This is a genomic window from Mycobacterium sp. E2238, from assembly GCF_001672665.1.
GTDB lineage: Bacteria > Actinomycetota > Actinomycetes > Mycobacteriales > Mycobacteriaceae > Mycobacterium.
On the sequence record NZ_LZKF01000246.1, the window covers coordinates 1 to 57,671 of the forward strand.

Sequence of the window (57,671 nt, forward strand, 5' to 3'; positions counted from 1 at the left end):
GTTGAGGACGAGGCTCGCAAGATGTGGGCGTCCTCGATGAACATCGCCGGCTCCGGCTGGAGCGGTCAGGCGCAGGCCACCTCGTACGACACCATGGGTCAGGTCAACCAGGCCTTCCGCAACATCGTCAACATGCTCCACGGAGTGCGGGACGGACTGATTCGCGACGCGAACAACTACGAGCAGCAAGAGCAGGCCTCGCAGCAAATCCTCGGCAGCTAGCGCTTAAAACCGCGGCTGCGTACCATTCCAGACATTAGGAGAACACCGTTATGACAATCAATTACCAGTTCGGCGATGTCGACGCCCACGGTGCCTTGATCCGCGCCCAGGCCGCGTCTCTGGAGGCTGAGCACCAGGCCATCGTTCGCGATGTGCTTGCTGCGGGTGACTTCTGGGGCGGTGCCGGTTCGGTGGCCTGCCAGGAGTTCATCACCCAGTTGGGTCGCAACTTCCAGGTGATCTACGAGCAGGCCAACGCCCACGGGCAGAAGGTGCAGAGCGCCGGCAGCAACATGGCCAGCACCGACAGCGCCGTTGGGTCCAGCTGGGCCTAACCCCAACTTCAGGCGCGGCAGCACACCGAGATCTGGTGTGCTGCCGCGTCCTGCGGTTACCGTGCACTTTGAACCCTTGAGGTATTGATGGATCAGCAGACCGCCCGCACCGACATCACCGTTAACGTCGACGGTTTCTGGATGCTCCAGGCCCTCCTGGACATCCGGCACGTCGCGCCGGAATTGCGGTGCCGGCCATTCGTTTCTACCGACTCGAGCGACTGGCTCAACGAGCATCCCGGGATGGCGGTGATGCGCGAGCAGGGCATCGTCGAAAACGACCAGGTGAACGAACATGTGGCCGCTCGAATGCGGGTGCTGGCCGCGCCGGACCTCGAGGTCATCGCCCTGCTGTCGCGGGGCAAGCTGCTCTACGGCGTGGTCGACGACGAGAACCAGCCGCCCGGCTCGCGAGACATCCCCGACAACGAGTTTCGGGTAGTGCTGGCCCGCCGCGGCCAGCACTGGGTGTCCGCGGTGCGGGTCGGCGGCGACATCACCGTCGACGACGTCGCGATCGCGGACAGCGCCTCGATCGCGTCGCTGGTCCTGGACGCGCTGGAGTCGATACACCACGCCGAGCCCGCGGCGATCAATGCGGTCAACGTGCCGTTGGAAGAAATGCTGGAAGCCACGAAGTCGTGGCAGGAGTCCGGCTTCAACGTGTTTTCCGGCGGCGACCTGCGGCGGATGGGCATCAGTGCCGCCACCGTGGCCGCGTTGGGACAGGCTCTTTCCGATCCCGCGGCCGAGGTCGCGGTGTACGCGCGTCAGTACCGGGACGATGCGAAGGGCCCCAGTGCTTCGGTGCTGTCGCTCAAAGACGGTTCCGGCGGCCGCATCGCGCTTTACCAGCAGGCACGGACGGCCGGGTCGGGGGAGGCCTGGCTGGCCATCTGTCCGGCGACCCCCCAATTGGTGCAGGTGGGCGTCAAGACGGTGCTGGACACACTTCCCTACGGGGAGTGGAAAACCCACAGCAGGGTCTGACATTCGACGAAACACAAAGTTCACCAATGTCTTTGCACTCAACATGCGGTTGAGAAGCCAACACGGCATACTTCTCTAAGAGATTCAGCAAATCTCAAACCACTGTCACCAAGGTTTTAATCGCGAGGCGGGGTAGATGGAATTCGGATTGGTCGAGCTGCAGTTTCCCGGGGGCCGCAGCGCCCCGGAAAACGGGCCGGCGCGGACTCCCGCCCGGCTGGCGGCACGGGGTTACACATTCACGACGGTAAGGGGTTCAGGGCGATGACTGCGGTAGTTGAAGCGCTACAGCCTGACGTTGAGGGAGTTTCGCAGCCTCGGGCGGTCGTGGTCGGCGTTATGGCCGGGGCGGGCGTACAGATCGGCGTCCTCCTGGACGCCAACGCTCCCGTCTCGGTGATGACCGAGCCACTGCTGAAGGTGGTGAACAGCCGGCTCAGGGAGCTCGGGGAGACCCCGCTGGAGGCCACGGGCCGCGGCAGGTGGGCGCTCTGCCTGGTGGACGGCAGCCCGTTGCGGGCCACCCAGTCCCTGACCGAACAGGACGTCTACGACGGTGACCGGCTGTGGATCCGGTTCATCCAGGACACCGAACATCGCTCGCAGGTCATCGAGCACATCTCTACCGCTGTCGCGGCAAACCTGAGCAAGCGGTTTGCCGCGATCGATCCGGTCGTCGCGGTGCAGGTTGGTGCGTCGATGGTCGCGGCCGGGGTGACGGCCGCGTCGGGCTTGCTGCTCTGGTACCGGTGGCACCACAACTCCTGGCTGCCGACGGCGTACTCCGCGGTGATCGCCGCGGTGGTGCTGGGCGTTTCGCTGATGCTGCAGATGCGGGCGCGCACCCAGCAGGACCGCCGCATCGCCGACATCATGCTGCTGAGCGGCCTGGCGCCACTCACGGTCGCCGCGGCGGCGGCGCCGCCCGGCGGGGTCGGATCTCCCCACGCGGTGTTGGGCTTCGGCGTGCTCACCATCGCCGCGATGCTCGCCCTGCGTTTCACCGGCCGCAGGCTGGGGCTCTACACGGCGCTCGTCACCATCAGTCTGGTCACGGCGATCGCGGCACTGGCGCGCATGGTCGCGATGACCAGCGCGGTGACGCTGCTGACCAGCGTCGTCCTGGTGTGCGTGCTGGTCTATCACACCGCGCCGGCGCTTTCGCGCCGCCTGGCCGGCATTCGCCTGCCGGTGTTCCCCTCGGCGACCAGCCGGTGGGTGTTCGAGGCCCGGCCCGACCTGCCGACCACCGTGGTCCGCTCCGACGGCGGCCCCCCGGTCCTCGAGGGACCCGCGTCCGTCCGCGACGTCTTGGTGCAAGCCGAACGCGCCCGCTCGTTCTTGACCGGCCTGCTGGTCGGGCTGGGCGTCTTGATGATCGTCTCGCTGGCGGCTTTGTCGGATCCGCACACCGGCCAACGCTGGCTGCCGCTGTTGCTGGCCGGGTTCAGCGCCGGGTTCCTGATGCTGCGCGGACGCTCCTACGTCGACCGCTGGCAGGCGATCACCCTGGCCGTCACGGCCGTCCTCATCGTGGGTGCCGTGGTAGCGCGGTACGCGCTGGTGTTGCAATCGCCCCTGGCCGTGTCGATCAGTGCGGCGATCCTGGTCCTGCTGCCGGCGGCCGGCCTCACGTCCGCCGCCGTGGTGCCGAACACCATCTACAGCCCGCTGTTCCGCAAGTTTGTGGAATGGATCGAATACCTCTGCCTGATGCCGATTTTCCCGCTGGCATTGTGGTTGATGAATGTCTATGCAGCAATCCGCTACCGGTAGTAGCAAGGTGTGGCGAGGGCGCGCTTCCGCGGCGGCCCTCGCCGCAATCTTGCTCGCCTCAGGAGCATTGGCCGGTTTACCACCCGCCTATGCGATTTCGCCGCCGACGATCGATCCCGGCGCGGTGCCGCCTGACGGTCCGCCCGGGCCGCCAGCGCCGATGAAGCAGAACTCGTACTGCACCGAGGTCGGCGTGCTGCCCGGCACCGACTTCCGGTTGCCGCCGAAGTACATGGACATGCTGAACCTGCAGGAGGCATGGCAGTTCGGCCGCGGTGCCGGCGTGAAGGTGGCCGTCATCGATACCGGTGTGAGCCCGCATCCCCGGTTTCCGCGCCTGATCCCCGGCGGTGACTACGTGATGGGCGGCGACGGGCTGTCGGATTGCGACGCCCACGGCACCATCGTGGCCTCGATGATCGGCGCCGCGCCGGCCAACGGCGCCGGAGTCCCACCGGCCGCGCCGCGCCGGCCGGTCACCATCCCCACCACCGAACCGCCCCCGAAAGCGCCACCGCCCCAGACGGTGACGTTGTCGCCCTTGCCGCAGACCGTGACGATGGTTCCGCCTTCGCCGACGGAGCAACAGCCCGCTCCAGGACCGTTCGGGCTGCCACCGCCACCGCCACCGACAGCGCCCGCGGGCCCGCCGCCGGGACCTCCGCAGGGCGGGCAGGCCCCGGCCGGCAACCACGGCGGCGGCACGGTGACCATACCCAGCTACTCCGGCGGGAGCCGCGTGGTCGGCGTCGACAATTCACGCGGCCCGCGCCCGCTGGATCCGCCGCCCAGCCCGCCGCCTCCGCCGCCGGCACCGCCCTCGGCTGGTCCCGACGCGTTTAGCGGTGTCGCCCCGGATGTGGACATCATCGGGATCCGCCAGTCGAGCCAGGCCTTCGGCCTCAAGGACGCCTACACCGGCGACGAGGACCCGCAGACTCGCGCGAAGATCGACGGCGTCCAGACCATGGCTCGGGCGATCGTGCACGCCGCCAACATGGGCGCGCAGATCATCAACATCTCGGATGTGACCTGTATGAGCGCGCGCAACATCGTCGACCAGCGCGCGCTGGGTGCGGCGGTGCGCTACGCGGCGGTCGACAAGAACGCCGTCATAGTGGCTGCGGCCGGCGACACGAGCAAAAAGGACTGCAAGCAGAACCCGGCGCATGATCCGTTGCAGCCCAACGATCCTCGCAACTGGAGTTCCGTCACCACCGTCGTGACGCCGTCCTGGTTCAGCGACTATGTCCTGACGGTGGGCGCGGTCGACGAGGACGGCCGGCCGATGACCCAGGGCAACCAGGGGCAGGCGTCGACGAGCGTGGCCGGCCCGTGGGTGGGCATCGCCGCGCCCGGTACCGACGTCATCGGGCTGTCCCCCCGGGACGACGGCGTCATCAACGCGATCGACGGGCCGGACAACACGCTGCTGGTTCCGTCCGGCACCAGCTTCTCGGCCGCGATCGTGTCCGGCGTCGCCGCGCTCGTTCGCGCGAAGTTCCCCCAGCTCTCGGCGTACCAGGTCATCAACCGGCTGACCCGCACCGCCCGCGCGCCGGCGCGCGGCGTGGACAACCAGATCGGGCACGGGATCGTCGACCCGGTGGCGGCACTGACGTGGGACGTACCCGAAGGGCCGTTGAAGCCGCCGCAGCAACTTTCGGCGCCGCTGAACATACCGAAGCCCGCCCCACCCCGGGATATGGTGCCGGTGTGGGTGGCCGCCGGAGGCTTGCTCGGGGCGTTACTGATCGGTGGGGGCGTGTTTGGAACGGCGATGCTGATGAAGCGATCGCGGAAGCAGCAATAAGGGCGGAGCAGCAACAGTCATGAAAGCTCAGCGCAGGTTCGGTTTGTCACTGTCGTGGCCACGGGTCACCGCGGTGTTCCTGGTCGACGTCGCCATCATGGTGGTCGCCAGCCACTGCCCGGAGTCCTGGCAGGGCACCTATCGCATCGCGTTCTGGGTGGGCGTCGGGCTGGCGGCGTTGATCGCGCTGTTCTCGCTGATCACCTATCACGGGGTGACGGTGACATCGGGGTTGGCGACCTGGCTGTGGGATTGGTCCGCCGACCCCGGCAGCGCGCTGGGCGCGGGCTGCACGCCGGCGCTCGACTACCAGCGCCGCTTCGGGCGCGACAAGGTCGGCGTGCGCGAGTACGAGGGTCAGCTGGTGACGGTCATCACGGTCAACGGGGGCGACGACGACCCGTCGTCGCGCCACCGGCACCGGACGTCGCCGCCCACCCTGCTGGTGCAGGCGGTGGCAGATGGGTTGCGGCAGTTCGACATTCACCTCGACGACATCGACATCGTGTCGGTGAAGGTGCGTCGCGGCGGCAACGCCGCCGAGCTGTCCAAGCTCGACGACTGGGGCCCCGAGGAGTGGGAGGTGGCGAATGGCGAGCCGACCTCCTATGTTCGCCGCACCTGGCTGGTGTTGCGGATGAACCCGCAGCGCAACATCGCCGCGGTGGCGGTCCGCGATTCGCTGGCTTCGACGTTGGTGGCGGCGACCGAGCGGCTGGCCCAGGATCTGGACGGGCTCACGTGTGCCGCGCGGCCGCTGACCGCCGAGGAGCTCACCGAGGTGGACCGTGCGGTCCTGGCCGATCTGGAGCCCACCTGGAGCCGGCCCGGCTGGCGCCACCTCAAACACTTCAACGGCTTCACCACCAGCTTCTGGGTGACGCCCGCCGACATCACCACCGACACGCTCGACGAGCTGTGGCAGGCCGACACCGTCGCCACCGTGCTGACGGTCCGGTTGACGGCGCGGGCGGGCCGGCCGCAGGTATCGGCCTGGGTGCGCTTCCACAGCGAGAAGCGGCTGCCCCGAGACGTCTCGGCCGGCCTCAACCGCCTCACCGGACGCCAGCTGGCCGCGGTCCGCGCCAGCTTGCCCGCTCCGGCGACGCGCTCCATGCTCGTGGTGCCCAGCCGCGGACTGCGTGACGACGACGACCTGGTGCTGTCGGTCGATCAGCTGCGAGGGAGTCCGTCGGGCGTGCCTGTGGCGCAATGACGCGGCCGCAATCGACCGCTGAGGGCGCCCGCAACGCGATGGTTGCCGGCCTGCTGGCATCCGGGATATCCGTCAACGGGTTGCAACCGAGTCACAATCCGCAGGTGGCGTCGCAGATGTTCGCCACGGCGAGCAGCCTGGACCCCGGGATGTGCGACGCCTGGCTGGCGCGATTGCTGGCGGGGGAGCGGAGCATCGAGGTCCTCGCCGGTGCATGGGCATCGATTCGCACGTTCGGGTGGGAGACCCGCCGGCTCGGGGTCACCGAGTTGCACTTCCGTCCCCAGGTCTCAGACGGCTTGTTCCTCCAGCTGGCTGTCACCAGCGTCGAGTCCCTGGCGTGCGCTTACGCGGCCGTGCTGGCCGAGGCCAAGCGCTACGAGGAGGCGGCCGAACTGCTCGACGGGGTAACGCCGCGCCAACCATTCGAGCAGGAGCTGGTCGACTACGTGCGGGGCATCCTGTATTTCCGCACCGGGCGGTGGCCGGATGTGCTCAACCAATTCCCGGAGGGCAAGGTCTGGCGTCAGCCGGAACTGAAGGCCGCCGGAGCGGCGATGGCGACGACGGCGCTGGCGTCGCTCGGCGTCTTCGAGGAGGCGATCCGGCGGGGCCAGGACGCGATTGAAGGAGACCGCGTCCCGGGCGCGGCCAACATCGCCCTCTACACCCAGGGCATGTGCCTGCGACACCTGGGCCGGGAGGAAGAGGCCGTCGAGCTGTTGCGCCGGGTGTATTCGCGGGATCCGAAGTTCAGCCCCGCCCGCGAAGCGCTGGACAACCCGAACTATCGACTGGTCCTGACCGACCCGGAAACCATTGAGGCGCGCACGGATCCGTGGGACGCGGACAGCGCGCCGACCCGGGAGGAGACGGAGGCCGCTCGCCACGCCGAGGAGGCCGCAAGGTACCTGGCCGAGGGCGATGCCGAGCTCAACGCGATGCTGGGCATGGAACGCGCCAAGCGGGAGATCAAGCTCATCAAGGCCACGACGAAGGTGAACCTGGCCCGCGCCAAGATGGGCCTTCCCGTGCCGGTGACCTCGCGCCACACACTGCTGCTCGGGCCGCCCGGGACCGGTAAGACGTCGGTGGCGCGCGCCTTCAGCAAGCAGTTGTGCGGCCTGACGGTGCTGCGCAAACCGGTGGTGGTCGAAACCAGCCGCACCAAGCTGCTGGGCCGATACATGGCCGACGCGGAGAAGAACACCGAGGAGATGCTCGAGGAAGCTCTCGGCGGGGCGGTCTTCTTCGACGAGATGCACACGCTGCACGAGAAGGGCTACCAGCAAGGTGACCCCTACGGCAACGCGATCATCAACACGTTGCTGTTGTACATGGAGAACCATCGCGACGAGCTCGTCGTCTTCGGTGCCGGTTACGCCAAGGCGATGGAGAAGATGCTGGACGTGAATCAGGGTCTGCGGCGGCGGTTTTCGACCGTGATCGAGTTCTTCAGCTATACGCCGGACGAGCTGGTCGCGTTGACCCGGTTGATGGGCCAGGAGAACGAGGACGTCATCACCGAGGAAGCGGCGCATTCCCTATTGCCTTCGTACACCAGGTTTTATCTCGACGAGAGCTACTCCGAGGACGGGGACCTGATCCGCGGCATCGATACGCTCGGTAATGCCGGCTTCGTGCGCAATGTGGTCGAGAAGGCCCGCGATCACCGCAGTTTCCGTCTGGACGACGAGGACCTGGATGCGGTGCTGGCCAGCGACGTCACCGAGTTCAGCGAGCGGCAACTCCTGAGATTCAAGGAGCTGACCCAGGAGGACCTGGCCGAGGGCCTCAGCGCGGCGGTCGCGGAGAACAAGACGACCTAGGCCGCGCGGCTCACTTCAGTTAATTCGTGCCGCGGTTTGGCGCCGAACCCGGCTCCCGCGGGGTTTCGCGGCGGTGTCAGGTATGCGCGGGCCTCCCGCGGTGAGCAACGGCCGGCCGGCAGTGCGCCAGCCGGCCGCTCGCCGCGGCTCGACGGAGCCTCGGTTATTTACAAGCCGCTTTTGAGGAAAATGGCACGCCTAGCAACGTCTTAGGCGTCCCAGCCGAATGGCGAGGACTCGGCAAAACCGTCGGTGACCAGGCACAGCCGGCCTCCCAGGAAACTGCCAGCAGCTAATCAGCGGCGCGGCAGAGTAGCCCATCTACCCTTCGTGTGGGTGAACGGTAGGGGAACGGCATGGCAATCGGGTATCAAGTGTCGGTGGAGTGGGCGGGCATGGCGCCATGGTTCGCGCCCGGGCGGCGCCGGCGGAGACCCGGCGTCAGTCTCGTTCGCGACGTACCGGCGCCGCGGGCTCGGTGCCCCGCCGGGAGCACATCGCCCGGGTAGGTCGCAACCGCCGGGCGATCCGGACGGCGGCCAACCGCGCGGGCAAAAGTTCTAGACGGCCGGCAGCAACACAGCCGGCACCGACAACGCCGTCGGCTCTGGTTGGGCGTAATTGCGTCCCGATCGGCTTGACATTGACACGCTCGCTTTGAGCTTGCGGTTTGATCCGCGGGCAACTTTGCGGCATATGTCCGATATGCGTATTTCGCTGTGTTGCCATATGGCGATAGGAGGATCCAACACTTCCAATCCTTCTTTGATATGACTGGAAATCGTTTTAAAACGGTCGATGATAACGTCGATCCGTGGGCCTTCTATTGCCCGAAATAGCGGTTTGCGCAGCCAGTAAACCGCCGCTCAACTGCGCCTCGAACCGTTCTTAACCTTGATGTATTCAAGATCACATCGAAATAGCTGCCCGCCCAACTTCTCACACGGGCCGGTGGTGAAGTGACATTTGATTTTTACATTTGGTTACGCGGAAGGAACGCGGACGGAAATGCGCTATCGCCACAATGCTCTTATGTTTGTGGGCGGTTGGCAGGTTTAGTCACACGCGATCTTTGTAGGGATTCAGTTAGGCAGCGAATGGCCGGTTATTTGAAGTATGTGGAATGAGCTCGTGGCTTCAGAAACGGATCTGATGGATTTCATTAGAACCTTGCCGCGGTTGCGGCCGGGGCAGCAAAGCCGCGCCTACCCTGGCGGCCACTTAAGGGACGGGAGGTAGTCGATGTTGGACTTCGGGGCGCTTCCGCCGGAGGTCAACTCGGGGCGGATGTACGTCGGCGCCGGGTCGGGTCCGCTGCTGGCCGCGGCGGCGGCGTGGGATGAATTGGCGGCGGAGTTGCAGGCCACGAGCGCCTCGTACGGCTCGACGATCGAGTCGCTGGCGACGGGGCCGTGGACGGGTCCGTCGTCGATAGCCATGGCCGCCGCCGCCGCGCCATACGTGGCGTGGATGACCGCCACCGGCGCTCAAGCGGAGGAGGCCGGCGCCCAGGCCAAGCTGGCCGCGGGAGCCTACGAGGCGGCGTTCGCGGCGACGGTGCCGCCACCGGTGATCGCGGCCAATCGCGCGCTGCTGGCAACGCTCATCGCCACCAATATCCTCGGCCAGAACACCCCGGCAATCGCCGCCACCGAAGCCCAATACATGGAGATGTGGGCCCAGGACGCCGCCGCGATGTACGGGTACGCGGCCTCATCGGCAACCGCATCGCAACTGACGCCGTTCGCGGAGCCGCCGCGGACCACGAACGAGTCGGCCGGACCCATGCAGGCGGCCGCGGTCACGCAGTCGGGTGCGCAATCGGGCTCCAACACCGCCTCCAAACTGAGCACGCTGCAACCCCTGCTGAACGCCGGCAATACCGCGGCAGCCAACCCGACGACGGGGACCGGGGTCACCACGGGAATCGGGCAAAACCTCGACTACTGGAACAACATCTGGTCGGTGCTGACGGGCCCGTATTCCCCCCAGTCATGGAGCAGCGTCCCGGGTGGCCCGTTCCTGTCGTTCGGCCAGGCGTACGCCTGGGGCCAGAACGGCCAGGGCGCCGCCGCCTATTTGTCCGGCCCGAAGGCGATCTCCGGGGCACTCGCGCCACTGACCAGCGGACCCAGCGCCGTGCGGCCCATGCTCAGCTCCGCCGTCGGACCGGTTTCGGGCTCCATGGGCAAAGCGTCCCTGGTCGGCAGCATGTCGGTCCCGCAGGGCTGGACGGACGCGGCCCCGGCCATCCGGACCGTCGCCCAGGTGATGCCCACCAACATGGCTGCCGCCCCGGCCGCCGCGCTCGCCGGTGAAGAGGGAGTGTTCAGCCAAATGGGGCTGTCCAGCCTGCTGGGACGCGCCGTCGCGGCCAGCGCGACCCACCCCATGACCGGAAGTGCCGCCGCGGCGGCCAGCTCGCTCGGCGGTGCCGTCGCCGAGGCCGACCCGGCCGCCGCCACCATCATCGTGATCCCGTGCATCGAGGAGTGACCGCCATGAACACACCGCACATCTGCCCAGCACCGAACACCCGGCCGCCGGCCACCAGGTAAGGGGTCACACATGTTTTACGGAGCCTTTCCGCCGGAGTTCAACTCGGGCCGGATGTATGCCGGCCCGGGACCGGAGTCCTTGGTGGCGGCCGCTACCGCGTGGGAGAACCTGGCCACCGAGTTGCAGTCCGCGGCGTCGGCCTATTCGTCGGTGGTCTCGGGTCTGGCCACCGGGCCGTGGGCGGGGCCCTCTTCCCTCGCCATGGCCTCGGCGGCCGCGCCCTATGTGGCCTGGATGCAGCAGACCGCGATTCAGGCCCAGGAAGCCGCCACCCAGGCCGGCGCGGCGGTAGCCGCGTACGAGGCGGCGTTCGCTGCGCATGTGCCGCCACCGGTGATCGCGGAGAACCGTGCCCTCTTGGCGCAGCTCATGGCGACCAACCTGTTCGGGCAGAACACCGCCGCGATCGCGGCCACCGAGACCGAGTACGGCGAGATGTGGGCGCAGGACGCCGTGGCGATGGACAGCTACGCCACCTCGTCGGAGGCGGCCTCGAGGTTTACGCCGTTCGCGGAGCCGCCCCAGACCACCAACACTGCGGGGACCACGATGCAGGCGGCCGCGATAAGCCAAAGTGCCGGCACCTCCGCCGGCAATGCGGGGTCAACGGTCAGCGCGGCGGCCAACTCGCTCACCACGACCGCGACAGCGGGCAACCCGATACTGGCATGGCTCTCGCAGCTCGCCACCCAGTACAACACCACCATCACCACCTTCTTGAAGGGCTTCGGCACAACTCCCGGCGGCACGCCGTTGATCACTGCCATGTACAACGCCGTCAAGGTGCCCCTGGGGCTGACCACGCAGTTCAACGACGTCGGATTGCTCATCAACTTCCCCGTGTCCCAGTGGCTCAAGTTCGCTCCACCCGTCGCCTACGGCGCGCTGCCGAAGGACGCGCTGGGCGCCGGGCTGGGGGCGTTGGGCTTCGGCCGGGGCACGCTCTACGACGCGATCAGCCCGACGGCCGGCTTCGCGCGCGGCACGTTGGTGGGGCAGTTGAGCGTTCCGCCGAGCTGGGCCTCGGCCACCCCGGCCATCCGAACAGTTGCCGCCGCATTGTCGGCCGCGGGGCCCGAGGCGGTGCCGGCGGCGGCGCTGGGCGAGGGCAGCCTGTTCAGTTCGATGGGAATGGCGGGGATGCTGGGCAGCGCCCTCGGCTCCGGGGGGCCCACCGTGGTCGGCGCCGGCGTGCGCAACCGGATGAAGCCCATCAAGGACCTCAAAGACAAGCAGTCGCCGGAACAGCTGAAGCGTCTGGTCGCACAGATATCGGAGAAGCCCGAAACCGTGCAGCACCACAACGTCGACCAGGAAGGTCTCGACGCCCTGCTCGAGCAGCTGGCGAAGAAGCCCGGCATCCACGCCGTGCACCTGAAGAAGGGCGACAAGTCCAAAGTCCTGCCCGCTGATGCCCAATTAGGTTAGCGGCCAACATGATTCAAGCCCGTGTGGCGATGCGCAAGGAAGGCGAGCAATGAAACGGTTACTGGTTCTACTGGGCGTCCCCGCCCTGATCGGCCTGGCCGCACCGGCATACGCCGATCCTCCACCCGTACCGGACGGCGACGACGGGGCGTTCCTCGCCGCGCTGCACCAGGCCGGCTTCGGCTTCGCAAGTCCGGATGCGGCCGTCGGGGCGGGCCGGGCCGTCTGTTCGTGCCTGAACAACGGCGAATCGGGTTTGGAGCTGGTCCATGACGTGAAGATGCACAATCCGGGCATGGACATGGAGATGGCGTCCAACTTCGCCATGATCTCCGCGAAGTACTACTGCCCGCATCAGCTCAGCAAGGCCTGACCGATACGGTATTACCCTGGCCCAGAAGGCATTTCGCAAGATCGAGCCGGTGCTGCGGTCGACGTCGCGCCATGAGACAATCACCGGTTATGAGGCTGCTGCTGCCGCTGATCGCCGTTCCGGCCGCGATCGTGCTCGCCGCGCCCGCGCACGGCGAGCCGGATGCGGGCGGCGTCGACGAGGCGAGCTTTCTCGCGTCGCTGCGAAGCGCGGGCATCACCTACAAGACGCCGGAGGCGGCGGTCCAGTTCGCCCAGGCGGTATGTACTGCGATGGGCAACGGCGAGTACGGCCCCCAGATGGTCAACGATCTGAAGGGCCAAAATCCCGGGCTCACTACGGATCACGCCACGTCGTTTCTGGCGATCGCCGCGAAATTCTACTGTCCCCAGCAACTCAACAAGAGCTAGCCTGGCGTCGGCCACATCGGGAACCCTTTGGCGGCGCACGGGTTTCGCACGCATGACCGCAACGCATCCGGTTCGGCTCGGCGCCACCTGCCGTTCACCTGAGAGTGGTTAGCTCCGGCCGGTGCCGGGGGAAGGAGTGCCGATGGAGACCACGCTGAGCGTCGCCGATTTCGCGCTCCGGCTCGCCGTGGGCGTGGGATGTGGCGCCCTCATCGGCCTGGAGCGGCAATGGCGGGCGCGCCGGGCCGGCCTGCGGACCAACGCGCTCGTCGCCGGCGGCGCGACCCTGTTCGTGCTGTATGCCGCCGCCACCGCGGACACCAGCCCCACCAGGGTGGCGTCGTACGTGGTGTCCGGCATCGGGTTCCTCGGCGGTGGCGTGATCCTGCGCGAGGGCGTCAACGTCCGGGGCCTCAACACCGCGGCCACCCTGTGGTGTTCCGCGGCGATCGGCGTCCTGGCGGCCTCGGGTCACCTGGTGTTCGCGTTGATCGGCACCGGGACCGTCATCGCGATACATGTGTTCGGGCGTCCGCTCGGCCGGCTGATCGATCGCGACAACACCGGCGACGAAGACGAAAGTCTGCGGCCCTACCTGGTGCAGGTGGTCTCGCGTCCCAAACACGAGCAGTACGCGCGCGCCCAGATCGTGCAGCACGCGAGCGGTAACGACATCACGCTGCGCGGCATCCATACCGGGCGGTCCGGCGACGACGAGGTCACGTTGACCGCGCACCTACTCATGGACGGCGACGCCCCGTCCCGGCTGGAGCGGCTGGTGGCGGAGCTGTCGCTGCAGCCGGGAGTTCGCGCGGTGCAGTGGTATGCCGGCGACGAAGCGCAATCGGACCGTTAAGGGCGGGCCTGCAACTCGGGCGCGGCCGCGGCCAGGAGGTCGGCGCGGTTCCCGGTCAGCGGCGGATAGATGCGACGGGTGTTGATCGTCCGCTTCGTAGCCTTGGCTCGTTCGCCGGTTGACACCAGCAGCCGATCCCATCCTTCGGTGTAGACCGCGCCGGCCGGTCCGAGATCGAGAACCGTTACATACCAAGGGATTCGGAGAGCCAGCAGCGGTTCGCCGAACAGGTCGCTGATCACGTTGTAGCCGGCGTAGCGGCCCATCGGGCGGCCGTGTTGACACGACATCACCGACAGGTGGTCGTCGTCCATACGGGCGGCCGCGACGTCGCCGGCGGCAAAAACCGCGGGGACGCCGATGACCCGCAGAAAGTCATCGACGGGCACCCGCCCCAGGCCGTCGCGCGCCACCGGCAGCTGCTCGGTCAGCGAGCTGGCCCGCATACCGGCACACCACACCACCGTGCCCGCCGCCACGTGTTCACCCGAGGTCAGCGACACACCGCGCTCGCTGATGGCGGCGACACCGACGCCCGCCCGGGTCTCGACGCCGTTGGCCGCTAGCGCGGCTTCGATCGCCGGTCGCGCCGAGGCGCCCATGTCGGAGCCGATGCGGCTGCGATCCAGCAGCACCACGCGGGGAGTGGCGTCGCTGCCGGCGAACAGCCGCCGCAACCTGTCGGGTAGCTCGCAAGCCACTTCGATGCCGGTCAGCCCCGCCCCGACCACGACGACCGTGGCCGCCGCTGCCGTTGGAGAACCGTCGGCGAGCCGAAGCAGGTGGTCGCGCAGGGCAAGGGCACCGTCGTAGGTGTCGACGTCGAAACCGAACTCCCGCAGGCCCGGTATGGGGGGTTTGACGACCTCGCTGCCGGAGGCCAGCACGAGCCGGTCGTACTCGTATGTCACCCCGCCCGACGTGGCGACGGTGCGTGCGTGGGTGTCGATCGCGGTCACCTCGGTGGCCACGTGTGCCACGCCCACGGGATCGAGGAGGCCGGCGAGCGGAATGCGGCATGGGCGCAGGTCGGCCTCGTAATTGCGCACCCGAATGTCGTGGAACGGTTGGGTGGCCAACACGGTGATGTCGACCGTTCCGGTCGGGACGGCCAGCTCGTCGAGTCGGCGCGCGGCGCCGAGCGCCGCCCATAATCCGGCAAAGCCCGAGCCGATCACCACCACAGCTGCCAACTGCTAACACCTCGCGTCGTTCGGCCCCGTCGTCCCAGTTTGGACCGCATGGCGAACCAAGGCGACCCGCACGTCCCGTCGGCCGTCGTAGTCTTATGCCTGTGAGTGCACTCTCAGGTTTCGTGTCCGCGCTGCCCCCGCAGATGCGGGATCCCGTGCTGCTCGCCATTCCCTTCTTCTTGTTGCTGTTGACGCTGGAATGGGCGGCGGCCCGAAAGCTGGAGAGCATCGCCGAAAACGCGCGGCCGGTCTCCGGCGCGTACCTCACCCGCGACTCGCTGGCCAGCATCTCGATGGGGCTGGTCTCGGTGGGCACCACCGCCGCCTGGAAGACCCTGGCCCTGTTCGGCTACGCCGCGATCTATGCCTACCTGGCGCCCTGGCACCTGTCGGTGGCCCGGTGGTACACCTGGGTCATCGCGCTTGTCGGCGTCGACCTGCTGTATTACGCCTATCACCGGATCGCACACCGGGTCCGATTGATCTGGGCGACGCACCAGGCCCATCACTCCAGCCAATACTTCAACTTCGCGACCGCGCTGCGCCAGAAGTGGAACAACAGCGGCGAAATCCTGATGTGGGTGCCCCTGCCGCTGCTGGGGGTCCCGCCCTGGATGGTGTTCTTCAGTTTCTCGATCAGCCTGATCTACCAGTTCTGGGTGCACACCGAGCGGATCGACAAGCTGCCACGGCCCATCGAATTCCTCTTCAACACCCCGTCGCATCACCGGGTGCACCACGGAATGGACCCGATCTACCTCGACAAGAACTACGGCGGAATCCTCATCATCTGGGACCGGCTGTTCGGCAGCTTCCAGCCCGAGTTGTTCCGCCCGCATTACGGCCTGACCAAGCAGGTCACCACGTTCAACATCTGGAAGCTGCAGACCCACGAATACGTCGCGATCGCCCGCGACTGGCGTTCGGCGACCCGGCTGCGTGACCGGCTGGGCTACGTCTTCGGCCCGCCGGGCTGGGCCCCGCGCACCGCGGACCACACCGAGACCGCCGTTTCCCTGGCCACATCGCCGTAACGCCGGCGGCGGACGGCGCGAAGACTTCTGCGTAACGGAAAGTCACGCCGTAATCTCAAATCGGTCGAGATTTGGCCCAGAGGGATCGGAGTTGATGGTGCGTCGCCTGGCAATGCGAGCGTTCACCGCGTCGATCACCGTGGCCGCGCTCACGCAGTGGATGCCGACCGCGCCGGCCAAAGCCGACCCCGTCATGGTCTATCCGGGCATGGAGATCCGGCAGGACAATCGCGTCTGCACGCTGGGCTACGTCGACCCCAATCTCAAGATCGCCTTCACCGCGGGGCACTGCCGCGGCGGCGCGGGCGTGGTCACCGACCGCGGCGGGGCCGTCATCGGCCGGCTGGCCGCCTTCCGGGACAACACCCCCAGCGGCACTACGGTGGCTACCGACCAGCTGATCACCGACTACGAGGCGATCGTGCTGGACAACGGCGTGATGGCGAACAACGTCCTGCCGGGCGGGCGTCCACTGATCTCGAATCCGGCGGCGGCGCTCGCCCCCGGGCAGGCGATCTGCCACTTCGGCGTCAGCACCGGCGAAACCTGCGGGACGGTGGAGAGCGTGAACAACGGCTGGTTCACCATGTCGCACGGCGTGCAGAGCCACAACGGCGATTCGGGCGGGCCGGTGTACCTGCCGTCCAGCGCGGGTCCGGGGCTGCTCGTGGGGATCTTCAACAGCGTGTGGGGGGACTTTCCGGCGGCGGTGTCTTGGCGGGCGACCTCAGAGGAGGTCCGTGAGGACCTCGGTGTGACGCGCGGGGGCGCTCGTTAGGCGATTCAGCGGGACTCGTCCGCCTCCGCGAGCGCGAACACGGGGATCGTGGGTGCGACGGCGCGGAACTCCTCGTCGGTGCTGACCGGGGTCAGCCCGGCGACGTAGTCCTTGACCTGCCAATACCAGCGCTCCAGATAGCGGCGCAGCAGTTCCGGTTTGGCCGCGTCGGCCACCTCGGTGACGCGGGCGCGGCGCCGGCGCCAGCGGGGGCCGGTTTCGACGACGCCCGCGGCCCGGACGTTGCGGGCCCACTGGGTGTTGCCTCGTGGTGAGACCAGGTAGTGCACCCCGTCAACGGTCAGCAGATTGATGACGACCGCCCGCGTCTTCCCGCTTTTGCGCCCGCGCACCCGCAGCGCATGGGTGCCGGCGATGCTGACACCCATCTCGGCAAGCCAGCGGATCACCGCGTTGGCGGCCCGCACGGCCCCGCCCGGTTCTTCGTATCGCGTGGACATGTCGCATCCTTTCTTGCAAACCTTCCGAGAGCAGTGCTCTCTAAACGGAGACTGTGCCACACGCTCAGCCGGAAAGCAAGAGCGGTGATCTCGGTTATGCCAGACTGGCCGCGTGGGCAAACGCCAGGAGACCCGGCAGCAGATCGAGTCGCGCATCATCCAGCTCGGTCGCCAGCAGCTGGTCGACCGCGGCGCGGCCGGGTTGTCGGTGCGTGCGATCGCCCGGGACCTCGGCATGGTGTCGTCGGCCGTCTACCGGTACGTGTCCAGCCGCGACGAGCTGCTGACCTTGCTGCTGGTCGATGCCTACTCGGACCTCGCCGACGCCGTCGATCGCGCCCGCGAGGCGGTCGGGGACCTCTGGAGCGACGATGTCATCGCGATTTCCCGGGCGACACGGGAGTGGGCCGTCGCGCACCCCGCCCGCTGGGCCCTGCTGTACGGCAGCCCCGTGCCCGGGTATCACGCACCGCCGGAGCGCACCGTGGCCGTGGGCACCCGGGTGGTGGCGGCGTTCTTCGACGCCGTGGCGTCGGGCATTGCCACCGGCGACATCAGGCTGACCGATACCGTTGCGCCCCAACCGATGTCGTCGGACTTCGAGCGGATTCGCCAGGAATTTGGCTTCCCCGGCGACGACCAGGTGGTCGCCAAGTGCTTCCTGCTCTGGGCGGGGGTGCTGGGTGCGATCAGCCTCGAGGTGTTCGGGCAATACGGCGCCGATACCCTGACCGATCCCGAGGCGGTGTTCGGCGCGCAGCTTCGGCTGCTGGTGGACGTGTTGAGCCAACATTGACGGGCCGGCCGCCGCCCGGAATTAGAACATGTTCACCCAGCCTGCGGAACGCGGGAGCCGCTCGCCATGGCAAAGTTTTCGCGGCCCTTCCTGGCTCCCGAGCCACTCGACTATCCTGCGAGACGATGACCCTTCCCGTTCAATCGCCAACGCAGATCGCGTGGGTTACCACCGACCTGGACGCCACCGAAACCGCCCTCACCGGCTTGTTAGGGGTGCGCAAATGGGTCCGCATACCCGACGTGCACTTTGCTCCGGAATCCTGCAGCTACCTCGGCAAGCCGGCCGATTTCGTCGCCAGCATCTCGCTGAGCTATCTCGGCGACATGCAGCTGGAACTGATCCAGCCCGTCCGCGGGGAGAACATCTATAGTGACTTTTTGCGCGAATCCGGGCCCGGTCTGCACCACATTTGCATGGAGGCCGAGAACCCCGGGCAGTTCGACGCGGCGTTGGCCGAGGCCGTGGAATTCGGCGCCGCGGTCGTGCAGCAAGGTGTGATGCCCGGCGGGATCCAGTTCGCCTATGTGTCAGCGCCGCAGGCGGCGGTGCCGTTTGTGGAGATCGCCTACATCGCGCGCGAGATGAGGGCGTTTTACGACTACATCAAACAGGAGCAGCGCCAATGAGCACGGAGATCCCGGCAACGGTCAGCGCGGACGACGTGACGTCGTGGTCGGATGACGTCGACGTGGTGGTGGTCGGCTTCGGCATCGCGGGCGGCTGCGCCGCCGTCAGCGCGGCGGCCGCCGGGGCGAAGGTGCTGGTGCTGGAGCGTGCCGCGGCGGCGGGCGGCACGACGTCGCTTGCCGGGGGGCACTTCTATTTGGGTGGGGGAACGGCGGTTCAGCAGGCCACGGGCCACGCCGACTCGCCCGAGGAGATGTACAAATACCTGGTCGCCGTGTCCCGGCAACCGGATCACGACAAGATCCGGGCCTACTGCGAGGGCAGCGTCGAGCATTTCAACTGGCTGGAAGACTTGGGTTTTCAATTCGAGCGCAGCTACTTTCCGGGCAAGGCCGTCATTCAGCCCAACACCGAGGGCCTGATGTTCACCGGCAACGAGAAGGTGTGGCCGTTCCTGGAGCAGGCGGTGCCGGCGCCGCGGGGCCACAAGGTGCCCGTGCCCGGCGACACCGGGGGCGCCAGCATGGTGATCGATCTGCTGCTGAAGCGCGCCGCGAACCTGGGCGTCCAGATCCGGTACGAGACGGGCGCCACCGAACTCATCGTGGACGGTTCGGGCGCGGTGTGCGGTGTCATGTGGAAGCAGTTCTCCGAAACCGGTGCGATCAAAGCAAAGTCGGTGATCGTCGCTGCCGGCGGATTCGTGATGAACCCGGAGATGGTTGCCAAGTACACCCCCAAGCTGGCCGAGAAACCGTTCGTGCTGGGCAACACGTACGACGACGGGCTGGGCATCCGGATGGGCGTATCGGCCGGCGGCGCAACCGAGCACATGGATCAGATCTTCATCACGGCTCCGCCGTACCCGCCGTCGATCCTGTTGACGGGCATCATCGTGAACAAGCTGGGACAGCGCTTCGTCGCCGAGGATTCCTACCATTCCAGGACTTCCGGGTTCATCATGGACCAGCCGGACAGCGCGGCGTTCCTCATCGTCGACGAGGCGCACCTGGAGCACCCCAAGATGCCGCTGGTGCCGCTGATCGACGGATGGGAAACCGTCCCGGAAATGGAAGCCGCGCTTGGCATTCCGGAGGGCAACCTGGTCGCGACGCTGGACCGTTACAACGCCAACGCCGCCCGCGGCGAGGACCCGGACTTTCACAAGCAGCCCGAATTCCTTGCGGCACAAGATCACGGCCCCTGGGGCGCGTTCGACATGTCCTTGGGTAAGGCGATGTACGCCGGCTTCACCATCGGCGGGCTCGTCACGTCCGTGGACGGCGAGGTGCTGCGCGAGGACGGCACCGTCGTGCCGGGCCTGTATGCGGCCGGGGCGTGCGCGTCCAACATCGCCCAGGACGGCAAGGGCTACGCCAGCGGCACACAGCTGGGGGAGGGCTCGTTCTTCGGCCGCCGCGCCGGAGCGCACGCGGCCGGGCGGGCCGGGGGCGCGCAGGCGCGCTAAGACCCAGCGCCGGAGCGCACGCGGCCGGGCGGGCCGGGGGCGCGCAGGCGCGCTAAGACCCAGCGCGGCCCGGACGGCGCTAGACGCGCGCCGGTTCCTTCTTTTCCTCCACGGGTCCCAGCCGCCATGGCCCGCCGCCGAGCAGCTGCAGCTCCTGTTCGTGGTGCTGCTCGACGGTGGGTCGGTGGCTGACGCTCACGACCACACAGTCCGGCAGCTCGGTCCGCACCAGCTGGTACAACGCGAATTCCAGGCCCTCGTCCAGCGCGGAGGTGGCCTCGTCCAGGAAGACCGCCTTGGGTTTGGTGAGCAGGATCCGCGCGAAGGCGACCCGTTGCTGCTCGCCCGGGGACAGGACCTTGGCCCAATCCCGTTCTTCGTCGAGCCGGTCCAGCAGCGGCGCCAGTGCGACTTTGGTGAGCACCTCGCGCAGCTCGGCATCGGAGACCTCGTCCGGCGAGTTCGGGTAGCACACCACGGTGCGCAGGCTACCCAGCGGCACGTACGGCAACTGCGACAGGAACATGGTCGCGTTGTCGCCCTGCGGACGGCAGAGGGTGCCGGACGCGTACGGCCACAACTCGGCGAGGCTGCGCAGCAGCGTGGTCTTGCCGGCACCCGAACGCCCGGTGATCACCAGCGAATCGCCTTCGGCGAGTTGAACATCGAGCGGGTCGATCAGCCGATCGCCGGCCGGAGTGCGCACCTCGATGTCGCGAAGCTCGACTGGCGCCTCTTCGCTCGGCTTGACCAGGATGGTCGGCAGCGCGCGGCCCTTGTCGTTGGCGTCGACCAGCCCGTGCAACCGGATGATCGACGCCCGGAAGGCCGCGAACGCGTCGTAGTTGTTGCGGAAGAACGACAGCGAATCCTGAATGTTGCCGAAGGCCGTCGCGCTTTGCCCGACGTCACCGAAGTCGATCCGGCCGGCGAACAGGCGCGGCGCCTGAATCACCCACGGCAGCGGGACGATTGCCTGCGACACCGACCAGTTCCAGCCGTTGAAGATGATGGTCCGGCGGACGAACTTGCGGTAGTTGTCGATGATCGGGGTGAAGCGCCGCCACAGTTGCGCCCGCTCCACACGCTCGCCGCGGTAGAAGCCCACGGCCTCCGCGGCATCGCGCAATCGGACCAGGGCATACCGGAACGCGGCGTTCAGCTTCTCGTTGTTGAAGCTGAGCCAGATCAGCGGATGGCCGAGCCAGATCGCCACCAGCGTGGCGACCAGCACGTAGATCAGGACGGTCCAGAACATGGCGCGCGGAAAGTCGACGCCCAACACGGTCAGGTTGCCGGACAGGTTCCACAGGATCGCGGCGAAGGAGATCACCGAGGCCACCGCGTTCACGGCGCCGAACAGCAAGGTGCTGCCGGTCCCGTTCGAGGGGATGTTGGGGGTGCCACCGGCATTCGCGGTGAAGATGTCGATGTCCTGCTGGATGCGCTGGTCGGGGTTGTCGATGGTGTGGTCGATGAACAGATCCCGGTAGTAGGCCCGGCCGGCGAGCCAGTCGTCGGTGAGATTGGCCGTCAGCCACATGCGCCAGGCGATGATGAACCGCTGCGTCAGGTAGATGTCCACCATGAACCGGATGACGTACAAGACCGCCAGCACGCTGAAGATCGCGATCGACATCCAAAAGCCGTGTATCCCGGACTGTTTGACGTTTTCGTCGTCGGCCGCGAGGCCCTGCACCGCCTTTTGTACCGCGGTGTAGAGGTCGTTGCCCTGGTAGCTGAGCAGCACCATCAGCCGCACGGACAGGAGTACGGACAGCAACAGCACGCCCAGCATCGCCCACACCCGCACGCTGTGCGCACCCACGAAGTAGCCGCGCGTGATCCGCCAGAACTGCTGGCCCCACGGCGTGAGATACCTGAAGGCGACCAGCACGATGAACAACACCACCGCGCTGATGACCCACGCGATGGCTACCCACCGCAGGGAATCCACGGCGGCCGTCGACCAGTCGATCGACGGCTTGAACGGCTTCGGGCCCATGGTCGCTATCTCCTCGGGGTCGAGCTGATGGACTCTGCTGGAACTTCAAATCCTCCGGCGAAGGTACCCGAAGGATCTGGATAGGCTGCGGTTATGAGCACCGACGCCATCTCCACACAAACATTGCACGCCGGCCGGCTCATCGCGCGGCGCCTGCGCGCCAGCGGTGTCGACACCGTCTTCACGTTGTCGGGTGGCCACCTGTTTTCCGTTTACGACGGCTGCCGCGAGGAAGGGATTCGGCTGATCGATACCCGCCACGAGCAGACCGCGACCTTCGCCGCCGAAGGGTGGTCGAAAGTGACGAGGGTGCCCGGCATCGCCGCGCTCACCGCGGGACCAGGGGTCACCAACGGCATGAGCGCGATGGCGGCGGCTCAGCAGAACCAGTCACCCCTGGTCGTTTTGGGCGGCCGGGCGCCCGCGCAGCGCTGGGGAATGGGTTCGCTGCAGGAGATCGATCACGTGCCGTTCGTGGCGCCGCTGGCCCGCTTCGCCGCCACGGCGCAGTCGGCCGGGGACGCCGGCCGACTCGTCGACGAGGCGTTGCTGGCGGCGGTCGGCGCCCCGTCGGGTGTCGGCTTCGTCGACTTCCCCATGGACCACGTGTTTTCCATGTCCGAGGATGACGGCCGTCCCGGCGCCCTCACCGACCTGCCGCCGGGGCCCGCCCCCGACGGCGACGCGCTGGGCCGCGCCGCCGGCCTGCTTTCCGCGGCGCAGCGGCCGGTGATCATGGCGGGCACCAACGTCTGGTGGGGGCACGGGGAGGCGGCGCTGCTGCGCCTCGCCGAGGAACTGCAGATCCCCGTGCTGATGAACGGCATGGCCCGCGGGGCGGTGCCCGCGGACCACCCGTTGGCCTTCTCCCGGGCGCGTGGAAAAGCGTTGGGGGAAGCCGACGTTGCGCTGATCGTCGGTGTCCCCATGGACTTCCGGCTCGGCTTCGGTGCGGTGTTCGGGCCCCAGACCCGGCTCATCGTGGTGGACCGGGCCGAACCCGCGCGCAGCCATCCCCGCCCGGTTGAGGCCGAGCTCTACGGGGACCTGCTGACAACCCTCGCGGCGCTGGCCGCCGGTGGCGGGACCGACCACCGAGCGTGGATCGAGGACCTGCGGGCGGCCGAAACCGCGGCGCGCGACAAGGAGAAGACCGAACTCGCCGACGACCGCGTCCCGTTGCATCCCATGCGGGTGTATGCGGAGCTGGCGCCGATGCTGGACCGCGACGCGATCGTCGTCATCGACGCCGGTGACTTCGGGTCCTACGCCGGGCGGGTGATCGACAGCTATCAACCGGGCTGCTGGCTGGACAGCGGCCCCTTCGGCTGCCTCGGCTCGGGCCCCGGTTACGCCCTGGCCGCCAAGCTCGCCCGGCCGGACCGTCAGGTCGTCCTCCTGCAGGGCGACGGCGCCTTCGGCTTCAGCGGCATGGAATGGGACACGCTGGTTCGGCACAACGTGCCCGTCGTCTCGGTGATCGGCAACAACGGAATCTGGGGACTGGAAAAGCACCCCATGGAGGCGTTGTACGGCTATTCGGTGGTGGCCGAACTGCGTCCGGGCACCCGCTACGACGAGGTGGTGCGCGCCCTGGGCGGTCACGGCGAGCTGGTCTCCGCGCCGGCCGAGCTGCGGCCCGCGCTGGAACGCGCCTTCGCCAGCGGCCTGCCCGCCGTCGTCAACGTACTCACCGAGCCCAACGTCGCCTACCCGCGCCGCTCGAACCTGGCCTGAGCTCACGCGGCGGCCCACCGCGTACCGTTGACCTGTGCCAAAGACGACCCGCGCGCAACCCGGCGGCCTGAGCAGCCGATTTTGGCGACTGCTCGGCGCCAGCACGGAAAAGAACCGCAACCGCTCCCTTTCCCAGGTCACCGACTCCTCCGAGTACGACGAGGAGGCCGCCGGCCTCACCGACGAGCAGCTCCGCAAGGCCGCCGGTCTGCTGAAACTGGACGATCTCGCGGAGTCCGAGGACATCCCGCAGTTCCTCGCGATCGCCAGGGAGGCGGCCGAACGGGCGACCACGCTCCGCCCGTTCGACGTGCAGCTGCTCGGTGCGCTGCGCATGCTCGCCGGCGACGTCATCGAGATGGCCACGGGTGAAGGCAAAACGCTCTCCGGAGCCATCGCGGCGGCGGGTTACGCTCTGGCCGGGCGGCACGTGCACGTGGTGACCATCAACGACTACCTGGCCCGCCGTGACGCCGAGTGGATGGGCCCGCTGATCGAGGCGATGGGGCTGACGGTCGGCTGGATCACCGCCGAGTCGACCAGCGAGGAGCGCCGCGCCGCCTATGGCTGCGACGTCACCTATGCCTCGGTCAACGAGATCGGTTTCGACGTGCTGCGCGACCAACTCGTCGTCGACGTCGACGACCTGGTGTCGCCCAACCCCGACGTGGCCCTGATCGACGAGGCCGACTCGGTGCTCGTCGACGAGGCGTTGGTGCCGCTGGTGCTGGCGGGCACCACGCACCGGGAGACGCCGCGGCTGGAGATCATCAAGCTGGTCGGCCAGCTGAAGCCGGACACCGACTTCGAGACCGACTCCGACAGCCGCAACGTCCATCTGACCGACGTCGGGGCCCGCAAGGTCGAGAAGGCGCTCGGCGGCATCGACCTTTATTCCGAAGAGCACGTCGGCACGACCCTGACCGAGGTCAACGTCGCCCTGCACGCGCACGTGCTGTTGCAGCGCGACGTGCACTACATCGTCCGGGACGACGCGGTGCACCTGATCAACGCCGCCCGCGGCCGCATCGCGCAACTGCAGCGCTGGCCGGACGGCCTGCAGGCCGCCGTCGAGGCGAAGGAGGGCATCGAGACCACCGAGACCGGTGAAGTGCTCGACACGATCACGGTGCAGGCACTGATCAACCGCTACGAAACCGTGTGCGGCATGACCGGCACCGCGCTGGCCGCCGGTGAGCAGCTGCGCCAGTTCTACAAGCTCGGCGTGTCCCCAATTCCGCCGAACGAGCCCAACATTCGCGAGGACGAGTCCGACCGCGTCTACATCACCGCCGCCGCCAAGAACGACGGAATCGTCGCGCACATCGCCGAGGTGCATGAGACCGGGCAACCGGTGCTGGTCGGCACGCGGGACGTGGCCGAATCCGAGGAGCTGCACGAGCGGCTGCTGCGCCGCGGCGTACCCGCGGTGGTGCTGAACGCGAAGAACGACGCCGAGGAAGCCGAGGTCATCGCCGAGGCCGGCAAGTATGGGGCGGTCACGGTGTCGACGCAAATGGCGGGGCGCGGCACCGACATTCGGCTCGGCGGCTCCGACGAAGCCGACCATGACAGGGTCGCCGAACTCGGCGGGCTGCACGTGGTCGGCACCGGACGGCATCACACCGAGCGGCTGGACAACCAGTTGCGCGGGCGGGCCGGACGCCAGGGCGACCCCGGCTCGTCCGTGTTCTTCTCGAGTTGGGAAGACGATGTCGTGGCGGCCAACCTCGACCACAACAAGCTGCCGATGGAAACCGACGAGGACGGCCGGATCGTCAGCCCGAAGGCGGCCGGGCTGCTCGACCACGCCCAGCGCGTCGCCGAGGGCCGGATGCTCGACGTGCACGCCAATACCTGGCGCTACAACCAGCTGATCGCCCAGCAGCGCGCCATCATCGTCGATCGGCGAAACACGTTGCTGCGCACCGCAAGTGCTCGCGAGGAGCTCGCCGAGCTGGCACCCAAGCGGTACAAGGAGCTGTCGAAGGACATTCCCGAGGATCGCCTGGAGAAGATCTGCCGGCAGATCATGCTCTACCACCTCGACCGCGGCTGGGCCGATCACCTGGCGTACCTCGCCGACATCCGGGAAAGCATCCACCTGCGCGCGCTGGGCCGGCAGAACCCGCTGGACGAATTCCACCGGCTGGCCGTCGACGCGTTCGCGTCGCTGGCCGCGGATGCGATCGAAGCCGCGCAGCAGACGTTCGAGACGGCGAACGTCCTCGAGGAGGAACAGGGCCTGGATCTGTCCAAGCTGGCCCGGCCCACCTCGACGTGGACCTACATGGTCAACGACAACCCGCTGTCCGACGACACGCTGTCCACGCTGAGCCTGCCCGGCGTCTTCCGCTAGGCCGTCGACGGCGGGCGCCGGCTGTGCGTCCAGCCGCACACTGGGGACCGAGTGTGCGTCCAGCCGCGCACTCGGCGTTCGACTAAGGTCACGGCTTATGGAGCCGGCGCTTCCGCCCGACCGGGTGCTCACCGTCCCCAACGCGCTGAGCGCGATCCGCCTGGTGCTCATCGGAGTGTTCGTCTACGCCCTGTTGGTGGCGCACGCCAACGGGTGGGCGGTCGGGATCCTGATGTTCAGCGGTGCGTCCGACTGGGCCGACGGCAAGATCGCCCGGCTGCTCAACCAGTCGTCGCGGCTCGGGGTTCTGCTCGACCCGGCCGTCGACCGCCTCTACATGATCTGCGTTCCCGTCGTGATGGCGCTGAGCGGGATCGTGCCGTGGTGGTTTGTCGCCGTCCTGCTGGTGCGGGACGGGCTACTGGCGGCGACGCTGCCGCTGCTGTGGAGCCGCGGGCTGTCCGCGCTGCCGGTCACCTACATCGGGAAGGCCGGCACGTTCGCGTTGATGTCCGGTTTTCCGCTGGTGCTGCTGGGAACGTGGGACGCCCTGTGGAGCCGCGTGATCGGCGCCTGCGGCTGGGCGTTCCTGATCTGGGGCATGTACGGCTACCTGTGGGCGTTCGCGCAGTACGTGGTGCAGATGACGTTGGTCGTGCGCCGGATGCCCCGGGTCAAACACGGAGGCAGGCCCGCCCCGCCGAAGGCGGTCGAACGTGGCTGACCCGGACCGCCTGCTCGGCGGCTACGACCCCAACGCCGGGCGCAGCGCCCACGTGGCGGCGCGGCCGCAGCTGATCCCGGTGCCGTCCCTGCTGCGCGCCCTGCTCTCCGAGCACCTGGATCCCGGGTACGCCGCGGCGGCAGCCAAACGCGGCGACGCCGCCGCGCACCCGCACCGGCACGACCGCGCCTTCGGCTGGCTGTGGCAGGCGTTGGCGGCGCTGCTGATCGCCACGGTCTTCGCCGCCGCCGTCGCGCAGGCGCGATCGGTGGCCCCCGGCGTGCGCTCGGCGCAGCAGCTGCTGCTGGGCAACGTGCGTTCGACCGAGGACACCGCGGCCAAACTGGCCCAGCGGCGCACCGAACTGTCCTCCCGGCTGGACGGCGTCCAACGCCGCGCGCTGGCCGACGACGCCGAAGGGCAGCGGCTGCTGGCCCGGCTCGATGCGCTCGGCCTGGCCGCGGCCAGCACGGCGGTCATCGGCCCCGGCCTCAAGGTCACCGTGACCGACCCGGGTGCCAGCCCGAACCTTTCCGACGTCTCCAAACAGCGGCTCGGCGGCAGCAGGCAGATCATTTTGGACCGGGATCTCCAGCTGGTCGTCAACTCGTTGTGGGCCAGCGGCGCCGAGGCGATTTCGCTCGGCGGGGTCCGCATCGGGCCGAACGTGACCATCCGGCAAGCCGGCGGCGCGATCCTGGTCGACAACAACCCCACCAGCAGCCCGTACACGATCCTCGCGGTGGGGCCGCCCCGCGCGATGCGGGACGTCTTCGACCAGAGCTCCGGCCGGCAGCGTCTTAAGCTGCTCGAGGTCTCCTACGGTGTCGTCGTCACCGTGGACGCCGCCGACGGGCTGACGCTGCCCGCGGGATCGATCCGGGATATCAAGTTCGCCAAACAGATTGGGCCACAGTGAGAAAAGCCCTCGACAGACCTCTCCGGCCGGGTGAGTCGCGGACGGAGAATCGAGCATGATCGGCATCGCGGCGCTGGCGATCGGCATCGTGCTCGGGCTGGTCTTTCACCCCGCCGTGCCCGAGGTCGTCCAGCCCTACCTGCCCATCGCGGTGGTCGCGGCGCTGGACGCGGTGTTCGGCGGGTTGCGCGCCTACCTGGAACGCATCTTCGATCCGAAGGTCTTCGTTGTCTCCTTCGTGTTCAACGTTTTCGTGGCCGCACTGATCGTGTACGTCGGCGACCAGCTGGGCGTGGGCACGCAGTTGTCGACGGCGATCATCGTGGTGTTGGGAATCCGAATCTTCGGCAACGCCGCCGCCCTGCGGCGCCGGCTGTTCGGGGCATGACCGCGCCGACGACGATGCGGAGCCAGCGATGTGGAGGAGCGGCGCTATGACCGGGAGGAGGCCGGCGTGAGCCACGACCCGGGGGACCGCGCCGCCGAAAGTGGTGACGCCGCAAGCCCTACGCAGCACGGCCGCCACGAGCTTCCGGCGAAACGCCCTCGCCCGGAGATCGGGCCGGTGCGCCGAACAGGACTGTCCGGACTGGCCCGCGGCGGTCGCTCCCGGCTGGCTTTCGGGATGTTGGCGGCCCTGTTGTGTCTGCTGCTGGGCATCGCCATCGTCACGCAGGTCCGCCAAAACGAGTCGGGCGATTCGCTGGAAACCGCGCGGCCCGCGGATTTGTTGGTGTTGCTGGATTCGTTGCGGCAGCGCGACGCCACCCTCAACGCCGAAGTGAACGAACTGCAGAACACCCTGAATTCGCTGCAGGCGTCCGGCAATAACGACCAGGCCGCCATCCAGGCCGCGCAGGCGAAGCTGGCCGCGCTGTCCATCCTGGCCGGCGCCGTCGGCGCCACCGGGCCGGGTGTCACCGTCACGATCGACGATCCCGGGCCGGGGGTTTCGCCGGAGGTGATCCTCGACGTGATCAACGAGCTGCGTGCGGCCGGGGCCGAGGCGATCGAAATCAACGACGCGCACCAGTCCGTCCGCGTCGGTGTGGATACCTGGGTAGTGGGTATGCCCGGCTCGCTGACGGTCGACACCAAGACGCTGTCGCCCCCGTATTCGATTCTGGCGATTGGCGATCCGCCCACCCTGGCCGCCGCGATGAACATTCCGGGCGGCGCCGAGGACAGCATCAAGCGCGTCGGTGCGCGGATGTCCGTCCGGCAGGCCGACCGAGTGGACGTGACCACCTTGCGACAACCAAAACCACACCAATACGCTCAGCCCGTCAAGTGAGCATTCTCCCAACAGAACAGGACGACTTGTGAGCGATATCCCGCCCGACCTGCACTACACCGCCGAACACGAGTGGGTTCGCCGAAGCGGTGAGGACACCGTGCGGGTCGGCATCACCGACTTTGCCCAGTCAGCCCTGGGCGATGTCGTCTTTGTTCAGCTGCCCGAGGTGGGCACCGAACTGACCGCGGGTGAATCGTTCGGCGAGGTCGAGTCGACGAAATCGGTCTCGGATCTGTACGCCCCGGTGTCGGGCACGGTGTCCGCGGTCAATGCCGAGCTGGAAGGCAGCCCGCAGCTGGTCAACTCCGAGCCCTACGCGGGCGGGTGGCTGCTCGACGTGCAGGTGTCGGATGTCGCCGCGTTGGAGTCGGCCATTTCGTCGCTGCTCGACGCCGAGGCCTACCGCGGAACGTTGACCGAATGACGATTGCTAATGTGCCTGCCAGCCCCGCGGCGACGCGAGCGGTGCGGCGGCCGGCGGGGGAAAGGCGGGCAATCGGTCTTTCGATCGTCGGGTGGGGGGCACATTGCAGACCTATGCGCGGTACCGTCGACACATCGACACTTGAACGCACGAGCCTTAGTAATCGGCAGTACCGGGCGAAAAGACCCAGCGAGCAGCCGGCCGAGCGGCCCGGTCAGACAACGCCACAGCGGCCAGTGAGGAGCAGCGCGTGACGGATATGGACAACGACCAGACCTCTGACGAAGTCACGGTGGAGACGACTTCCGTCTTTCGTGCCGACTTCCTCAACGAACTGGACGCTCCCGCGCAGGCGGGCACCGAGAGCGCGGTCTCCGGGGTGGAAGGCCTCCCGGCAGGCTCCGCGCTGCTGGTCGTCAAACGGGGGCCTAACGCGGGATCGCGCTTCTTGCTCGACCAGCCCATCACCTCCGCCGGTCGGCATCCCGACAGCGACATCTTTCTCGACGACGTCACCGTGAGTCGCCGCCACGCCGAATTCAGGTTGGAAAACAACGAATTCAACGTCGTCGATGTCGGTAGCCTGAATGGCACGTACGTCAACCGGGAGCCCGTCGACTCGGCGGTGCTCGCCAACGGCGACGAGGTGCAGATCGGCAAGTTCCGCTTGGTGTTTTTGACCGGGCCCAAGCAGGGTGAGGACGGAGGATCCGGAGGCTAGTGAGCGCACCCGATAGCCCGGCACTGGCCGGGATGTCGATTGGGGCGGTCCTGGAACTGTTGAGGCCGGACTTTCCCGATGTCACGATCTCCAAGATTCGCTTCCTGGAGGCCGAAGGACTGGTGACGCCGCAGCGCGCCGCGTCGGGCTATCGGAGATTTACCGCATACGACTGCGCCCGGTTGAGGTTCATCCTGACCGCGCAGCGCGATCACTACCTACCGCTCAAGGTCATCCGGTCGCAGTTGGACGCCCAACCCGATGGCGAACTGCCGCCCTTCGGCTCGTCCTACGCCGGGCCACGTCTGGTGTCGGTGGCAGGCGTCGGGGAGGTCGCTGCCGAGCCGGGCTCCGGGGCCGGGCCCGACGCGGCCGCGGTGGCGCCGTCGAGCATCCGGCTGAGTCGTGAAGATCTGTTACAGCGCTCCGGGGTGGCCGACGATCTGTTGACGGCGCTGCTCAAGGCCGGCGTAATCACCACCGGCCCGGGCGGCTTCTTCGACGAACATGCCGTGGTCATCCTGCAATGCGCGCGGGCGTTGTCGGAATACGGTGTGGAGCCGCGGCATCTGCGTGCTTTCCGCTCGGCGGCCGACCGGCAATCCGACCTGATCGCCCAAATCGCCGGGCCGCTAGTCAAAGCCGACAAGGCCGGCGCTCGTGACCGCGCCGACGACCTGGCGCGTGAGGTGGCGGCCCTCGCCATCACGTTGCACACGTCGTTGATCAAATCCGCCGTTCGCGACGTTCTGCATCGCTGAGGACTAGACTTCGTCGATAGCTTGGTTTTCAGCGGCATAGCGACAATCCGGCGTCGTCGTTGCGCCAAGAACCGACACGGCAGCATATGCGGAGGGCAGACACAAATGGGTGAAGTTCGTGTTGTCGGCATTCGCGTTGAGCAGCCGCAGAACCAGCCGGTCCTGTTACTGCGCGAGACCGACGGCGACCGGTACCTGCCGATCTGGATCGGTCAGTCGGAGGCTGCCGCCATCGCACTCGAGCAGCAAGGCGTCGAGCCGCCCCGCCCCCTGACACACGATCTGATCAGGGATGTCATTGCCGCGCTTGGTCATTCGCTGAAAGAGGTGCGGATCGTCGATCTGCAAGAGGGCACCTTCTACGCCGATCTGGTCTTCGACCGCAACATCACCGTGTCGGCCCGGCCGTCGGATTCGGTGGCGATCGCGCTGCGCGTCGGGGTTCCGATCTATGTCGAGGAGGCCGTGCTGGCCCAGGCCGGCCTGCTCATCCCCGACGAGACCGACGAAGAGGGTGGCACCGCCGTGCGCGAGGACGAGGTGGAGAAGTTCAAGGAGTTTCTCGACAGCGTGTCCCCGGACGATTTCAAGGCCACGTAGACGCCTCTAGAGACCGTTCGAACGGCCCGCCCGGCGGGTACTACCCTGGACACCGACATCACGGGCGGATCTCAACTAGCGCCGGGATGTCGACACGCCTGGCGGATAGCGCCCTCACTTAGCCCGCCGGCAGCCATACTTTGATCACGACTTAAGGGCGCGGTAGCTACCGAACAGCGTAAGCTCTCTAGCACTCGGGTCTGAGCAAACGTGGCTGCGATGCAGCCAGTGACGCAGCTGGAAACGAAAGCGCGATCGGCGAGAGGAAGCACCGTGAGCGAGCAGCCACGCCAAGAACAGCTGGACCTAGCTGACCACCCGACCGCCGCACCGGAAGCGCCCGTGCAGCCCGGACTGTTCCCCGACGACTCCGTGCCGGACGAGCTGGTCGGGTACCGCGGCCCCAGCGCCTGCCAGATCGCGGGAATCACTTACCGCCAGCTGGACTACTGGGCGCGCACGTCGCTGGTGGTGCCGTCGATCCGCAGCGCGGCGGGCTCCGGCAGCCAGCGGCTCTACTCGTTCAAGGACATCCTGGTTCTCAAGATCGTCAAGCGGCTGCTCGACACCGGGATCTCACTGCACAACATCCGGGTCGCCGTCGATCATCTGCGCCAGCGCGGCGTGCAGGACCTGGCCAACATCACGTTGTTCTCCGACGGCACCACGGTCTACGAATGCACCTCGGCCGAAGAGGTCGTCGACCTGCTGCAGGGCGGGCAGGGCGTATTCGGGATCGCCGTGTCCGGCGCGATGCGCGAGCTGACCGGAGTGATCGCCGACTTCCCCGGCGAGCGGGCCGATGGGGGCGAGTCGATCGCCGCCCCGGAAGACGAGCTGGCGTCCCGGCGCAAGACCCGCGACCGCAAGATCGGTTAGGCGCGCTAGCCCGACCGGGTAAACTGGGATCCGCATCGCACTCGCGCGGGAGAGTTCCGTGACGGCCAGCCACGGACGCCGAAGGAGCAACACCTCTCCGCTAACCTCTCAGGCACCCGGACCGCCCGAGTTAACGATGCCTCTGGAAAGCGGTGCCGACCCCTAGCGGTCGACACCCGCCGATGGGGAAAGGCGCTCAGACATCAGCGGGCGCCGAATCTCTCAGGCGCCCGGCGCACGGGTGAAGACAGAGGGAGAGGACCGCTCGTCCTCTCCCTTGTCGCTGCCACCAGGAGTTACGCCAGTGCCCGAGCAAGCAACCTTCGCCGCCCGCCACATCGGCCCGGACGCCCAGGCCGTCGCGGCCATGCTGGCCGTCATCGGGGTCGACTCACTCGACGAGTTGGCCGCCAAGGCCGTTCCGGCGGGGATCCTCGACAAGCCCACCGCCGGCGGCGCGGCACCCGGCCTGGACGAATTGCCCCCGGCCGTCACCGAGACCGAGGCGCTGGCGGAGCTGCGGGCGCTCGCCGAGGCCAACACCGTGGCCGTCTCGATGATCGGGCAGGGCTATTACGACACGCTCACCCCGCCGGTGCTGCTGCGCAACGTGCTGGAGAACCCGGCCTGGTACACCGCCTACACGCCGTACCAGCCCGAGATCAGCCAGGGCCGACTGGAGGCGCTGCTGAATTTCCAGACGATGGTTGCCGACCTGACCGGGCTGGAAGTCGCCAACGCCTCGATGCTCGATGAGGGCACCGCGGCGGCCGAGGCCATGACGCTCATGCACCGCGCGACCCGCGGCACGTCGAACCGCCTCGCCGTCGACGCCGACGTCTTCGCCCAGACCACTGCTGTATTGGCGACGCGGGCCCAGCCGTTGGGCATCGAGATCGTCACCGCCGACCTGCGCGAGGGTCTGCCCGATGGCGACTTCTTCGGGGTCATCACCCAGCTGCCCGGCGCCAGCGGCCGCGTCACCGACTGGGCGGCCCTGGTGGAGCAGGCCCATGAACGTGGCGCGCTGGTCGCCGTCGGTGCCGACCTGCTGGCGTGCACACTGATCACCCCACCCGGGGACATCGGTGCCGACGTCGCGTTCGGAACCACCCAACGATTCGGTGTGCCAATGGGATTCGGCGGCCCGCACGCCGGATATCTGTCGGTGCACTCCAAGCACGCCCGCCAGCTGCCGGGCCGGCTGGTCGGCGTGTCGCTGGACGCCGACGGCTCCCCGGCCTACCGGCTGGCGCTGCAGACGCGCGAGCAGCACATCCGCCGGGACAAGGCGACCAGCAACATCTGCACGGCGCAGGTGCTGCTGGCGGTGATGGCCGCGATGTACGCCAGCTACCACGGGGCCGACGGGCTGGTTCAGATCGCCCGCCGCGTGCACGCGCACGCCGAGGCCATTGCCGCCGCCCTGGGCTCGGCGGCCAACACAGCGAGGGTGCACGACGCGTTCTTCGACACCGTGCTGGCACGGGTTCCGGGACGCGCCGACGAGGTGGTGGCCGCGGCCAAGGCGAACGGCGTCAACGTGTGGCGCGTCGATGCCGACCACGTGTCGGTCGCCTGCGACGAGGCCACCACGGACGCGCACGTGGCGGCGGTGCTGGACGCGTTCGGCGTGCCGGCTGCCGAACCCGTAGCCGTCGATATCGCGACCCGCACCTCGGAGTTCCTCACCCATCCCGCGTTCACGCAGTACCGCACCGAAACGGCGATGATGCGCTACCTGCGCACCCTGGCGGACAAAGATATCGCTTTGGACCGCAGCATGATTCCGCTCGGCTCGTGCACGATGAAGCTCAACGCCGCCGCCGAGATGGAACCGATCACCTGGCCGGAATTCGCGCGTCAGCATCCGTTCGCCCCCGCGTCGGACACCCCCGGCCTACGCCGGCTCATCGCTGACCTGGAGAGCTGGCTGGTACAGATCACCGGGTACGACGCCGTCTCGCTGCAGCCCAACGCCGGCTCGCAGGGCGAGTACGCCGGGCTGCTGGCCATCCACGACTACCACGCCAGCCGGGGCGAACCGCACCGCAACATCTGCCTGATCCCGTCCAGCGCGCACGGCACCAACGCGGCGTCGGCGGCGCTGGCCGGCATGCGGGTGGTCGTGGTGGCCTGCCACGACAACGGCGATGTCGACCTTGACGACCTGCGCGCCAAGGTCGCCGAGCACGGCGACGCGTTGTCGACGCTGATGATCACCTATCCGTCCACCCACGGCGTTTACGAGCACGACATCGCCGAGATCTGCGCGGCCGTGCACGACGCCGGCGGCCAGGTGTATGTCGACGGCGCCAACCTCAACGCGCTCGTCGGCCTGGCCCGGCCGGGGAAGTTCGGCGGCGACGTCAGCCACCTGAACCTGCACAAGACCTTCTGCATCCCGCACGGGGGCGGGGGACCGGGGGTGGGACCCGTGGCGGTGCGTTCGCACCTGGCCCCGTTCCTGCCGGGGCACCCGCATGCCCCCGAGTTGCCCGAAGGTCATCCGGTGTCGTCGGCGCCCTACGGGTCCGCCTCGATCCTGCCGATCAGCTGGGCCTACATCAGGATGATGGGCGCAGACGGCCTGCGGGCGGCATCGCTGACCGCGATCGCGTCGGCCAACTACATCGCCCGCCGGCTCGACGAGTACTTCCCGGTGCTCTACACTGGCGCGAACGGCATGGTCGCCCACGAGTGCATCCTGGATCTGCGCCCGATCACCAAGTCGACCGGAGTCACGGTCGACGATGTCGCAAAGCGCTTGGCCGACTACGGCTTCCACGCGCCAACCATGAGCTTCCCGGTGGCAGGCACGCTGATGGTGGAGCCCACGGAGAGCGAGAGCCTGACCGAGGTCGACGCCTTCTGCGAAGCCATGATCGCCATCCGCGGGGAGATCGACCGGGTGGGCGCGGGGGAGTGGCCCGTCGACGACAATCCGCTGCGGGGCGCGCCGCACACCGCCGAATGCCTGCTGGTCGCCGACTGGCAGCACCCGTACACCCGGGAAGAGGCCGCCTATCCGCTCGGGAAGAACTTCCGGCCCAAGGTGTGGCCGCCGGTGCGACGCATCGACGGCGCCTACGGCGACCGCCACCTGGTCTGCTCGTGCCCGCCGGTGGAGGCGTTCGCTTAAGTCGCGGGAGGCGCGGTTCAGCCGAAGCGCTCGATGATCGCCGCCGCGATCTGATCCGGTGCATCCTCCTGGATGAAGTGCTTGGCATTGGGCAGTTCGACGACGACGTGGTCGGGAAAGGCCGCGCGCATGCGCGGGAGGCTGGGGCCGGGCCGGAACGCGAAGTCCTTCATGCCCCAAACGAACAGCGCGGGTTTGGCGCCCAGCTTGGCCGGCACTTCCCGGGCCAGCCGTGCCAGCAGCGGGGCCGCGGCCAGGATCTGCTTGGGCATCTCGGCGACGCCTTTGCGGGCGTCGGGGCTGGGTTGCACCGCCCGGTAGTGCTGCATCACCGCATCGCTCGGGCGGTGCTCTGTCCCGGCGGGGACGAGACGTTCGACGAAGAAATTGCGGTGCAGGATCGCGTATTGCATTGGCGGACTTGACATCACCCGGCTGAACATCTTCGTCGTGAATTCGTCCGTCGGCCAGAACCAGGTGTTGCCCAGGATGACGCCGCGCACCCGCTCGGCGCGCTCCACCGCGACCGCCATGCTGATGGGCCCACCCCAGTCCTGGCCCATCGTCAGAAAGTTGTCGAGGCCGAGGTGGTCGACGAACTCGCCGACCACCCGGGCGTGTTCCTCGATGGTGTATCCGAACGGCGCGGGCCGGTCCGACAACCCGAACCCGAGGTAATCCGGTGCGATGCAACGGAACCTGTCGCGCAGCGCGATGACGATGTTGCGATAGAGGAAGCTCCAGGTCGGGTTGCCGTGGCACAGCAGGATCGGGGGCCCGGCCCCCTCGTCGATGTAGTGCATCCGCCCCTGCGAGCTGTCGAACCAGCGCGACTGGAACGGGTAGAGCCGGGGATCGGGGGTGAAATCGATGCTCATGGCGCTCCTTCGGTAGCGCTCACGATGCTAGGCCCGGAGTGTGACAGCGCCGAACCGCTGGGGCGCGGTTCGCCGCTAGTACCGGCCGAAGGTCAGGGCGACGTTGTGCCCGCCGAACCCGAACGAGTTGTTGATGGCGTACCGGTAGTTGCCCCGCCGCGGATTACCCGACACCACGTCCAGATCGATCTGCGGGTCCAGGTTTTCCAGGTTCAACGTCGGTGGAATGATCTGATCGCGCAACGCCAGCACGGTCAGGATCGACTCAACCGCACCGACCGCCCCGACCGAGTGGCCCAGGGCGGATTTGGGCGCGTACACCGCCGGCTTGTTGCTGCCCAGCGCGTTGTTGATGGCCTTGCCCTCGGCCAGGTCGCCGATCTGTGTTCCGGTGGCATGGGCGTTGACGTGGTCGATGTCCTCGGGCGTGAGACCGGCGAGTTGGATGGCCCGCGTCATCGCCTGGCCTGCGCGACTCCCCGTCGGGTCCGGCGCCACCATGTGGAAGCCGTCGGACGTCACGGCGGCCCCCATCAGCCGGGCCAGGATCCGAGCCCCGCGCGCCTTGGCGTGCTCCTCGGTCTCGAGCACCATCAGCGCTCCGGCCTCGCCGAAGACGAAACCGTCGCGGTCCTTGTCGAACGGGCGGCACGCGCCGGCCGGATTCTCGTTGTTCGTCGACATCACGATTCGCATGTTCGCGAAGGCGGCGATGGGCACTGCCTCGATGCGGGTCTCGACGCCACCGCAGATCGCGACGTCGGCCTCGCCGAACACCATCGCCTGCCACGCGCGGGCGATGGCTTCCGAACCCGACGCGCACGCCGACACCGGTGTCATCACGCCGGCCCTGGCGTGCCGTTCCAGGCCCACCGCCTGGGCGGCGGCGTCGGGCATGTACTTGCTGACGGCCAGCGGCGAGACCGCTTTCACGCCGCGGGCGCGCAGGGTGTCCCGGGTGAAGACCAGCTCCTCGCCGGAGCCGAATCCGGTGCCGATGGACACCAGCAGGCGGTTGGGGTCGACCTCGGGTGAGCCGGCGTGGTCCCACGCCCGCCGGTTGACGATGGCGGACAGCCGCGCCAGGTAGCCCGTCCGGCGCAGCTCCGCCGGGTTCAGCTCGCTGTCGAATTCCTCCAGTAGGTGCCCGCCGATGCGAACCGGCAGGTCGAATTCCTCCACGAACGGGTCATCGAGCTCCCGAATCCCACTCTGGCAGTCCAGTAGCAACTTCCAGGTCGTCTCCGCGTCGGTGGCCAGCGCGGTGGTCATGGCCACACCGGTGACGACAACGTTCGGAAGTGCCTGTCCAGTAATCAGATTCGTCATGCTGCGTGGATCATCCTTTCCCAGCGCCCACCCCGGCCGTCCTCACTCCCGGACGGGCCGTGTCACCAGCCCTCCGGAATGGAGGAGGAAGGCGCTCGACTCGGAACCTTCGCACCGCTCCCCGTGGCGTTGCCCGTGGCATCAACCTTGATCGAGCCTAGCGGCAAGTTGCCGTCCCGAGCGTGAAGACCCCGCCGCGACGTTCGGATTCCGCCGTAACCGGGCGTCAGCTCAAGAACGCGTTGAGGGCCGCGGCGAGGTCCGGGGACGCCGACGTGGCGAGGTTCTGGTAGCCACCACCGCTGAGCTGGGCGACCGCTTCCCACGTCGCGCGGTCCGGGTCGCCGCCGAAGTCGATGACGTTCACCGCGATGGGCTTGGCCGGGTCCGCGCTCTTGCGGATGAAATCCTGCAACCCGGGGCCGTCCAGGCTCTGGTCGGTGTGGGGACCCGCCGTGATGACCAATATCGAGTTGGTCTGGCCGGGGTGGTAATTGGTCTGCAGCTCTTGGTAGATCATGCGCAGCGTGGTGAACGACACGGCACCGCCGGGCGACGAGTACTGCTTGTCCAACGCCGCGGTCAGCGCCGCCGAACGCGGCTGGCCGTTCACGGGGTCGCCCAGCGGCCCACCGGGCACCTCGGAACGTCCCTCGTGGCCATCGAACGTCCACAGCCCGACCACGGAGGTGGGTGGCAGCGCTTTGATCTTGTCCTGCAGGGCGGCGATCACGTTCGCCAGGCGGGACTTGCCGCCCTCCTGCCCGGGCATCGACTGGTCGAGCATGATGGTCGCGGCGAGCCCGCTCGACGGGCTGGCCATCGCCTCGGCCAACGTCGCGCGCATCGCGTCGTCACCCACCGACACCGTCGCCGGCAGCGCTGGGAACGTGGTGACCGGGCTGCTCGGCGGCTTCACTCCGTTGACCCGGAAGCCGGCCTTGGCCAGCTTGGCGAGTTGGTCGGGCTTGTGCATGAAGCGGGCGAACTCGCTGGCCGCCGAGGTCTGGTCCTTCGTCAGCCACGAGCCGCTGAGCAGCACCGTGGGGTAGTCGGCGACCGGCGCCGGCCCCTGCGGTAGCCAGGAGGCCAACGCGCCCTTGGCGTCGGGTAAGGACTGGCCGCGCTGGAACAGCTGCTGCTCGGTGGTGATCACCGCATGCACCGGGGCGGTTGCCGCATCAGGGGGTCCGAGCAGCGCGTCCATCGCCTCGGTCAGCGAGTTGTTTGCCAGTTTGGGTTGCGCGCTCAGCAAGGTGCGCACCGCTCCGGTGCCCTGGGTCGCCGGCGCGCCGGGAGGTGTCGACGCGGCCGCCACCGCTTCCCCGGCCAAGAACGCCGCGTCGCCGTTGCCGTTCATCGGCAGGGCAAGCCGCAGCGACCCCCACGCCGGCAGGTTCACGCCGGCCAAGCCGTTCGGGTTGGTCTGCAGCCCGGGCAGCGCCCCCCAGTTCTGGTTGCCGAGCGCCCGCTGGAGTTCCGGCCGGACGGCGAGCACCACGGGTGACGTCACCAGCGACCGGCTGTCGGTGATCGTCTTCTGCGCGGTGGCGCCGGCCAGCCGCGCGGCGGAGATCGAGCTGCCGGGGATCCACAATGCCGGCTGGCCGCCCAGCTCGGCGGGCCATTTGCCGATGAACCCGTTCAGCACCGCGTCCGAGCCGGCCGGCTTGACGCTGACCTCCACGCAGTGGTCGCCGATGGGGCCGGCCGAGGAGTTGTAGCTCTCCGCGAACTGCTGCACCGAGTCGGCGATCGACGGGTCGGCGACGACGGCGACCGTTTCCTTGCCGCCCACGCAGCGGCCGGCGGCCTGGTGCGAGCGGTTGGACAACGCATCACCGAAGAAGCTCCACAGGATGACGCTGCCCACTACCACGACGACGGCGACGAGGGCCACGATGACGCCGATGCTGACTCCGCGGTGGCCGCCCTCGCTCCGATGTCCGCCCCGCCAATCGCCGAGGCCGCGGTGGCCGCGGCCGAACAGCGACGGCGACGAGGCCGGCGGCTCCGCGCTCCGCGGCCCCGGTTGGCGCGGCGGGAACTCCGGGTAGTCGTCGGCGGTCCCGGCCTCGAACGCGTCGTCGGCGGCGTAGCGGTCTTCCTCGGCGTCGAAGTCCTCGTCGACCGGGTAGTCGCCCTCGTCGGCGTAGTCCTCGGTGACGGCATCCCCGTGCCGGTCGTCGGTGTCGCCGCCTTCGTATGGCTCGTCGACGGAGTCCTCAGGGTCGGGCAAACTGTGCCTACCCATAGTGGTGCCCGTCGCCTTTCCGTCGATCCATCCGACTTGTTGTGAACCCGCCGCTGATCTTAGTCGTCAGCGGCACCGATGCTTCGCCAGCCCGATTAAGGCACGAGCTCAATTTGATTGCGCCGCGCGGGCCTTAACTTCGCGCCGACGGCGATGCAGGATCGGCTCGGTGTAGCCGTTGGGCTGCTGCGTCCCGGTCAGGATCAGATCCTGGGCGGCCAGGAACGCGATGCTGTCATCGAAGTTGGGCGCCATCGGCAGGTACGCCGCGTCCTTGGCGTTCTGCGCGTCCACCAGCGGCGCCATCCGTTCCAGGCTGGCCCGCACGTCCTCCTCGGTGATCACCCCGTGGCGCAGCCAGTTGGCCAGCAGCTGGCTGGAGATCCGCAGCGTCGCACGGTCTTCCATGAGCGCCACGTCGTGAATGTCGGGCACCTTCGAGCAGCCGACGCCCTGGGCGACCCAGCGCACCACATAGCCGAGGATGGACTGGCAGTTGTTGTCGACCTCCTCGCGGATCTCCTCGGGGGCCCAGGCCAGTTCCTTGGCCAGCGGGATGGTCAACAACTCGTCGATGTTGGTGCGCTTCTGGCCCGCCAGCTCCTCCTGAACGGCGCCCACGTCGACGTAGTGGTAGTGCATCGCGTGCAGGGTGGCCGCCGTAGGGGAGGGCACCCACGCGGTGGTCGCGCCCGCCTTGGGCTGGCCGATCTTCTGCTCGACCATGTCGGCCATCAACTCGGTCATGGCCCACATGCCCTTGCCGATCTGCGCCTTGCCCTTGAAGCCGGCGGCCAGACCGATGTCGACGTTGGCGTCCTCGTAGGCCTTGATCCACGTGGTGTTCTTCATCGCGCCCTTGCGGATCATCGGCCCGGCTTCCATCGACGTGTGGATCTCGTCGCCCGTGCGGTCCAGGAAGCCGGTGTTGATGAACACCACCCGGTCGGCGGCGGCCTTGATGCACGCCTTGAGGTTGACGGTGGTGCGCCGTTCCTCGTCCATGATGCCGACCTTGAGCGTGGCCTGCGGCAGCCCCAGGACGTCCTCGACGCGGCTGAACAGCTCGCAGGTGAACGCGACCTCGTCGGGGCCGTGCATCTTGGGCTTGACGATGTAGATCGACCCGGTGCGGCTGTTGGTCAGCGGGCCGTTGGCGTCCCCGGTCTTCAGCCCGTGGATCGCCGTCAGGCCGGTGAACAGCGCGTCCATGATGCCCTCGAACACCTCGTTACCCTCGGCGTCCACGATGGCGTCATTGGTCATCAGGTGGCCGACGTTGCGGACGAACAACAGGCTGCGGCCCGGCAGCGTCAGCTCGCCCTGGCCGTCGGGCGTGGTGTAGGTGCGGTCCTGGTTCAGCACGCGGGTGAAGGTCTTGCCGCCCTTGTCGACGTCTTCGGACAGGTCGCCCTTGTTCAGCCCGAGCCAGTTGCGGTAACCGAGCACCTTGTCGTCGGCGTCGACGGCGGCCACCGAGTCCTCGAAGTCCATGATCGTGGTGACGGCCGATTCCAGGACCACGTCCTTGATGCCGGCGCGGTCGGTCTTGCCGACCGGCGATTCGGGGTCGACGAGGATCTCGATGTGCAGGCCGTGGTTCACCAGGAGCACCGACCAGTCGGGGGAGCCGAGCTCGCCGGTGTAGCCGGCGAACTTCTCGGGGCTGGCCAGGCCGACGGAACCGTCGGCGGTCGCGACCTTCAGCTGGCCGTCCTCTACGGACAGGCCCGTCGCGTCGGCCCAGGACCCGGATTCCAGCGGCACTGCCTGGTCGAGGAAGTTGCGCGCATACGCGATGACCTTGTCGCCGCGAATCTTGTTGTAGCTGGTGCCCTTTTCGGCACCGTCGCTCTCCGGGATGACGTCGGTGCCGTACAGGCCGTCGTACAGCGAGCCCCAGCGCGCGTTCGCGGCGTTCAGCGCGAACCGGGCGTTGAGCACCGGCACCACCAGCTGCGGGCCCGCGGTCGTGGTGATCTCGTCATCGACGCCCGAGGTCGTGATCGTGAAATCCTCGGGTTCGGGCAGCAGGTAACCGATTTCGGTGATGAACTGGCGGTACGCCTCGACGTCGAACGGCTCGATCACGCGCTGGCGGTGCCACTTGTCGATCTGGGCCTGCAGCTCGTCGCGGCGGTTCAACAGATCCCGGTTCTTCGGGGTGAGGTCGGTGACGACTTTGTCGACGCCGGCCCAGAAGCTGTCCGGGTCGATGTCGGTGCCGGGCAGGGCCTCGTTGTTCACGAAGTCGTAGAGCACTCGGGCGACGCGCAGGTTCCCCGCCGACACGCGATCAGTCATGTTTCTCCTCCATAATGAAGCCTCACCAAGCCGCCATCGGCTCGGAGTGGCAATGTCTTCAGCGTACCGAGCAGCAGCCTGGTGAGCGTATCCGCCCAAACCTGCCACACCAGGTCAGGCCGCGCTGACAGCTCTAACCATGCCGCTGCGGCGAGCCCGGGGATTGAATTCCAGCAACGCATCTGTGCGCCTGGCATCCTGCGCCCTCCAGCACTTTCTTGACTGGTAGCCGTTGAAAATCATACGGGCTCGCTACAGCCGTACTTCGCGACCAGTACCCCTATGCATCGCGCATCGTGCCGACGAGGTCCTCAACCAGGTCTTCCATGGCCACCATCGCGACCACCTCACCGCCAGCCCCTGTCACCAGCGCGAGATGGCTGTTGCTGCGGCGCATCCGCGACAACGCGTCGGCCAGCGGCAGCGACTTGGGCAGCCGCGGCAGGGGCCGCACCATCGCCAGGTCGATCACCGTGCGTGGGTCGTCGCCGAGGGTGAGCATGTCCTTGATGTGCAGGTAGCCGATGAAATCGCCGTTGACGTTGGCGACCGGGAACCGCGAGTAACCGGTCTGGGCCAGGGCCTCTTCGACGGCGCCCACCGTCGGGCCGGTGCCCGCCGCGGCCACCCGCACCGCGTGGACATCGGCGAGCGGGACGGCCACGTCGCCGACCACGCGGGTGCCGATTTGCAGGGCCCGGGTCAGCCTGGTGTGCTCCTCGCGGTCCAGCAGCCCTTCGGAGCGCGATTCGGCGATCATCTCGCTCAATTCGACCGGGGAGACGGTGAATTCGAGCTCTTCCTTGGGTTCCACGCCCAGCGCGCGCACCACGACGTTGGCGCACTTGTTGTAGAACACGATGAACGGCCGTGCGGCTCGCACATAGGCCAGGTACGCGGGCACCAGCAGCATCGCGGTGCGCTCGGGACCGGCCAGCGCGATGTTCTTCGGCACCATCTCGCCCAGCAGCACATGTAGCGTCACCACGATCGCCAGCGCGATCGCGAACGACAGCGTGTGCAGCAGCGTGGGGTGTATGCCGGTCAGGCCCAGCGCCGTGCGCAGCAGGTCGGCGACCGCCGACTCGCCGATCCGCCCGAGCAGCAGCGAGGCGGCCGTGACCCCGAGCTGCGCCCCGGCCAGCATGGCCGGCAGCTGCTCTCCGGCCCGCATCACTGTGACCGCCCGGGCCTTGCCCTGTTCGGCCAGCGCTTCGAGGCGGTCGCGCCGGGCCGAGATCAACGAGAATTCCGCCCCGACGAAGAAGGCGTTGACGCCGATCAGCAGGATCGCCAGGAACACGCCCCAGGTGTTGCTCATCGGGGACCTCCCGCCGGACTGTCCCCGTGCAGCTCGATCAACTCGAGCAGGTCGATCCGGCGCCCCTCCATCCGGATGACGGTCGCCTGCCAGCGCAGCGACGCGTCCAACAACCCGTCGGCGTCCAGCGCCGGCAACTGGACCGTTTCGCCGGCCACCGGGATGTGGCCGAATTCACGCAACGCCAGCCCGCCGATGGTCTCGTAGGGTCCCTCGGGCGCGCGGAAGCCGGTCGCCGCGGCCACCTCGTCGATGCGCAGCAGACCCGAGACGCGCCAACCTGTTCCGGCCGCCACCACGTCCGGGGTGGCGTCGTCGTGTTCGTCGCGGACGTCGCCGACGATCTCTTCGATCAGGTCCTCGACCGTGACCATGCCCGCCGTGCCGCCGTATTCGTCGACGACCATCGCGGTCTGCAGGCTGTTGGCGCGAATCTCGCTCATGACGGCGTCGCCGTCCAGCGTCGACGGCACCACGGGAACGGGCTGTGCCACCGTGATCAGGGGCGTGCCCGCTCGCTCGGCCGCGGGGATGGCCAGCACCTGTTTGACGTGGACGATGCCGACGGTTTCATCCAGGTCGCCGTCGACGATCGGGAAGCGCGAGAATCCCGACTCCGCCGCCGCGGCCACCAGGTCGGCGACCGTGTCGTCGGTCTGCAGCGCCACGATCTTCGACCTGGGCGTCATCAGTTCCTCGGCGGTCCGGGCGCCGAATTGCAGGGACCGCCGCACCAGCGCCGCGGTGGCCGCATCCAGGGAGCCGCTGCGCGCCGACGAACGCACCAGCGACAGCAGCTCCTGCGGCGACCGCGCCGACCGCAGCTCCTCGGCCGGCTCGATGCCCAGCTGGCGCACGATCCAGTTCGCCGCGCCGTTGGTGAGCCGGATCGCCGGGGTGAACAACAGCGAGAACAGCAGCTGGACACCCACCACGGCCCGCGCGGTGGACAGCGGCCGGGCGACGGCCAGGTATTTCGGCACCAGCTCACCGAACACCATCGATACCGATGTGACGATGACCAGCGCCAGGAACGCCATGATCGCGTCGGCGACCCGGTCGGATATCCCGATCGCGTCAAACCACGGGTGCGGCAGGTCGGCCAGCATGGGATCGGTCAGATAGCCGGCCGCCAACGTGGTGGCGGAGATGCCCAGTTGCGCGCCGGATAGCTGGAACGACAGTTTGTGGTGCGCGCGCCGGATCGCCCGGTCGCGGCGTCCGCCGCCGCGGGCGTTGGCCTCCACGGCGCTGCGGTCCAGCGTGGTGAGCGAGAACTCGGCGGCGACGAAGATCGCGTTGCCGAAGATGAGCACCGCGATGGCCAAGACGCTGATCACGGCGACGGTGACGTTCATGGATCACGCCGCCCGTTGGCCGATTGCCCGGTGGGACTCGCCGGGGAAGGCTCCGCATCGGGTGGGTCGCCCGACGGCTGCCGCAGCCGAAATCCCATGGCCTGCACGGGTGCCTGCGGCACGTCGATCCCTTCGCTGCCTGTAGCCGGTGCGGACGCGGTCGCCTCCGTCTTTGCTGACTCATGGTAGCCGGATCCGCCCCGCGTACGATCGACCACCGTTTTCGCCGGCACCCCTCCACAACTCGCCCACCCGACTATGGGTTGCCTAACCTTACTCGGTAGGCTGTGCCCACTATGGCGTCCGAAGCCCCTCCCGAAACCCAATCAGCGCAAGTACTTCCGCGCGAGCGCTTCGACATCGCCGACGAGCTCGCGCGGATCGGCCCGCCGCCGCTCCCGGCCCTGGAACCGCCGTTCGCGCTGCGGGTCGCTCGACGCGGGGACGCGGGCATGGTGTCGGAGTGGATGAACCGCCCGCACCTGGCGGCGGCCTGGGAATACGACTGGCCGACGCCGCGGTGGGAGCGGCATCTGGGCGCACAGCTCGACGGAACGTATTCGCTGCCGCTACTCGGAAGTATCCGGGGAAATGATTGCGCCTACCTCGAATTATATTGGAGCGCAAAGGATTTGATCTCGTATTACTACGAGGCCGAGCCTCATGACCTGGGGCTGCACGCGGCCATCGCCGACCCGGCACTGGTGAACCGGGGGCTGGGCCCGATGCTGTTGCCGCGCATCGTGGCCAGCGCCTTCGCCATGGAGCCCCGTTGCCGGCGCATCATGTTCGACCCCGATCACCGCAACACCGCGGCGCGCCGGCTGTGCGAGAACGCCGGCTGCACGTTCCTCGGGGAGCACGACGCCAGAAACCGGCGGATGTCGCTTTACGCGCTGCAACGCCCGGCCACCGACGCATAGCCTCGCCATTCCGGGCGGAACGGGTCACCAGCCCAACGGCAGCGGATGGCCTTCGGCGAAGCCCGCGGTCGACTGCACCCCGACGACGGCGCGCTCGTGCAGCTCCGTCAGGTTGGCGGCGCCGACGTACGTGCACGTGCTGCGCACGCCCGACGTGATGTGGTCGAGCAAGTCCTCGACGCCGCCGCGGTCGGGGTCAAGCCCCATCCGCGACGTCGAAATGCCTTCCTCGAAAAGCGCTTTGCGCGCGCGCTCGAACGCGGTGTCGGCCGCGCTGCGGGCGACCACCGCCCGCTTGGACGCCATGCCGTAGCTCTCCTTGTAGGGCTGGTCCTCACGGTCGCGCATCAGGTCCCCGGGCGATTCATAGGTGCCGGCGAACCACGATCCGATCATCACGTTGGACGCCCCGGCCACCAGCGCCAGCGCCACGTCCCGCGGATGCCGGACGCCGCCGTCGGCCCAGACATGCCCGCCCAATTGCCTTGCCGCCGAAGCACATTCGACCACGGCCGAGAATTGCGGGCGACCCACGGCGGTCATCATCCGAGTGGTGCACATCGCCCCCGGCCCGACGCCGACCTTGACGATGTCCGCCCCGGCGCCGAGCAGGTCGCGGGTGCCTTCGGCGGAGACGACGTTGCCCGCCACCAGCGGGACGCCCAGTTCGAGCGAGGACACCGTGCGGATCGCGTCGAGCGTCTTTACCTGATGCCCGTGTGCGGTATCGATGACGAGCACATCGACGCCCGCCTCGGCCAGAGAGCGCGCCCTGGCCCCCACATCGCCGTTGATGCCGACGGCCGCGCCGACGCGCAGCCGCCCGCGCGCGTCGACCGCCGGGGCGTACAGGCCGGTCCGGATGGCGCCGGTGCGCGTCAGCACGCCGGCCAGCGTGCCGTCCGCGTTCGTCACCACCGCGACCCCGATCGGGGCGTGCTCGAGCAGGTCGAAGATCTTGCGCGGCTCGGTGCCGACCGGGGCGGTGACGAAGTCGGTGATCGCGACGTCACGCACCCTGGTGAACCGGTCGACGCCGAGGCAGCACGATTCGCTGACCAGGCCCATCGGGCGGCCCTCGAAGACGACGACGGCGACCCCGTGCGCACGCTTGTGGATCAGCGCGGTCGCATCCGACACCGAATCGTCGGGTGCCAGGACCACGGGGGTGTCGAGCACGAGGTCACGGCTCTTGACGAAATCCAGCGTCTGTTGGACGGCGGTGATCGGGAGATCCTGCGGCAGGATGACCAGGCCGCCACGGCGCGCGACCGTCTCGGCCATCCTGCGCCCGGCCACCGCGGTCATGTTGGCCACCACGACGGGGATCGTGGTGCCCGAGCCGTCGTTGGTGGACAGGTCGACGTCGAAGCGGGACTCGACCTCCGACCGGCCCGGCATGACGAAGACGTCGTTGTAGGTCAGGTCGTAGCCGGGCCCATGCCCGTCCAGGAATCTCATCGTCGTCGCCGTGCCCCCTCGTGTCCTCCAGTAGTACCCCGCCTAGGCGGGCACTTCGCTGCGGTCGCCGCTCCAGAGCGTGTGGAACCGCTTGTCCGGGTCGTCGTCGATCCGGCCGTAGGTGTGGGCGCCGAAGAAGTCCCGCAAGCCCTGGGTCAGCGCCGCGGGCAGCCGCTCGGTGCGCAGGGCGTCGTAGTAGGACAGCGCGGAGGAGAAACCGGGGATCGGGATGCCCAGCTGCGTGGCGGTCACCACGACGCGACGCCAGCCGTCGATCGCGGCCTCGATCGCGCTGCGGAAGTAGGGCGCGACGATCAGCGTCGGCAGGTCGGGATCTTCGTCGAACGCGTCTTTGATGCGGTTGAGGAACTTCGCCCGGATGATGCAGCCGCCGCGCCAGATGGTGGCCAGGTCGCCCGGCGTGATGTCCCAGTCATATTCGGCGCTGCCGGCCTGAATTTGGTTGAAGCCCTGCGCATAAGCGATGATCTTCGACGCGTACAGGGCCTGACGGACATCCTCGACGAATTGCTGCGCATCTCCCGGCTCGGCTCCCAGCTCGCCCGAGGCCAGCCCGGTGGTGGCCTTGCGTTGCGTCACCGAACCCGACAGCGCGCGGGCGAACACCGCCTCGGCGATGCCGGTCACCGGCACGCCGAGATCCAGAGCCGACTTCACCGTCCAGCGGCCGGTGCCCTTCTGCTCGGCCTCGTCCAGGATGACGTCGACGAGCGGCTTGCCCGTCTTGGCGTCCTTCTGCCGCAACACCTCCGCGGTGATCTCGATGAGGAAGCTGTCCAGGTCGCCCTTGTTCCATTCGGCGAACACGTCCGCGATCTCGGGCGCGGTCTTGCCCAGGCCGTCGCGCAGCAACTGGTAGGCCTCGCCGATCAGCTGCATGTCGGAGTACTCGATGCCGTTGTGCACCATCTTGACGAAGTGCCCGGCGCCGTCCGGGCCGATGTGGGTGCAGCACGGGACGCCGTCGACGTGCGCGGAGATCTCCTCGAGCAGCGGACCGAGCGACTTGTACGACTCGGCGGGGCCACCGGGCATGATCGACGGGCCGTTGAGCGCGCCCTCCTCTCCGCCGGAGATGCCGGCGCCGACGAAGTGCAGGCCCCGGTCGCGCATCGCCTTCTCGCGGCGAATGGTGTCGGTGTAGAGGGCGTTGCCGCCGTCGATGATGATGTCGCCCTCTTCCATGGCGTCGGCGAGCTCGTTGATGACGGCGTCGGTTGGGTCACCGGCCTTGACCATGATTAGCACCCGCCGCGGCTTCTCCAGGGCGTCCAGAAACTCCGCGATGGTCTCCGACCGCACGAACTTGCCCTCGTCACCGTGCTCTTTGAGCAGCGCGTCGGTCTTGGCGACCGACCGGTTGTGCAGCGCCACGGTGTAGCCGTGCCGGGCGAAATTGCGAGCGATGTTCGAACCCATCACCGCCAGGCCGGTAACGCCGATTTGCGCGGTCGCGGTCTTGGAACCGGTCGGGGTATCCGACGAACCCATGTCTTCGCCTCTCGAGTCGGAGAACCTTGCCCAAAAGCTTTCCGTCACACTGTGGCACAGCGGACATGCGCCCGCCCGGGGTGATGGCTCCCGCGTCGCCTCAGAGGTTGAACAGGCGCCGCAATTCCGTGAGCCACGGGACCGCCAACGCGACGGTGGGCACCACGAACACGGCCACCGCCGCGAGGTAGGCGGCCGCCGACAGCGCCAGGCTGTTGCCGTCCCCGCACAGCCGGCGCACGCGGACCACCGTGCTGGTGCCGCCCGCGGCCAATGCGCCCGACGGCGCCCGCCCGGACGCGCAGGCAACCAGGGCGCGCGCCAGGGGAGCGCGGCCGGCCGCGCGCACGGCGGCGTCGTCGGCGAGCAGCTCGACGAGCAGTTGAACCGCGCCGAGAGCGTTCGCGCTGCGCACCAGCCGCGGGAACGCGGCGTGCACCGCGGTGAAGGCCTCGAGAACCAGGTCGTGCCGGGCTCGCAGGTGGGCCCGCTCGTGGGTGAGGATCGCCGCGACTTCCGCATCGGCGAGCGTGCTCAGCGCCCCCTCGCTGACCACTACCCGACTGCGCACGCCGGGCAAGCAATAGGCAAGCGGCTGCGCAACATCCAAGACGCGAAGGTCGCGCGTGTGGGCACAGGGCTGGGGAAGCGCGGCGTCGTGGCCGACTCCGACCAGATCGACCACCATGCGGTGATGGGCCCGCCGTCGCCGGTTGGCGATGGCCACCCGGATCACGGCGACCATCAGTCGCGCGCCGACCAGCACCGTCAGCGCGAAAACGCCGATGTATGCCGCCCACAGCGGCCAGCCGAGCCGGCCGGCGTCGCCCACGATGCTGGCGGTGGGCCGGCCGTCGGGACCTGGCATGAGCAGCCGAGTGGCGATCGCGATCCCGGCGCTGAACGCGGAGAGGACCGCTGCCAGCGCGATGGCCTGCCACAACACCATTGCCGCCCGGGGAGCGCGCAGCGGCCAGCTCGCGCGTGCCAGCAAGGCCGGTACCGGACCGACCAGCAGCACCGCGAGGATGGTGAAGGCCAGCGCGGACACGCTGTCAGTCTCCCTCAGTCCTCCGTCAACGCGCCAGCGGATGACGCGTCATTGCGTTGATTGGCTTCCAGCTCGGCGAGCGCTCGCCGCAGCGCGTCCGCCTCGTCGGCGCCCACCCGCTCGACGAAGTGCACCAGAGCGGCCTGCCGACCTCCGGAATCCTCGGCCTGGGCCAGCGCGTCGACCATGAGCCCCGCGACGAGCTCGTCGCGGCCGTGCACGGGTGCGTATCGGTGCGCGCGGTCGTCGCGGATCTGGGAAACCAGGTTCTTCTTCGCCAGCCGTTGCAGCACGGTCATGATCGTCGTGTAGGCAAGATCGCGTCGCGCGGACAACGCATCGTGGACCTGGCGGACCGTTTGCGGTTCCGGCGTGGACCACAAGTGGTCCATCACCGCGCGTTCCAGATCTCCGAGCCGGGTCAGTTTCGCCATAGTGCGTTCTCTCCTGAGCGTCGAGGCACATCTTACTCCGGATTACTACCGACGGTCGTACCGAAGCTTCCGGGGGCGCCCCGGAATTGATGCTTGCGAAATTAGGGCAGCCTTGCCTATGCTAACCCCGTCGAGCGAACGACGACCGCGGCGAGTCCTGAGGGCTGCAGTGACCCCGGGTCGACTCGATCGGCGAGCCCCGTGCCCCAGTGGCACGGGGCTCAGCCGTTCTCGGGTGGTCATGGTGTAAACACAGAACGTGCCTGACCCTCGGGAAGCGACCCTGCCGCCGGATTTCACCGCGCCTTTCGATCAGGAGATCGGGCTGCAATTCACCGAACTCAGCCCCGACGGCGCCCGGGCCCAGCTCGAGGTCACCCCCAAACTGCTGCAGCCGATGGGCCTGGTGCACGGCGGCGTGTACTGCTCGATCATCGAAAGCATGGCCAGCGTGGCCGCCTACACCTGGCTCGCCACCCGCGGCGGCGGGAACGTCGTAGGCGTCAACAACAACACCGACTTTCTGCGCTCCATCGGCTCGGGCATGGTGTACGGCGCCGCGGAACCGATCCACCGCGGCCGGCGCCAGCAGTTGTGGCTGGTCACCATCACCGACGCCGACGACCGGGTGGTCGCCCGCGGCCAGGTTCGGCTGCAGAACCTGGAGGCCTAGCCCGCCCGCCGCCAAGCGTGGCCGGGCGCGTCCCGCCTCGGGCGCCGTGGCAGGATCGGAGAACGTGCTCCTTACGCCGCACGAACAAGAGCGATTGCTGTTGTCCTACGCCGCCGAACTGGCACGCCGCCGCCGTGCCCGGGGCTTGCGGCTGAACCACCCGGAGGCGGTTGCCATCATCACCGACCACATTCTGGAGGGCGCGCGCGACGGCCGCACCGTCGCCGACCTGATGGCCAGCGGCTGCGACGTGCTCAGCCGCGACGATGTGATGGAGGGGGTGCCGGAAATGCTGGCCGACGTACAGGTGGAGGCGACGTTCCCGGACGGCACCAAACTTGTCACCGTCCACCACCCGATCGCATGATTCCCGGCGAAATCCTTTTCGGCAGCGGCGATATCGAGATAAACGCGGACGCGGAGCGGATCGAGATGCAGATCATCAACACCGGGGACCGTCCGGTACAGGTCGGCAGCCACGTCCACCTGCCCCAGGCCAACTCGGCGCTGTCGTTCGACCGCGCCGCCGCCCACGGCTGCCGGTTGGACATCCCGGCCGCCACCGCAGTCCGCTTCGAACCCGGTGTGCCGCAACGGGTCCGACTGGTGCCGCTGCGCGGAAGCCGTGAGGTGCATGGCCTGACCCTGACGCCGCCCGGACGGCTCGACGACTGATGGCGGGCCTGTCGAGGGAGAGCTACGCCCAGCTTTTCGGCCCCACCACGGGCGACCGGATCCGGCTGGCGGACACCGATCTCTTCGTGGAGATCACCGAAGACCGCAGCGGGGGACCGGGACTGGCCGGTGACGAGGCAGTGTTCGGCGGCGGCAAGGTGCTGCGCGAGTCGATGGGCCAGGGACGCGCGACGCGCGCCGAGGGCGCGCCCGACACCGTGATCACCGGGGCGGTCATCATCGACCACTGGGGAATCGTCAAGGCCGACATCGGCATTCGCGACGGCCGTATCTCCGCGATCGGTAAGGCGGGTAACCCCGACACCATGACGGGCGTGCACCCGGACCTGGTGGTCGGGCCGTCCACCGAAGTCATCGCCGGCAACGGCCGGATCGTCACCGCGGGCGCCGTCGACTGCCACGTCCACCTGATTTGCCCCCAGCTCATGGCAGAGGCGCTCGGCTCCGGGATCACGACGATCATCGGCGGCGGCACCGGGCCGGCCGAGGGCACCAAAGCCACCACCGTGACCCCGGGCGCATGGCACCTGGAGAGGATGCTCGAGGCGCTCGACGGCTGGCCGGTGAACTTCGCGCTGCTGGGTAAGGGAAACACCGTCAGCGCCGAGGGATTGTGGGAGCAATTGCACGGCGGGGCTTCGGGTTTCAAGCTGCACGAGGACTGGGGGTCGACCCCGGCAGCCATCGACGCCTGCCTCACCGTCGCCGATGCCGCCGGCGTCCAGGTGGCGCTGCACACCGACACCCTCAATGAGATGGGATTCGTCGAAGACACCCTGGCCGCGATCGCCGGGCGGTCGATCCACACGTATCACACCGAGGGCGCCGGGGGCGGCCATGCCCCCGACATCATCACCGTCGCAGGCAAACCCAACGTTCTGCCCAGCTCCACCAACCCCACTCGCCCCCACACGCGCAACACCCTCGACGAGCATTTGGACATGTTGATGGTCTGCCACCACCTCAATCCCCAAGTGCCGGAAGACTTGGCCTTCGCCGAGAGCCGGATCAGGCCGTCGACCATGGCGGCGGAAGACCTGCTGCATGACATCGGCGCGATCTCGATGATCGGCAGCGACTCGCAGGCGATGGGCAGGATCGGGGAAGTGGTGCTGCGCACCTGGCAGACCGCGCACGTGATGAAACGGCGACGGGGCGCGCTGCCCGGCGACGGTGCCGCCGACAACATGCGGGCGCGGCGCTACGTGGCGAAATACACCATTTGCCCCGCCGTCGCACACGGGCTGGACCACGAGGTCGGATCCGTGGAAGTGGGCAAGCTGGCGGACCTGGTGTTGTGGGAGCCCGCGTTCTTCGGCGTCCGCCCGCACGCGGTGCTCAAGGGCGGCATGATCGCGTGGGCGGCGATGGGGGACGCCAACGCGTCGATCCCGACGCCGCAACCGGTGCTGCCCCGTCCGATGTTCGGGGCCGCCCCGGCCGCGGCGGCCGCCACCTCGGTGCATTTCGTTGCGCCGCAGGCGATCGAGGCGGGCCTCACCGAGCGGATCGCGGTCAATCGGCGCCTTGTCCCCGTGCGCAATACCACCGGGCTCGGCAAGGCGGCCCTGCCGCTCAACGACGCGCTGCCCGACATCGAAGTGGACCCGGACACGTTCACCGTGCGGATCGACGGCGAGGTCTGGCAGGAGGACCCGGCAACCGAATTGCCCATGGCGCAACGCTATTTCCTGTTCTGAGGCACATGTCCGCACTGGCAACACTGCTCGCCCTGGCCGATTCCCGACTGCCGGCCGGGGGCCACGTGCACTCCGGTGGTGTGGAGGAGGCGGTCACCAGCGGCCTGGTGACCGGCCTGGACACGCTGGAAGCCTTCCTGTGCCGCCGGATTCGCAGCTCCGGCTTGGTCAGCGCGTCGATCGCGGCGGCGGTCCAGCGCGGCGACCTCACCCCCGACGCGGCCGATCGTGAGACCGATGCCCGCACGCCCGCCCCGGCCGCCCGCGAGGCGTCGCGCAGCCAGGGCCGCGGGCTGGCGCGGCTGGCGCGACGGGTCTGGCCGGACGCCGACTGGGCGGAAATCGGCGCACGGCCGCACCTCGCCGTCACGGCGGGGCGGGTCGGCGCCATCAGTGGACTGAACCACGAGCACACCGCCTTGACGATCGTCTACACCACCATGACCGGCTCCGCGACCGCCGCCCAGCGGCTTCTCGCTTTGGACCCGGCCGACGTCGCGGCGTGCACGTTTCGGCTGGCGGACCTGTGCGAGCGCACCGCCGCCGAGGCGGCCATCGGGCTGGCCGACCTGTCCGACCCGTTGCTCGACACGCTCGCGCAGCGCCATGCCGCCCGGGAACGCCCGCTCTTCGTCTCCTGATTGTGCTGCGGCGCAACTACTTCCGCGCCGGAATCGCGTCGGCGTACGGCGCGTCGCTCTTGGCGTGCGCCCGCGTGAACACGAGGTACAGGATTCCCAGACCGACGATGGCCACCGACATCAGCAGGATGATGTAGTCGTCGTACCACGGCTGGTGCGAGTCCCGCGGCCAGGAAAGGTTCACGATTGCCGCGACGCCGTAGGTCAGCGCGCCGATGTTGACGGGCACTCCCCACCGGCCCAGCCGGTACTTGCCGTTGGGCGCCCAACCTTTGATCCTCGCGCGCAGGGCGGCCAGCACCACCATCTGGAAGGCGATGTAGACGCCCACCGAACCGAAGCTGACCAGCTTGGTGAGCGCGTCGCGGGAGATCAGCGACCCGACGATCAGCACCGCCGGGATGATGACCGCGATGAGCAAGGAATAGGGCGGCACGTGTCGCTTGTGATCGAACCGCGCCAGCAGCTTTGAGCCGACGATCATGTCGTCGCGGCCGTAGGAGTAGATGAGCCGGCTGGCGGCGGCCTGCAGGCTCAGCGCGCACGACACGAACGAGATCAGCACGATGCAGAGGACGATCTTCGCCCCGATGCCGCCGAACGCGGTTTTCAGGATCGTGTCGATCGGATCGGGGTCCTTGCCGCTGATCACCGCGCCGAAGTCGGTGACCGACAGGATCAGGCTCAGGCACACGAAGGTGGCCGCCGAGCCGCCGACGTAGATGGTGCGGCGCATGGCCTTTGGAATTTGTATGCCGGGGTTACGGACCTCCTCGGCGACGTCGCCGCAGGCCTCGAAACCGAAGAATTGGTAGAGCGCGATCAGGCTGGCGGCCAGGAAGGCGTAGGTGTAGCTGTGGTGGCCTTGCGCGCCGAAGCCGTGGAACAGCACGCCAAGATTGTGATGGCGCTGGGTGCACAGCAGCCAGACGCCGACCACGATGGCGCCGATCAACTCGGCGCTGAAGCCGAAGATGGCGAAGTAGCCCAGAATCTTGGTGCCGGTGAGGTTGATGACAGTGGCCAGGGCCAGCATGACGAGCGCGCACAGGACCGTGGCGTGCGGAGAAGGCTTGAAGCCGAAGACGTCTGCGACGTACGGGCCCGCGCCATAGGCGGCGTCCGCCAGGAGCGCCAACAGTGTGAACATGTAGACCCATCCGGTCATCCATGCCCATTTGCGTCCCCACAGCCGGCGCGCCCAGGGATAGACGCCGCCGGCCACCGGGAACTGGGCCACCACTTCGCTGAAGACCAACGCCACCAACATCTGTCCGGCGCCGGCGATCAGCAGGCTCCAGATCATCGGTGGGCCGGCGGTGGACAGCGCGAATGCGAACACCGTGTAGATGCCGACCACCGGTGACAGGTAGGTGAACCCCAGCGAGAAGTTCGCCCATGGGCTCATGTCCCGCTTGAAGTCCGACTGGAAGCCCAAAGCCTTGAGCTGGGCCTGGTCCTCGTCGTCGGGCGTTATCCCCGCCGAGGTGGGCGTTTCTAAATCGTCTTGGGCCGCAATCGGTTTCGAGTCGACGGCCAAATCGCCTTCCCAACCCGCCGGGGACCGTTTGGCCGGCTTTGTGAAGAACATCTGCACTGATTCCAATCGTCGTCGAGAAAGAGGTGTGCGTGTGAAGTCCCGCACCGAGTCACGGGGTTGGCTACTTTTGCGTTGCCTCCTTGATCAATGTCGCGGCCGTGCGCTTGAGGACGTCGCGTTGTCGGGTTACGTCGGCCATCGCCTTCCGCAGCGCGATGAGCTCTTCGCGTTCGCCGGCGGCGCCGTCGTCCTCGGCGGCTGCGTTCGGCGCGACCCAGCGGCCCGCGGGGTCGTCGTGCATTCCGGTCTCGCCGGCCAGCGCGGGAATCACCTTGTGCCGCGCGCCCGCTCGGAGACGGCCCTGCTCGCCGCGCGGCGCGTTGACGACGCTGGCCACCGGTCCTATCGGGGGCATTCCACCGTAGAAACCCGGTGCGACGGTGCCGGCCTGCGGCAGACCGTCCAGCCCGGCGCTGGGCAAGGCGGCTGCGGCGAGCCGGATCGCGGGCGATGTGCCCCACGACTGCGGGACCGACAGCTTGCCGACCGACACCGACTCACCCAGGCCGGCCGACACCCCGGCCGAAGCGCCCGAGCCGGGCGAATTCACCAGGGCAGAACCGGATCCGGAGACCTGAGACGCGGCACTCGCCGGCGCGGAGAGCGAGTTCACCAACGGATTCCAGGCCGCGGCCACCGGCGGCGCGAGCGTCAACAGGGCTCCGGAAGCGTCGAAGTTCAGACCCTCGGAGAGGATCTGGTAGCCGATGGTGTTTTCGCTGAAGTTGTTGAAAAGGTCCACCAGCGAACCCGATCCGGCGGACGGGGCCGATGCGCCCGGCGACGTCGGGGCGCCCGTCGACGAAGATTGCAGCAGGTTGGGAATGTTCGACAGCGTTGACGTGGTGTTGGAGCCGCCGGTGGCGGCGGCCTTCATGACCGTGGAGTTTTGGTCGGTCGTGCCGTCCGGGTTGGTGGTCTGCTGCGGTGCCGCGAACGGCGTCAGCCGGGTGGCCGCCGCCGAGGCGCCGGCGTAGCCGTACATCGCCGCGGCGTCCTGGGCCCACATCTCGGAGTACTGCGCCTCGGTAGCCGCGATCGCCGGGGTGTTCTGCCCCAACAGGTTGGTCGACACCAGCGACGCCAACAGCGCTCGGTTGACCTCGATCTGCGGCGGCGGCACGGTCGCCGCGAACGCCGCCTCGTAAGCCGCCACCGCCGCACCAAGCTGGCTGGCCGTCTGCTGGGCCTGCGCGGCCGTGGTGTTCATCCACGACACATAGGGCGCCACCGCGGCCGCCATCGCGGCCGACGACGGGCCCACCCACGGCCCGCTTGTCAGCTGCGCCGCCACGGCGCGATACGAGGTCGCCGCCGAACTCAGCTCGGAAGCCAGCTTTTCCCAGGCCGTCGCGGCCGTGACCAATGGCGCCGATCCCGCGCCCGCGTACATCCGGGCGGAATTGACCTCGGGAGGCAAGGCTGCAAAATCCAGTGTCACAGCATCGCCTCCTTGATCAGGCGGGCTGCCGCGTCGCGTTCGGTCGCCACCTCGGCGATCTCCTTGCGCAGCTTGTCGAGCTCTTCGCGTTCGCGCTCGCTCAGTGCGCTGGCGACATGCTTGCGCGTCCGCTGCGGCGTCGCGGGCATGACCGCCGCGCGCTCGTCGGCGCCTGCCTCCCCGGGGGTTGCCGGGACGACTTTTTGGCCGGCGCCGGCGCGTGCGCGCGACTGCTCGCCCCTGGGCGCGTTGACCAAGCTGCCCACCGGCGGGATACCGCCGAAGAAGCCGCCGGGCGCCGAGACCTCGGCCTGCGGCGCGCCGCCCAGCCCGGCCGTGGACAGCGGCGACGCGCTACTC

General features: G+C 68.3%; 51 protein-coding genes and 1 riboswitch (1 of these 52 running past the window's edge). Of the genes, 35 read left to right on the forward strand and 16 right to left on the reverse strand.

Annotated elements, in window-relative coordinates; genetic code table 11:
• The 12 genes from A5711_RS22170 to A5711_RS22225 form a co-directional block, all read left to right on the forward strand.
• Positions 1 to 222: WXG100 family type VII secretion target (locus A5711_RS22170; protein WP_067950332.1), on the forward strand; the 222-nt coding region annotated here is incomplete at its 5' end.
• Positions 223 to 272: 50 nt separating this feature from the next.
• Positions 273 to 557, forward strand: a complete 285-nt coding sequence (locus tag A5711_RS22175) for a WXG100 family type VII secretion target (protein ID WP_046182844.1) — start codon at positions 273 to 275, stop codon at positions 555 to 557.
• A gap of 87 nt (positions 558 to 644) precedes the next feature.
• Positions 645 to 1,547, forward strand: coding sequence for an ESX secretion-associated protein EspG (locus tag A5711_RS22180; RefSeq protein ID WP_055405688.1), 903 nt, complete (start codon positions 645 to 647; stop codon positions 1,545 to 1,547).
• A gap of 264 nt (positions 1,548 to 1,811) precedes the next feature.
• A complete protein-coding gene (gene eccD, locus A5711_RS22185) occupies positions 1,812 to 3,323 on the forward strand; it encodes a type VII secretion integral membrane protein EccD (RefSeq protein ID WP_067950334.1) in 1,512 nt (503 codons plus the stop codon).
• On the forward strand, positions 3,301 to 5,136 hold the full coding sequence (locus tag A5711_RS22190) for a type VII secretion-associated serine protease mycosin (protein WP_067950336.1): 1,836 nt from the start codon (positions 3,301 to 3,303) through the stop codon (positions 5,134 to 5,136). The genes eccD and A5711_RS22190 overlap by 23 nt, the downstream gene beginning before the upstream one ends.
• Positions 5,137 to 5,155: 19 nt before the next feature.
• Positions 5,156 to 6,352 (forward strand): type VII secretion protein EccE, encoded by a 1,197-nt coding sequence (eccE, locus tag A5711_RS22195; RefSeq protein WP_067950338.1) that lies wholly within the window; start codon positions 5,156 to 5,158, stop codon positions 6,350 to 6,352.
• Positions 6,349 to 8,181 carry a type VII secretion AAA-ATPase EccA gene (gene eccA / locus A5711_RS22200; protein ID WP_067950340.1) on the forward strand — a complete coding sequence of 611 codons (1,833 nt, stop codon included), beginning with the start codon at positions 6,349 to 6,351 and terminating at the stop codon, positions 8,179 to 8,181. Before eccE ends, eccA begins: the two co-directional genes overlap by 4 nt.
• Before the next feature lie 1,245 nt (positions 8,182 to 9,426).
• Entirely contained in the window at positions 9,427 to 10,677 is a 1,251-nt protein-coding gene (locus A5711_RS22205; RefSeq protein ID WP_369829954.1) for a PPE family protein, read from the forward strand.
• 72 nt (positions 10,678 to 10,749) lie between these two features.
• On the forward strand, positions 10,750 to 12,168 hold the full coding sequence (locus tag A5711_RS22210) for a PPE family protein (protein WP_067950343.1): 1,419 nt from the start codon (positions 10,750 to 10,752) through the stop codon (positions 12,166 to 12,168).
• A 49-nt stretch (positions 12,169 to 12,217) separates the two neighbouring features.
• On the forward strand, positions 12,218 to 12,541 hold the full coding sequence (locus A5711_RS22215) for a DUF732 domain-containing protein (RefSeq protein ID WP_067950345.1): 324 nt from the start codon (positions 12,218 to 12,220) through the stop codon (positions 12,539 to 12,541).
• Positions 12,542 to 12,630: 89 nt separating this feature from the next.
• Complete coding sequence (locus tag A5711_RS22220) at positions 12,631 to 12,951, forward strand: DUF732 domain-containing protein (RefSeq protein ID WP_067950347.1); 321 nt, start codon at positions 12,631 to 12,633, stop codon at positions 12,949 to 12,951.
• A gap of 142 nt (positions 12,952 to 13,093) precedes the next feature.
• Complete coding sequence (locus A5711_RS22225) at positions 13,094 to 13,807, forward strand: MgtC/SapB family protein (protein ID WP_067210077.1); 714 nt, start codon at positions 13,094 to 13,096, stop codon at positions 13,805 to 13,807.
• Here A5711_RS22225 and A5711_RS22230 read toward each other — a convergent pair.
• Positions 13,804 to 15,000 carry an NAD(P)/FAD-dependent oxidoreductase gene (locus A5711_RS22230; protein WP_067950349.1) on the reverse strand — a complete coding sequence of 399 codons (1,197 nt, stop codon included), beginning with the start codon at positions 14,998 to 15,000 and terminating at the stop codon, positions 13,804 to 13,806. The two genes, A5711_RS22225 and A5711_RS22230, sit on opposite strands and share 4 nt — an antisense overlap.
• Before the next feature lie 101 nt (positions 15,001 to 15,101).
• Here A5711_RS22230 and A5711_RS22235 point away from each other — a divergent pair, with 101 nt between their 5' ends.
• Complete coding sequence (locus A5711_RS22235; RefSeq protein WP_067950352.1) at positions 15,102 to 16,034, forward strand: sterol desaturase family protein; 933 nt, start codon at positions 15,102 to 15,104, stop codon at positions 16,032 to 16,034.
• Between the two features lie 94 nt (positions 16,035 to 16,128).
• Positions 16,129 to 16,812 carry a hypothetical protein gene (locus tag A5711_RS22240; protein WP_067950354.1) on the forward strand — a complete coding sequence of 228 codons (684 nt, stop codon included), beginning with the start codon at positions 16,129 to 16,131 and terminating at the stop codon, positions 16,810 to 16,812.
• Positions 16,813 to 16,817: 5 nt separating this feature from the next.
• On the opposite strand, the gene A5711_RS22245 is transcribed toward A5711_RS22240, so the two are convergent.
• Positions 16,818 to 17,273, reverse strand: coding sequence for a nitroreductase/quinone reductase family protein (locus tag A5711_RS22245; protein ID WP_067950356.1), 456 nt, complete (start codon positions 17,271 to 17,273; stop codon positions 16,818 to 16,820).
• 112 nt (positions 17,274 to 17,385) lie between these two features.
• Here A5711_RS22245 and A5711_RS22250 point away from each other — a divergent pair, with 112 nt between their 5' ends.
• From A5711_RS22250 to A5711_RS22260, 3 genes are all read left to right on the forward strand, one after another.
• Positions 17,386 to 18,069, forward strand: a complete 684-nt coding sequence (locus A5711_RS22250) for a TetR/AcrR family transcriptional regulator (RefSeq protein ID WP_067950358.1) — start codon at positions 17,386 to 17,388, stop codon at positions 18,067 to 18,069.
• A gap of 125 nt (positions 18,070 to 18,194) precedes the next feature.
• Positions 18,195 to 18,698, forward strand: coding sequence for a VOC family protein (locus tag A5711_RS22255; RefSeq protein WP_067950359.1), 504 nt, complete (start codon positions 18,195 to 18,197; stop codon positions 18,696 to 18,698).
• Complete coding sequence (locus A5711_RS22260) at positions 18,695 to 20,167, forward strand: FAD-binding protein (protein ID WP_067950362.1); 1,473 nt, start codon at positions 18,695 to 18,697, stop codon at positions 20,165 to 20,167. The genes A5711_RS22255 and A5711_RS22260 overlap by 4 nt, the downstream gene beginning before the upstream one ends.
• Positions 20,168 to 20,246: 79 nt before the next feature.
• Here the strand turns inward: A5711_RS22260 and A5711_RS22265 are convergent, their stop codons facing one another.
• Complete coding sequence (locus A5711_RS22265) at positions 20,247 to 22,172, reverse strand: ABC transporter ATP-binding protein/permease (RefSeq protein ID WP_067950364.1); 1,926 nt, start codon at positions 22,170 to 22,172, stop codon at positions 20,247 to 20,249.
• Positions 22,173 to 22,265: 93 nt separating this feature from the next.
• On the opposite strand from A5711_RS22265, the gene A5711_RS22270 reads away from it, so the two are divergent.
• The 12 genes from A5711_RS22270 (at position 22,266) to gcvP (ending at position 35,735) form a co-directional block, all read left to right on the forward strand.
• Positions 22,266 to 23,909: an acetolactate synthase gene (locus A5711_RS22270; protein WP_067950366.1), complete on the forward strand. Its 1,644-nt coding sequence runs from the start codon at positions 22,266 to 22,268 to the stop codon at positions 23,907 to 23,909.
• A 34-nt stretch (positions 23,910 to 23,943) separates the two neighbouring features.
• Positions 23,944 to 26,268 (forward strand): accessory Sec system translocase SecA2, encoded by a 2,325-nt coding sequence (gene secA2, locus A5711_RS22275; protein ID WP_067950368.1) that lies wholly within the window; start codon positions 23,944 to 23,946, stop codon positions 26,266 to 26,268.
• A gap of 97 nt (positions 26,269 to 26,365) precedes the next feature.
• Positions 26,366 to 26,992, forward strand: a complete 627-nt coding sequence (locus A5711_RS22280) for a CDP-alcohol phosphatidyltransferase family protein (protein ID WP_067950370.1) — start codon at positions 26,366 to 26,368, stop codon at positions 26,990 to 26,992.
• A complete protein-coding gene (locus A5711_RS22285; RefSeq protein ID WP_067950373.1) occupies positions 26,985 to 27,911 on the forward strand; it encodes a DUF881 domain-containing protein in 927 nt (308 codons plus the stop codon). The genes A5711_RS22280 and A5711_RS22285 overlap by 8 nt, the downstream gene beginning before the upstream one ends.
• Positions 27,912 to 27,966: 55 nt before the next feature.
• Entirely contained in the window at positions 27,967 to 28,299 is a 333-nt protein-coding gene (locus A5711_RS22290) for a small basic family protein (protein WP_064950365.1), read from the forward strand.
• 66 nt (positions 28,300 to 28,365) lie between these two features.
• Positions 28,366 to 29,205, forward strand: a complete 840-nt coding sequence (locus tag A5711_RS22295; RefSeq protein ID WP_067950496.1) for a DUF881 domain-containing protein — start codon at positions 28,366 to 28,368, stop codon at positions 29,203 to 29,205.
• A 28-nt stretch (positions 29,206 to 29,233) separates the two neighbouring features.
• A complete protein-coding gene (gene gcvH, locus A5711_RS22300; protein ID WP_067950375.1) occupies positions 29,234 to 29,632 on the forward strand; it encodes a glycine cleavage system protein GcvH in 399 nt (132 codons plus the stop codon).
• Positions 29,633 to 29,891: 259 nt separating this feature from the next.
• Positions 29,892 to 30,353, forward strand: a complete 462-nt coding sequence (garA, locus tag A5711_RS22305; protein ID WP_276038948.1) for a glycogen accumulation regulator GarA — start codon at positions 29,892 to 29,894, stop codon at positions 30,351 to 30,353.
• Complete coding sequence (locus A5711_RS22310) at positions 30,353 to 31,114, forward strand: MerR family transcriptional regulator (RefSeq protein WP_067950377.1); 762 nt, start codon at positions 30,353 to 30,355, stop codon at positions 31,112 to 31,114. The genes garA and A5711_RS22310 overlap by 1 nt, the downstream gene beginning before the upstream one ends.
• A 105-nt stretch (positions 31,115 to 31,219) precedes the next feature.
• Entirely contained in the window at positions 31,220 to 31,714 is a 495-nt protein-coding gene (locus tag A5711_RS22315; protein WP_046184273.1) for a bifunctional nuclease family protein, read from the forward strand.
• A 273-nt stretch (positions 31,715 to 31,987) separates the two neighbouring features.
• The gene (locus A5711_RS22320) at positions 31,988 to 32,593 is read left to right on the forward strand and encodes a MerR family transcriptional regulator (RefSeq protein WP_067210125.1); all 606 of its coding nucleotides are present in this window, start codon (positions 31,988 to 31,990) and stop codon (positions 32,591 to 32,593) included.
• Positions 32,594 to 32,629: 36 nt separating this feature from the next.
• Positions 32,630 to 32,727, forward strand: a riboswitch (glycine riboswitch).
• A gap of 170 nt (positions 32,728 to 32,897) precedes the next feature.
• Positions 32,898 to 35,735 carry an aminomethyl-transferring glycine dehydrogenase gene (gene gcvP / locus A5711_RS22325; protein WP_067950379.1) on the forward strand — a complete coding sequence of 946 codons (2,838 nt, stop codon included), beginning with the start codon at positions 32,898 to 32,900 and terminating at the stop codon, positions 35,733 to 35,735.
• A 17-nt stretch (positions 35,736 to 35,752) separates the two neighbouring features.
• Here the strand turns inward: gcvP and A5711_RS22330 are convergent, their stop codons facing one another.
• The 6 genes from A5711_RS22330 to A5711_RS22355 form a co-directional block, all read right to left on the reverse strand.
• On the reverse strand, positions 35,753 to 36,613 hold the full coding sequence (locus A5711_RS22330; protein ID WP_067950381.1) for a haloalkane dehalogenase: 861 nt from the start codon (positions 36,611 to 36,613) through the stop codon (positions 35,753 to 35,755).
• Between the two features lie 75 nt (positions 36,614 to 36,688).
• The gene (gene kasB / locus A5711_RS22335; RefSeq protein WP_067950383.1) at positions 36,689 to 37,942 is read right to left on the reverse strand and encodes a 3-oxoacyl-ACP synthase KasB; all 1,254 of its coding nucleotides are present in this window, start codon (positions 37,940 to 37,942) and stop codon (positions 36,689 to 36,691) included.
• A 226-nt stretch (positions 37,943 to 38,168) separates the two neighbouring features.
• Entirely contained in the window at positions 38,169 to 40,196 is a 2,028-nt protein-coding gene (locus A5711_RS22340; protein WP_067950385.1) for a substrate-binding domain-containing protein, read from the reverse strand.
• Between the two features lie 108 nt (positions 40,197 to 40,304).
• The gene (locus tag A5711_RS22345) at positions 40,305 to 42,500 is read right to left on the reverse strand and encodes a malate synthase G (protein WP_067950387.1); all 2,196 of its coding nucleotides are present in this window, start codon (positions 42,498 to 42,500) and stop codon (positions 40,305 to 40,307) included.
• A gap of 280 nt (positions 42,501 to 42,780) precedes the next feature.
• Positions 42,781 to 43,821: a hemolysin family protein gene (locus A5711_RS22350; protein WP_067950389.1), complete on the reverse strand. Its 1,041-nt coding sequence runs from the start codon at positions 43,819 to 43,821 to the stop codon at positions 42,781 to 42,783.
• The gene (locus A5711_RS22355; protein ID WP_067950391.1) at positions 43,818 to 45,179 is read right to left on the reverse strand and encodes a hemolysin family protein; all 1,362 of its coding nucleotides are present in this window, start codon (positions 45,177 to 45,179) and stop codon (positions 43,818 to 43,820) included. Before A5711_RS22355 ends, A5711_RS22350 begins: the two co-directional genes overlap by 4 nt.
• Positions 45,180 to 45,475: 296 nt before the next feature.
• Here A5711_RS22355 and A5711_RS22360 point away from each other — a divergent pair, with 296 nt between their 5' ends.
• Entirely contained in the window at positions 45,476 to 46,102 is a 627-nt protein-coding gene (locus tag A5711_RS22360; RefSeq protein WP_067950393.1) for a GNAT family N-acetyltransferase, read from the forward strand.
• A gap of 24 nt (positions 46,103 to 46,126) precedes the next feature.
• Here the strand turns inward: A5711_RS22360 and A5711_RS22365 are convergent, their stop codons facing one another.
• The 4 genes from A5711_RS22365 to A5711_RS22380 form a co-directional block, all read right to left on the reverse strand.
• Positions 46,127 to 47,563, reverse strand: a complete 1,437-nt coding sequence (locus A5711_RS22365; RefSeq protein WP_067950395.1) for a GuaB1 family IMP dehydrogenase-related protein — start codon at positions 47,561 to 47,563, stop codon at positions 46,127 to 46,129.
• A 42-nt stretch (positions 47,564 to 47,605) separates the two neighbouring features.
• Positions 47,606 to 49,075: an NADP-dependent phosphogluconate dehydrogenase gene (gene gndA / locus A5711_RS22370; RefSeq protein WP_067950398.1), complete on the reverse strand. Its 1,470-nt coding sequence runs from the start codon at positions 49,073 to 49,075 to the stop codon at positions 47,606 to 47,608.
• 100 nt (positions 49,076 to 49,175) lie between these two features.
• Positions 49,176 to 50,126 carry a M56 family metallopeptidase gene (locus A5711_RS22375; protein WP_067950400.1) on the reverse strand — a complete coding sequence of 317 codons (951 nt, stop codon included), beginning with the start codon at positions 50,124 to 50,126 and terminating at the stop codon, positions 49,176 to 49,178.
• Between the two features lie 14 nt (positions 50,127 to 50,140).
• Positions 50,141 to 50,560 (reverse strand): BlaI/MecI/CopY family transcriptional regulator, encoded by a 420-nt coding sequence (locus A5711_RS22380; RefSeq protein ID WP_067950401.1) that lies wholly within the window; start codon positions 50,558 to 50,560, stop codon positions 50,141 to 50,143.
• Positions 50,561 to 50,819: 259 nt separating this feature from the next.
• Between A5711_RS22380 and A5711_RS22385 the strand changes: the two genes are divergently transcribed.
• The 5 genes from A5711_RS22385 (at position 50,820) to A5711_RS22405 (ending at position 54,270) form a co-directional block, all read left to right on the forward strand.
• On the forward strand, positions 50,820 to 51,233 hold the full coding sequence (locus A5711_RS22385; RefSeq protein ID WP_067950404.1) for a PaaI family thioesterase: 414 nt from the start codon (positions 50,820 to 50,822) through the stop codon (positions 51,231 to 51,233).
• Positions 51,234 to 51,297: 64 nt separating this feature from the next.
• On the forward strand, positions 51,298 to 51,600 hold the full coding sequence (locus A5711_RS22390; protein ID WP_067950406.1) for an urease subunit gamma: 303 nt from the start codon (positions 51,298 to 51,300) through the stop codon (positions 51,598 to 51,600).
• Complete coding sequence (locus A5711_RS22395; protein ID WP_067950408.1) at positions 51,597 to 51,908, forward strand: urease subunit beta; 312 nt, start codon at positions 51,597 to 51,599, stop codon at positions 51,906 to 51,908. Before A5711_RS22390 ends, A5711_RS22395 begins: the two co-directional genes overlap by 4 nt.
• Complete coding sequence (locus A5711_RS22400; protein ID WP_067950410.1) at positions 51,908 to 53,629, forward strand: urease subunit alpha; 1,722 nt, start codon at positions 51,908 to 51,910, stop codon at positions 53,627 to 53,629. The genes A5711_RS22395 and A5711_RS22400 overlap by 1 nt, the downstream gene beginning before the upstream one ends.
• A 5-nt stretch (positions 53,630 to 53,634) precedes the next feature.
• Positions 53,635 to 54,270 (forward strand): urease accessory protein UreF, encoded by a 636-nt coding sequence (locus tag A5711_RS22405; protein WP_067950412.1) that lies wholly within the window; start codon positions 53,635 to 53,637, stop codon positions 54,268 to 54,270.
• A gap of 16 nt (positions 54,271 to 54,286) precedes the next feature.
• On the opposite strand, the gene A5711_RS22410 is transcribed toward A5711_RS22405, so the two are convergent.
• The 3 genes from A5711_RS22410 to A5711_RS27955 all read right to left on the reverse strand — a co-directional run.
• Positions 54,287 to 55,861: an APC family permease gene (locus tag A5711_RS22410; RefSeq protein ID WP_156673424.1), complete on the reverse strand. Its 1,575-nt coding sequence runs from the start codon at positions 55,859 to 55,861 to the stop codon at positions 54,287 to 54,289.
• A gap of 70 nt (positions 55,862 to 55,931) precedes the next feature.
• Complete coding sequence (locus A5711_RS27950; RefSeq protein WP_067950500.1) at positions 55,932 to 57,305, reverse strand: PPE family protein; 1,374 nt, start codon at positions 57,303 to 57,305, stop codon at positions 55,932 to 55,934.
• Positions 57,306 to 57,307: 2 nt separating this feature from the next.
• Positions 57,308 to 57,671 carry the 3' portion of a PPE family protein gene (locus tag A5711_RS27955; protein WP_067950414.1) on the reverse strand. Its footprint extends 1,013 nt past the window's final position, so the window shows 364 of its 1,377 coding nt (coding positions 1,014–1,377); the start codon falls outside the window, past its right edge; its stop codon occupies positions 57,308 to 57,310.

Excerpts from the sequence above, each read along its gene's own strand:
- A5711_RS22175 (WP_046182844.1), top strand. The coding sequence starts at position 273 with ATGACAATCAATTACCAGTTCGGCGATGTCGACGCCCACGGTGCCTTG.
- A5711_RS22180 (WP_055405688.1), top strand. The coding sequence starts at position 645 with ATGGATCAGCAGACCGCCCGCACCGACATCACCGTTAACGTCGACGGT.
- eccD (WP_067950334.1), top strand. The coding sequence starts at position 1,812 with ATGACTGCGGTAGTTGAAGCGCTACAGCCTGACGTTGAGGGAGTTTCG.
- A5711_RS22190 (WP_067950336.1), top strand. The coding sequence starts at position 3,301 with ATGCAGCAATCCGCTACCGGTAGTAGCAAGGTGTGGCGAGGGCGCGCT.
- eccE (WP_067950338.1), top strand. The coding sequence starts at position 5,156 with ATGAAAGCTCAGCGCAGGTTCGGTTTGTCACTGTCGTGGCCACGGGTC.
- eccA (WP_067950340.1), top strand. The coding sequence starts at position 6,349 with ATGACGCGGCCGCAATCGACCGCTGAGGGCGCCCGCAACGCGATGGTT.
- A5711_RS22210 (WP_067950343.1), top strand. The coding sequence starts at position 10,750 with ATGTTTTACGGAGCCTTTCCGCCGGAGTTCAACTCGGGCCGGATGTAT.
- A5711_RS22215 (WP_067950345.1), top strand. The coding sequence starts at position 12,218 with ATGAAACGGTTACTGGTTCTACTGGGCGTCCCCGCCCTGATCGGCCTG.
- A5711_RS22220 (WP_067950347.1), top strand. The coding sequence starts at position 12,631 with ATGAGGCTGCTGCTGCCGCTGATCGCCGTTCCGGCCGCGATCGTGCTC.
- A5711_RS22225 (WP_067210077.1), top strand. The coding sequence starts at position 13,094 with ATGGAGACCACGCTGAGCGTCGCCGATTTCGCGCTCCGGCTCGCCGTG.
- A5711_RS22240 (WP_067950354.1), top strand. The coding sequence starts at position 16,129 with ATGGTGCGTCGCCTGGCAATGCGAGCGTTCACCGCGTCGATCACCGTG.
- A5711_RS22245 (WP_067950356.1), bottom strand. The coding sequence starts at position 17,273 with ATGTCCACGCGATACGAAGAACCGGGCGGGGCCGTGCGGGCCGCCAAC.
- A5711_RS22255 (WP_067950359.1), top strand. The coding sequence starts at position 18,195 with ATGACCCTTCCCGTTCAATCGCCAACGCAGATCGCGTGGGTTACCACC.
- A5711_RS22260 (WP_067950362.1), top strand. The coding sequence starts at position 18,695 with ATGAGCACGGAGATCCCGGCAACGGTCAGCGCGGACGACGTGACGTCG.
- A5711_RS22265 (WP_067950364.1), bottom strand. The coding sequence starts at position 22,172 with ATGGGCCCGAAGCCGTTCAAGCCGTCGATCGACTGGTCGACGGCCGCC.
- A5711_RS22270 (WP_067950366.1), top strand. The coding sequence starts at position 22,266 with ATGAGCACCGACGCCATCTCCACACAAACATTGCACGCCGGCCGGCTC.
- A5711_RS22280 (WP_067950370.1), top strand. The coding sequence starts at position 26,366 with ATGGAGCCGGCGCTTCCGCCCGACCGGGTGCTCACCGTCCCCAACGCG.
- A5711_RS22290 (WP_064950365.1), top strand. The coding sequence starts at position 27,967 with ATGATCGGCATCGCGGCGCTGGCGATCGGCATCGTGCTCGGGCTGGTC.
- garA (WP_276038948.1), top strand. The coding sequence starts at position 29,892 with ATGGACAACGACCAGACCTCTGACGAAGTCACGGTGGAGACGACTTCC.
- A5711_RS22315 (WP_046184273.1), top strand. The coding sequence starts at position 31,220 with ATGGGTGAAGTTCGTGTTGTCGGCATTCGCGTTGAGCAGCCGCAGAAC.
- A5711_RS22330 (WP_067950381.1), bottom strand. The coding sequence starts at position 36,613 with ATGAGCATCGATTTCACCCCCGATCCCCGGCTCTACCCGTTCCAGTCG.
- kasB (WP_067950383.1), bottom strand. The coding sequence starts at position 37,942 with ATGACGAATCTGATTACTGGACAGGCACTTCCGAACGTTGTCGTCACC.
- A5711_RS22340 (WP_067950385.1), bottom strand. The coding sequence starts at position 40,196 with ATGGGTAGGCACAGTTTGCCCGACCCTGAGGACTCCGTCGACGAGCCA.
- A5711_RS22345 (WP_067950387.1), bottom strand. The coding sequence starts at position 42,500 with ATGACTGATCGCGTGTCGGCGGGGAACCTGCGCGTCGCCCGAGTGCTC.
- A5711_RS22350 (WP_067950389.1), bottom strand. The coding sequence starts at position 43,821 with ATGAGCAACACCTGGGGCGTGTTCCTGGCGATCCTGCTGATCGGCGTC.
- A5711_RS22355 (WP_067950391.1), bottom strand. The coding sequence starts at position 45,179 with ATGAACGTCACCGTCGCCGTGATCAGCGTCTTGGCCATCGCGGTGCTC.
- A5711_RS22360 (WP_067950393.1), top strand. The coding sequence starts at position 45,476 with ATGGCGTCCGAAGCCCCTCCCGAAACCCAATCAGCGCAAGTACTTCCG.
- A5711_RS22365 (WP_067950395.1), bottom strand. The coding sequence starts at position 47,563 with ATGAGATTCCTGGACGGGCATGGGCCCGGCTACGACCTGACCTACAAC.
- gndA (WP_067950398.1), bottom strand. The coding sequence starts at position 49,075 with ATGGGTTCGTCGGATACCCCGACCGGTTCCAAGACCGCGACCGCGCAA.
- A5711_RS22380 (WP_067950401.1), bottom strand. The coding sequence starts at position 50,560 with ATGGCGAAACTGACCCGGCTCGGAGATCTGGAACGCGCGGTGATGGAC.
- A5711_RS22395 (WP_067950408.1), top strand. The coding sequence starts at position 51,597 with ATGATTCCCGGCGAAATCCTTTTCGGCAGCGGCGATATCGAGATAAAC.
- A5711_RS22400 (WP_067950410.1), top strand. The coding sequence starts at position 51,908 with ATGGCGGGCCTGTCGAGGGAGAGCTACGCCCAGCTTTTCGGCCCCACC.
- A5711_RS22405 (WP_067950412.1), top strand. The coding sequence starts at position 53,635 with ATGTCCGCACTGGCAACACTGCTCGCCCTGGCCGATTCCCGACTGCCG.
- A5711_RS22410 (WP_156673424.1), bottom strand. The coding sequence starts at position 55,861 with ATGTTCTTCACAAAGCCGGCCAAACGGTCCCCGGCGGGTTGGGAAGGC.